The sequence below is a fragment of the Dyadobacter beijingensis DSM 21582 genome, assembly GCF_000382205.1.
Lineage (GTDB): Bacteria > Bacteroidota > Bacteroidia > Cytophagales > Spirosomataceae > Dyadobacter > Dyadobacter beijingensis.
Map to the genome: position 1 here is coordinate 461,371 of NZ_KB907788.1, position 57,671 is coordinate 519,041.

The window sequence follows — 57,671 nt, forward strand, 5'->3', positions numbered from 1 at the left end:
GTCCGACGGCCCGTTCGGCCGCACGGGGGACGCCGTGAACAAAACGATTTCCTACTACCAGAAGGGCCCGGTAGTAGGCATGCTTTTCGATCTCGCCATTCGCCATGAAACGCAAAATAAGCGCTCGCTCGACGACGTGATGCGGCAACTTTACGAGGATTTTTACAAGAAAAAACAACGCGGCTTCACCGAAGCGGAACTCCGCACGACCATTGAAACCGTCGCCGGCACGAAGCTGGACGAGCTATTCAGCTACATCTACACCACCGCCGAGCCGGACTACCAAAAATACCTCGGCTACGCCGGACTGGAAATCGATGTGACGACGGAGAAGCATTACGGGACTTTCGAAATTAAGAAAAAGGCCGCGCCGGGGGATTTGGAGCGGGAGGTGTTTAAGAGTTGGAGTCGGGGGGAGTGATGCCCTGGCTCAGATAGTATTCTTTGGGAAGACCATATTTAGAAATAGCTTCATTGGCTCTTTTCAATTGTTCCGGGAAGAGGTTTTCCCCGCTAAAACGATCCAGGCTTGCGTCGATCGTGTATGAGGGTACTTGCCTTACTTTTTTAGTCTTCATAGTGTTGTAAGTTTTGCTTGCTTGTGATCATGAAACGCATGTAGTCCGTATTTTTATTAAATGGCTGCCAGCCACCAGGATCCATGTATCCGAAGATAGCAAATTCACTCGAAATATCTGTTAGGTTTTGGGAAATTCCAATCCTGTATAACCTCGTTCTTGCTTTTGTGCTCCCCTCTGCAAGGACCCATGCTTTCGGATGATTTTCGATAAAAACCAAAAAGGTTGAAGCGATGGTAGCCAGAATCTTTTGGGTATCCCTGTTATCGCTAACTGACAGGTCGTCCAAGTCATCATTGTGTCCATTATAGTCACCGAAGGCGAGATTATAGACATTGTTGATCCCTGTCCGGGAATACAAGACAATCTTTTTAATCTCGCCTTTCGGGCCAACGCTCGTAAATCTGAAAGCATCGCGGTTCTCTTCGGTGCTGAAAGCGTATTGCGGGAATTTCACAGGCAATTTAGTATGTGTATTTGCCTGCAAACATATACAAAATTTACCCCCTCAACCCCTCCACATCCGCGACACTTTTCACCAGCTCCTTCCCGAGCACCCGGTTGCCGGACTCAGTGATTAAAAGGTTGTCCTCGATGCGGATGCCGGTGAAATCCCGGAAGGATTCAAGGCGATTGTAGTCGATGAATTGTGCGAGTTTGTTTTCGGCTTTCCACCGGTCGATGAGGGTGGGGATGAGGTAAAGGCCGGGCTCTACCGTTACCACGAAGCCGGGTTCGAGGGCACGGCCGAGGCGGAGGGATTTCCAGCCGAATGCCGTGCCTTTTTGGAGGTCTTCGGTGTAGCCGACGTATTGCTCACCCAGGTTTTCCATGTCGTGGACGTCCAGCCCCATCATATGGCCGAGGCCGCATTGGAAGAACAGCGTATGTACATCATGTGCCACCGCTTCGGCAGGATCGCCTTTCACGACGCCCATTTGTTTCATCCCATCCACAAGTTGGGTGCAGGCCAGCGTGTGGATGTCTTTGAACAAAACACCCGGCTTGCAGGCTGCAATGGCCGTTTCCTGTGCATGGAGTACTATTTCATACATTTCCCGCTGCAAAGTTGTGAAGGTTTTGCCGACGGGGATCGTGCGCGTCAGGTCGCCGCAGTAATGCATGGCCGTTTCGGCCCCGGCATCGCAAAGCGCCATCTGGCCGTCGCGGATAGCGAGGTCGCGGGCGTGGGTGTGCAGGATTTCACCATTGACGGTCAATATAATAGGGTAGGAAATATCCCCGCCCTGGCCGATGGCAATGCTTTGCAACTTTCCGGCGATTGCTTTCTCGGTCATCCCGGCGCGCGTCTCGCGCATGAATGCCAAATGCATGTCGATGGAAGTATTCACAGCCTTTTCGAGTTCTACAACTTCTTCTTCCGTTTTGTTGGAACGCATCGAAACGACCGCCTTAATGAGGCTCACAGAAGCCTTTTGCGCCGCTTCCGCAGGGCTGACATGCAGCCATTCCTGCAATTTCAGGTAATGTTCGCCGCGGTAGGGTGGCAGGAAATGAATGGCTTGCCCCCGTGACAATGCGTCTTTCAGCAATCCGGCAATGGCCGAGGCCGGTTTAACTTCGGTTACACCTACCTTACCTGCTTTCTCGGCGAGCGGTTCTTTCGGGCCGGTCCACACGATGTCGTCTATCGTGAGCTCGTCACCGAAGATGATCTCGCGGTTGTTATCCATGTCGATTACGGCCGTCAGCGAGGGGTGGTCGATGCCGAAATAGTAAAGGAACGTGCTGTCCTGCCGGAATGAATATACGTTATCGCGGTAGTTCATGCCGCTTTCCTCGTTACCCAGCAGCAGGACCAGGCCGCTGCCGAGTTTGGATTGAAGTACTTGTCTGCGTTTTAAGTATGTTGATTTGGAAAACATGGGAGTAAAATGGTTTTGGAATACAACAAAAAATTTGCCCACCGAAACAAATATACTTCGTCCGGTGAGCAAATAGGAACTACCTAACCCAAATTAATAAATGTATTAGTAACCCGGGTTCTGGTCGAGATTCGGGTTTTTGTCGATTTCGTTCTGCGGGATCGGGAACAGCGCGCGCTGGCCCGTCTGCGGACGGTGATTGAACCACTTCTTCGTTTCATACACGCCAAAACGGATCAAATCCTGGCGGCGGTGGGCCTCGGCCGCAAATTCCCAGCCCAGCTCATCGAGGAACCGGCCGAACCGGATGTCGTCACCACCCTGGCGTTCGGTAATGGACCCGTCGGTGGCCTGGTAGCCGTAGTTGTATTTACTTCCTTTGGCCAGGTCCGCCGCCGTCACGGTTGCTTTCGCCGGGTTGCCTTTGAATGCACGCTGGCGCACCTGGGTAACCAGTTCGGCCGCTTCGGCCGCCTTACCCGTCCGCAGCAATGCTTCCGCCTTGATCATCAGCACGTCGGCGTACCGCAGGAACGGGAAGTCGTTGTCGAGACTGCCGGTGGCGTTGGGTTTAATTTTGTATTTACCAATGCGATAGCCGTCCTGAACGGTCGTTTTGTCCATTCCCGGCACTGCTTTGTTGTAGGTAATCACCACCGCGCCCGTCGCGGCGCTTTTCTGAGGGCCCATGATCCAGGTGTCGGCCAGGCGGCCGTCCTCGGCGTCGTAGGTGTCGATAAATTGCGGTACGGCGCAGTTTCCGCCCCACGGACCGGCGTTCATCGGGTATACCGAGCGGCTCAGCGGGTCGAGGGTTTTCATGTGGATCTGGTTGCCTGTGCCGTAAATCTCGTCGTAAGGGATCGAGAAGATGATTTCTTTCGAATTGAAGTTAGTCCAGGTAAAAACGTCCGAATAGTTGGCGTCGAGCACGTATTTTCCGCTTTTGATCACATCATCCGCTTCCTGGATCGCCTTGGCCCATTCGGCCGTGCCGGTGTAGACCTGCGCATTGAGATAAATCTTCGCGAGCAGCGTTTTTGCACCCCATTTGTTCATCTGGCCGTAAGTAGTGGTCGCATTTTCGCTCAGGTTAGGCAGCGATTCCGTCAGTTCCTTGATTACAAAATCATAAACCTGCTTGCGGGTGCTCTGCTTGGGAAGCGTTACATCCTTGAAATCCGTCACGATCGGCACATTGCCGTGGTTATCCAGCAAAAGATAGTAGCCGAATGCCCGCACGGCGCGAAGTTCGGCGATGGTCGCATCCTTGCCATTGGTAATGGGTAAATCGCCGCTCTCGATCTGCGAAAGCACCCGGTTCACCGTGGTAATGCTGGCAAATGCCTGGCGCCAGGCGTTTTCAGGCTGCCATTGCAATGCCGTCCACGTGTGCTGGTGCATGCGGCGATAGGTGCCGCCATCGTCCCAGCCATTCGGGCGCACAGGGGTAATAATGGCGTCGGCGGCCTCTTCCTGCAAATCGAAATAGCCTTGCCAGCCCAGCATGAGCGCACGCAGGGACGCGTACACAGGCGCGACGATCGCCGGGAGGTCCTTTTCGGTGGGCTGGTAACTGCTGCCGAGCACTTCGGAATACACTTCTTCGTCGAGGTCCGTGCAGGAGTAGAGCGGCGCGCCGGTGAGCAGTGCTGCCAGGAGCGCGTATTTGATATGTTTGTTTTTCATTGTTCCAAAAAATTGAATGATCAGAATGTGACGCTCAGGCCGGCTGTAAATGTGCGGGTGGTCGGGTATTTGTCGCGGTAGTCGCTGCCGGGCGAAAAGCCGGTGAAACTCATACCTTCCGGGTCGATGCCCGTGTAGCCCGTGATCGTGGCCAGGTTGAGGCCCGACACGAATATCCGTGCATTCTTGATGCCCTTGATCGCGCTCGTCGGCAGGGTGTAGCCAAGTGTAACGTTGTCGATTTTCCAGTAATCGCCTTTCTCGATGTAGTGCGACACATATACGAGGTCGGTGTTCAGTACTTTGCCGTCCACGGGGTCGTAGGCTGTTTTGAGCACGTTATAAGCCTTGTTGCGCGGGTTGCCGTAGAACATGCCCTGGAAGTTGAGAATGTCGAAACCGAATGAGCCGCGCATGTTTACTGCCAGATCGAACTGCTTGTAGCGGATATTGTTGTTCCAGCCCAGGTTATGTTTTGGAATACCATTACCATAATATTGGCGGTCTTCCGGCGCCGCGTCGGCAATCGGTATCACCTCGCCATCCTTGTTTTCGATCAGCCACGCGCCCTTGTCGTCCACACCCACGCTTTTCCACACAAAGAAACGTCCGATCGGCTCGCCTACCTTCACGCGGTGGGTGCTTACCTGGATCGGCTCGCCCGTATAACCCGCATCGAAGAAGTCGTTCGCGGCCTGAAACTGGTCGTTCGAAAGGCTCACGAGCTTGTTGCTGTTGGTAGAATAGGTAAAACCGGTATTCCACTGGAAATCGCCCGTTTGGACCGGTACGATGTTCAGCAACACTTCCAGGCCCTTATTCTGCATCACCCCCGCATTGATGAACATGCTGCTCGTCAGATAAGGAGGGACTGGCACGGGAAAATCGTAAAGCAAGTCCTTCACCTTGCGGCTGTAAAAATCGATCGAGCCGTTAATGCGGTTTTTCATAAATCCGAAGTCCACACCGGCATTGTATTCCTCTTTTTTCTCCCAGCGCAGGTCGGGGTTGAAGTTTCGTGCCGGTACGAAGCCCGGTACCCATTTGCCACCGATGAAAGCACCCTGGCCGCGGTCGAAATTATAGCTGATCTGCGACATGTAAGGGCTGTTGGCGATGGTACCCGTTACACCGATACCGGCCCGGAGCTTGATGTCCGAAGCCGCGCCCAGGCCGCCCATGAAACGTTCCTTGCTGATCCGCCAGCCGATGGACGCCGCGGGGAAAGTACCCCAGCGGTTGTTGACCCCGAAGCGCGACGAGCCTTCGCGGCGCACGCTGGCCATGAACAGGTATTTTTCATCCAGACTATATGTTACCCGGCCGAAGAAGCCGGCCAGCTGCCATTTGTTTTTAGTACTGCTCATCCCCGCCTGGCCTTTTTGCAATGCGCCGCCCGCGCCGAGGTTGTTCCAGTCGTAAGCGTCGGTCGGGAAATCCCAGTTGTTGGCGGCAAATGCTTCGTAGGTCGCGTCCTGCCAGCTGTAACCGCCGAGTACCGAGAAGCGGTGCTTGCCGATGGATTTCGAATAGTTCCCGGTCAGTTCCAGCAGGTTTTCGTTGTTGGCGTAGGTATTCCGGAAAGCGGTCGCATTCTGATTGCCGAGGCGGGTGCTGGTGTGGTTAAATGTAGTGGAACCGCCTTCGAGGTTGCTGTTTTGTACATTGGATACCAAAAGCTTGAAGTTCAGGTCATCGATGGGCGCGTAATCGAGGCTTCCGGCCATACGCATTTCCTTGAAAGAGCTTTCGAAGTTGGACTCGTTCAGCAGGGAAACGGGATTTTCGTAGAAATAGCCGTCGCGCTCCTGCCATTTGCCGTTGTCGTCCTTCACCCGGTCGGTCGGGTTGCGGATAATGGCCTGGCGGTAAGCGTAGCCATACGCCGCGTCGTCGTTGGCCGGTGATACCGCGCCATTCGAACGGGTAATGCGGTTGATGAGTTGAAGATTGGTTTTCAGTTTGTTGTTGAACATGGAATGGTTCAGGTCCGCGCGACCGGTGAAGCGGTTCTGCCCCGATCTCAGGAAGATCCCTTCCCAGTTACGGTAGTTGATCGAGCCCGTCAGGTTGGTCGTGCTGTTGCCTCCGAAGAACGTGAGGTTATGGTTGTGGCTCACCGGTTTTTGCATGATTTCAGAAAGCCAGTCGGTATTGCCGCCATAGTCGGTATAGGCAATGCCTTCGCCGATTTTCTGCCGGTAGTCATCGCCGGTCAGCAGCTCGGGGCGACGAGCGATCGTCTGGATATTGACATAGTTCGAATACTCGATCGTCGAGCGCGAAGCGCCCCGGTTTTTCCGCGTGGTAATCAAAATCACCCCGCCGGTAGCCCGCGTACCATAAATCGCCGCGGCAGAGCCGTCTTTCAGCACATCCACCGACTCGATATCTTCCGGCGCCACGGTGTTCAGTCCGCCGGGAATACCGTCGATCAGGATCAGCGGGTTGGAAGTGCCGTTAATGGAGTTGATCCCGCGCAGGTTAATCTGCGTGTTGGAAGTAGGAGAACCGCTGGGCGTGGTAATGCGCAAGCCTGCCACTTTACCCTGCACGAGCTGGGCCGCGTCGCGCACCGTTCCCTGGATGAAGTCCTCCCGTTTGATACTCGCCACGGAACTGGTAATGTCCCCTTTTTTTTGCGTTCCGTAACCAATCACCACCACCTCCTGCAATTGTTTCTGGTCGGGTGCGAGCTCCACATTCACTTCGCTGAGGTTGCCTACGGCCACTTCCTGGCTTACGTAGCCGATGTAGCTCAGGATCAGCGTTGCGTCTTCGGGCACATCCAGTTTGAATTTTCCTTCGGTGTCAGTGGCGGTTCCAACGGTACTTTTTCCCTTCACGATGATGGTCACGCCCGGCAGCGGGTTCTTGTCCTCGGCGGACACCACTTTGCCGGAGATCTGTCGGTCGGCGGCGAGCGCCAGGGCATTTTCGGTCAGGAAACAGGCAACGGCCGCCGCGAGCAGGCAAATGCGTTGCAGTTCCCGGATCAGGCGGGATAATGGTCTTTTCATACGACTGGAGTTAGATGGTGAAACTTATTTGAGGGTGATTATTGCACTTTCATGATGCCGTTCATGATCCGCCAATGGCCGGGCACTGTACACAGGAACGGGTAGTCGCCGGGCTTGTCAGGTGCGATGAACACGAGCGTGGCGTTGCCTTCGGGGCTCACGAGTTCCGTCGCGTGCAGGACTTCGGGCATTTTGGGCACGTAGTTCATCGCGATCGCATTAGCCTCCCGTGCGAGCAGGTCGGCCGCATTGCCTACTTTTTCCAGTGATCCTGTCTTGATAATGAGCAGGTTATGCTGCATAAAATCAGGGTTGGTGAACTGGATCGTCACTTTCTGGCCGGGCTTTACCGTGAATGTCTTCTGGTCGAACTTCATTTCGTGCTCGATCACTTTCAGCTTCACGGTCGCCGGCGTGCCTTTTCCTTTCAGTATTTCAACCGGTGCTTCGGTATGGGTGCGCGAGACTTTTTTATCTGCCGTATGGTGTACCACCTGGTTGAGCTGTAAGGTGCTTTTAATATCCAGCCAGCCGCGTAATCTTGCGTTGTCCCCATATTCGCCTACCTGATTACCCTCGCGGAGATCGCGGCCCAAGCGGATATCGTCCGGTGTGAATGGCTCGTGAAAAAGCCCTGCCGCCTGGCCTGCCACGGGCGTTTCGTCCTCGATGGCCAGCGTCATTTTGCCGCCTTCCAGAAGCGTGGCGTACGCCGTAAAGCGCTCGTCCGGTAGCTTGCGCGTGGAGGTGACCTCGAACGACTGGCCGTTCTGCCGCACCAGCCAGTGCAGTTTCCCGTCCTGCATGTACAGGCTGTACCCATTCTGCCGGTTGCCCTGCGATGCCACCACGCCCGATAGTTCTTCCTGTGCTTTGGTGATAATGGCCTTGATCCTGAGTTCTTTATGCGATATTACAGGCGGGTAAATAGGCGGCGACCATAAGTTGAGCATATAAGTCTCTTCAATCAGCCCACGCTCGATACGGGCGGTCAATGTCGAGTCTTTCAGCTTTGCCGCCGCCGCTTTGAAACCGTTTTCGTGTTTGATCACCCCTGAAAAAATAGCCTGCGCCAGGTACTCGTCGGCCGCATTCTGCGAATCCTGACCGGCGAGGTAAAGCATTCTCCCGATCTCCTCCGAAGCAGGCAGGTCGGTCAACGCATGGATGGTGGCGAGCCTAACTTTCAAATCCGGATCATTCAGCGAGTTGGTCCATTTCAGTGCGGAAAGGGCCTTGTCGTTGCGCGGGAGTAGTTTCACGGCCGTTTTGCGTACGCCTGCCGCAGGGTGGCGCATGGCACGCACAAGCGTATGGTAAGCTTCCTCGTTCGGGCCGGTGAATGCGCCCAGGCCGTCGAGCGTCCATAATGCATGTACGGCCGGGCTGTTCAACCCGATTTCGTCCACCGACTGGTCGTTCACCATTTTGATGAGTTCGGGAATAACGGAAGTATTCTTCGATTCGACGATCAGCCGCTGGGCCGTCGTGCGCCAGAACATATTGTCGTTTTTCAAACCGGCCACCAGGCTACCGCCATCGTTTTTGTCCAACCTGGGGTACGGGGCATGCTTTGCATTCTTCCAAACGACCCTATATATACGTCCGTGCTGATTGTCGCGGAGCGGATTGATGTATGCATTGCCCTTCCCGTTTTCAAAACCGCGTGGGGTAGGGTTATGCTGGATGATGAAACTGTACCAATCCGCCACCCACACGGCCCCGTCCGGGCCCACTTCCGCGTGTACGGGCGAGAACCATTCGTCGGCGCTCGCGAGCAGGTTGAAGCCGTTTTTTTCTTTATAACCCGCGCCTTTCGGTTTCAGCATGGCCTGATAGAGCAACCGGCCGGTCGGTTCGCATACGAACGCCGTCGCGTTCCAGTACGATTTGGGGAAGTTGCGGGCCGTGTACAGGTTATGGCCTGCCGCCGCCGTAAATCCGCCGTGGAAATCCACCTGGCGCAACGCCGGCGTGAGGTAATTCATCTCGTAATGCGAATCCAGCTTATACACCGTGTTGCCGGATCCATCTGCTACCGAGCGCTTTACGTATTCGAGCGGCATCGCGAAATGCCCGCTGTAATTCCCGTTCGCCGTTGAAATAAACACTTCAAAATCTTCGGAAAAGCCTAGGCCCCAGGTGTTGTTCGACGTGCGCCCGATGTATTCAAGGTTCTTGCCGTTGTTATCAAAGCGGTAAATGCCCTGACTGAAATTCAGCTGCTTACCGGAATTCATGCCCCGGAAACCGGCGTAACCCAGCACGCCCCAGATCTTATTGTCCAATCCATATTTCAAATTAGAAGGCCCGGCATGCGTATCGCTTTTACCCCAACCCGAAATGATATTTTCGCGGATATCGGCCTTGTCGTCGCCGTTGGTATCTTTCAGGAAGATGAAATGCGGTGCCTGCGCCACGATAATACCGCCATTGGCAAATACAATACTGGTCGGGATATTCAGATTATCGGCAAATACCGTGAATTTATCGGCTTTACCATCGCCGTCGGTGTCTTCGCAGATTTTAATGCGGTCCTTGCCCACGCCGTCCTGGTCGCGGACTTCGTTGGGGTAATCCTGCGTTTCGGCCACAAACAGGCGTCCGCGCTCGTCCCATGCCATAGCAATGGGCTTGGTAATGTCAGGTTCGGAAGCAAAAAGTTTCAGCTCAAAATCCACCGGTACCTGCGTCAGTTTCTGTGATTCGGCCGGGGATAACGGCTGTTGGAATTTCGGTGCCGGGTCACGCTTTTCGTAGTTGGGTACGTTGGCGTCCGTGTAGGCAGGTTTGGTTACATTGAATTTCGCCAAACGCGCCTTCGCTTCGTCGCTAACTGCCCATAAAATGCCGTTTGCCACCAATTCCTGAAATGCGGGCTGCTTCCAGGTGCGCTCGTCGTGGCCGTAAGCGGTGTAAAACACGCGGCCTTTGCCCTGCGTGCGCACCCACGTCCACGGTTCGTGGTGATCGCCCTCCATGCGCTCCTGCAACACCGTAATGTCGGGGTTGAGTTTGGAATGCACGTAGGTTTCGTCCCAGGTTTCGAAGGTCTTCCAGTTTTGCATCACCGGATGATCTGCCTTCACCACCGGCGCCGTGAAAGTGCCGTATTTGTGCAATAAAAACTGTCCGCCCACTGCTTTGACATACCAATCCGAATTCTGGAAACAGAAAGACGCCGCGTGCAATGGAATGAGCGCTTTACCGCCTTCTACAAACGTTTTCAAGGCATTTTCCTGCGCCGGGGTAATGGTGTTATGGTTGGCATAAATCACCACGCCGTCGTAATGCGCCAGGTTTTCGGCATTCAATGCATCCGGATCGGACGTGTAGGTCATGTTGATGCCCTTCTGGAACAACGGCAGCGCGAGCATCGGGAAGTACTTTTCCGAGTAATGGTGCTTGCTGTCGTGGCCCAGGAAGAGGAGCTCGATGCGTCGGGCGTCGGTGCCTGTACTTTCGGTAGATGTGGCGGGCAATTGTGCCCGTTTTTGCTTCTGAGCGCAGCCGTACATTAGGATGACTGCGAAAAGAACTAGTAATGCTTTTTTCATTGGATCCGGGTTAGTGTAGCCATAGCGATGCCTGTCGAGCAAAATCTGCTCAATGCAACATTTTCAATCTTTTTAATCTATTCCCCGGGACTTAGGTCCGGGGCAAGGGATCTTATTTTCCAATCGCCTGCGGCGCGGGAAACTGAGATCCCTTGTTTCTGTTCGGAGGATTTACACCCAGTAATTTTTGTACAAAAAAGTCCCTCTTTTTGCGGCGTCCGTAGGGGCCGCCGTCGCTGTGGCCCATGCCTGGTACCACCAGCAGTTCGAATTCTTTGTTCGCCTTGATCAATGCGTCGGCCACGCGGTAGGTGCTCTCGGGCGGTACGTTGGTGTCCACCTCGCCGACGATCAGGAGCAGGTCGCCCTGCAATTTCGCGGCATTCGTTACGTTCGATTGCTCGTCGTAATGCTTGCCCACCGGATAACCCATCCACTGCTCATTCCACCATTGCTTATCGACACGGTTGTCGTGGCAGCCGCATGCCGAAACCGCCGCATCGTAGAAGCCTGGGTGGAAGAGCAATGCACCCAGCGAGTTTTGCCCGCCGGCGGAAGTCCCGTACACGCCCACTCGGGTCGAGTCTGCCTGGGGATATTTTTCGGCCAATGCCTTCATCCACGCGATGCGGTCGGGAAAACCGGCGTCGGCCAGGTTCTGCCAGCACACGTCGTGGAATGCCTTCGAGCGGTTATAGGTGCCCATGCCGTCCATTTGCACGACGATGAAGCCCAGCTCGGCCATGCTCTGCATTTCGCCGTACTGCCGGAAGGCTTTGGGGACAAACGAGTCCTGCGGGCCTGCGTAAATGTTTTCGATAATCGGGTATTTCTTCTTCGGGTCGAAGTGGCTCGGGCGGTACACGATACCCCAGATGTCGGTCTTCCCGTCGCGGCCTTTTGCCTTGAAAATTTCAGGTAATTTGAATCCCAATGCGAGGTAGGGCGAAATATCGGCCGTTTCGAGCTTCATCACGAGCGAACCGTCGGCCGTTTTGCGAAGCTCCGAAACGGGCGCCGTCGTCATCGTCGAATAGGTGTCTACGTAATACGTCCGGTCGGGCGAGAAGGTCAGCTGGTGCGTCGCTCTGGCGTGGTCGGTGAGTTTTACCAAGCCTGTTCCGTCGAACTTAATGCGGTAGTAATGAATGTGGTACGGGTCTTCGCCGGCATTCATGCCGCTCGCTTTGAACCACACCTCTCGCTTCTGCGTGTCGATGCTGTCGATGTCGCGCACCACCCATTCGCCTTTCGTGATCGGGTTTTTGATCTTGCCGGTTTGCTCGTCCACGAGGTACATATGCCGCCAGCCGTCCTTTTCCGAGACCCAGATAATTTCATGATTGTCAGGCTGGTAATGCGTGTAAATCATGTTCTGGTAAATGAATGTCTTCGTCTGCTCGTCGATGATATTCCGCGTGGCACCATTGGTGGCATCCACCTCGATGACCCTGAACCGCTGGTGCCCGCGGTCTACCTTTTCGTAGGTGAAATGTGTGGCGTCGCCCTTCCGCCAGCGGATGACCGGCGCATTGAAAAAGTCGATCGCTTCCGACTGCACTTTCACCGCCTTGCCCGTCTGCACGTCGATCACGTACATTTCATAGCTCGTAAACTCATCGCCCGGCTGCGCGTACCCGCGGGTTTTGACCTCGCCGCGCGTCGTGTTCGGCAATGAAGAGAAGATTATGCTCACCTGCCGCTCTTCCCGGCGGTCGATGCGGTAGCCCACGAGATAACGGCCATCGGGCGACCAGCTTAGTTCGCCGTAGGGTTTCAGCGGGTTGCCGTCGTACGTCAGCTGTTTACCGATTTTATCCTCTTTTTTGCCCACATAAATATTACCGTTGCGCACAAACGCCTTCGTTTGCTTGTCGGGGGAGACGCTGTCGGCCCGGAAACGGCCCCAGCGGCTGAGCTGGCGCGTCCAGCCGGTTTCTTTCGGTTTAGGTAAATCGGGCTTCTCGATTTTCTGCGCCGTCCCGCTTTCCGTGTCATAGGCAAACCATTTGCCTTTGCTTTGCAGGATTACCTGGTGTTTTTCCGCATCGAAATGAATGTCCTGCACCCAGAGCCTGGCGGCCGAGAACGTGGAATCGTATGCTTTGGACAATGCGGAAGCGATCTTGGCATGCTCAAATGCCGGCGTCCGCTTGCCTTCGCCGGGTCTTACTACCCAATATTCAGTCAAACTATCCTTTAATACATTGCGGTACCAGAACGACTGCCCGTCGGCGAGCCAGTTGGGCTGCACCTGCGCTTTGAGCACGCTGCCTTTGGTGAGGGAATCCATGAGCGTCATCCGTTTATAGGAGGCCGCGAGTTCGGTCGGGTTAGGCTGGTAGGCGGGCAGCGACTTTTGCGCGAGCACCGGCGTGCCGATGCATAACGCGGTGATTGCGTGCAGATAAAGTCTTTTGCCGGGGCCCGGTTTAGGAATTTTCATAGCTGTTATGATGAAAGTAAGGGCAATAGAATGCTTCCCGCCGTTTTCGCAGGCAGTGAGGCAATGCGCTATCGCGCGGTCATTTCGGGATATTATCTATTTGTAAAATTAGCAGGTCGGAAAACCAAAAACTTGATGTGAATTAGCGGCTTTTTTACCGATATTAACTTATTTCTCCCCGAAATTCCGCAAAACTGTGAATTTGGGTGATTTTATTTGGTCAATTGCTAAAAAGAACGAATAATGGGTGGTTTGCGGCCTTTTGCTGCCGATTTGGTCGCTTTTCGGCGCTCCGTTAATATTGCAGTATAAATGAATGCTTGCATGAACATCGAATTGCTATTGGAAATCACCGGCTGGCTGGGCGTGGCGTCTTACGTGCTGGCTTACCTGCTCCTGACCATCGGCGTGCTGAAACCCAGCGGCTATCCCTTTCATTTATTGAATATCCTGGGCGCGGCAAGCCTGATCGCCTATTCCCTCGAATACGGCGACAAGCCCAATGTGGCTGTAAACGCGATCTGGCTTATGATCGGCGTGGGGGCGGTACTGCGACGGCTGCTTCGGTCACCCCGCGACCGCTGACATTTCCTTTAAATGCAAAATAGACAATGCCTGCTGCCGGTATTTGGCCAGGCGCTGCTCGTACTCGGCTTTGTCTGTCACGAGGCTGAGGTAGAAATAGGCGCCGTCGATGAGTACGAAAATATTGTCCGCGGCAGTTTCCACGTCCTCAATGTCCAGCACGCCGTCCACGCGGCATTGTTCGATATGCCCGATGAGCATTTCGCGGAGTGAATCCAGTAGTTTTTTGTAGAGGTCGCGCACTTTCGGGTCGTGGAAAGCCATGGCGTAGCAGCCGTAGAACAGGCCGTCGTCGAAGAGCGCATTCCATTTTTTGGAAAAAATATTGCCGATGATTTCCAGCAGCGCTTTGCGGGAGTCTTTGGAATGGGCGGCGCTTACCTTATAAATAAGCTTGTATTTGTCGAGAATGTAATCCACCAGGCCGTACACAAGGTCCTCCCGGGTCTGGAAATAATGGATAATGAGGCTGGGGTTGATCTCCATCTTCGCGGCGATCTTGGCGATGGAGGTATTTTCGAGGCCATGCTTCCTGGCCAGGGCATAAAACACTTTAATGATTTCCTTTTTACGGGCTTCTTTGAGGCTCTTTCTTCCCATCTGCGGTTCGGAGTGTAACGGACAGGCAATATACGGATTTTTACGAAAACCGGAAGTTTGCGAATCCGGTAAAAATTAATTGAACATTCATTCAATTTATAATCACAATCAGGTAACTATTTTTTAATATTAGCGTAACTTTTGATTTGGACATTTGCATTCCGAAAATGGCCTGTCAACTCGCGAAACACAAATTAAATCAATGATGAAAACTGTACCCAGACCTTACAGTACCAGGCTGTTGCAACACGCGTTGCTGGCCCTGCTGCTGACCTGTGCGTGGCTCTTACCCGCGGCCGCGCAAACCTCACGTGTAACCGGTTCCGTAACCGACGGCAAAGACCTGCTCCCCGGTGTCAACGTCGTCATCCGCGGCACCCAGAAAGGCACCATTACCGACCAGAACGGCAAGTATGTCCTCGAAGGCGTTTCGGGGACCGATGTGCTCGTTTTTTCCTACATCGGCTACAAAACGCAGGAAGAGCTCGTAAAAGGCAGAAGCGAAATCTTCGTAACCATGCAGGCCGACCTGGGCAATCTCGAAGAAGTAGTCGTGATCGGCTACGGTGTCGAGAAAAAGGTGAACATTACCGGCGCCGTGGACCAGATTTCCGGCAAGCAGTTCGAGGCACGGCCCGTGGCGAACGTCATGCAGGGCCTGCAAGGCGTAAGTCCCGGGTTGAATATCACCTATCAGGGCGGTTCGCCGGGAACGGTGCCCAACTTCAACATCCGCGGGTTTACGTCTATCAATGGAGGTGAGCCGTTGTTTGTCATCGACGGGATCGCGTCTGCCAGCAGCCAGGACCTGCTCCGCCTGAACCCGTCCGACATCGCGAGCTTCTCTGTCCTGCGCGATGCGGCTTCCGCGGCCATCTACGGCGCGCGTGCCGCATTCGGCGTCGTGCTGATCACCACCAAGCAGGGCGGTAGAGGCAAGCAATCCATTACCTATAACAACTTCTTCTCCTGGGGCCAGCCGACCGTGCTGCCCAAGCCGGTAACCGACCCATACATCTTCTCCCGCGTGCTGGAAACTTCTACCGACAATACGCCCTGGGATTATGTCAATTACGACGACCAGTATTATGCCTGGGCCAAAGAGCGTTCCGATAACCCGTCGACGCCCGACACCCGCCTCGACCCGAACGATCCGACCAAATGGGCCTACATGGGCAGCAACAACTGGTACGACTATTTTTTTTCCAAGAGAAGTTTTTCCCAAAATCATAGCGTAGCGTTCACCGGTAGTGCCAAAACCGCCAATGAGCGCACCGTAGGCTACTACATTTCCGCGGATTACAACCGCGAAGGCGGTCTGAACAAGCTCACGGACGATTACTGGAACCGGTATTCGTCCCGCGCAAGACTGGATTTTGCGCCGCTGAAATGGTTGAAACTGGATAACAACCTGTCGATCTACCGCACGGAGCGCGCCATGCCGACGGCCGGTATCAATGACATTTACACCCTGCAACCCACCCAGGTGGCCACGAACCCCGACGGCACCTGGGCCAATACTCCGGCGGGCCGCCTGGCCGCACGCCTGACTGACGGCGGTAACAGGAAGCAGGATATGTTCGGGTTTCAGAATATTTTCCGGGGGATTGCCACGGCCCTTGACGGCGACCTGGTGCTAACCGGGTCGGCCAGCTTCAAGCGTGAGCAATGGGGCACCAAGCAGGACGTGCGCAACTATCGCATCGGCTTCGGCCCGAACGACGTCCGCACCGAAGGCGGCACCGGCGGGGTGTACGAAACCAATGCCACGCTGGCCAACAATGTCCTCGATTTGTTTGCCAATTATACCAAAACGCTGGGGGCGCACCGCATTAACCTGCTGGCGGGCTATAACCAGGAAAATTACAGCTTCACCACCACCCAGGCGCAGAAAATGGGCTTGATTTCCCCTTCTCTGCCTTATATCAACCTCACCAGCGGCATCGCGCAGGCTTACGGCGCCGATACCAGCTATGCCACCCGAAGCGTTTTCGGCCGGATCAATTACACCTTCAACGATCGCTACATTATCGAAGCCAACGGCCGCTACGACGGTTCGTCGCGCTTCCCGAAAGCCAATCGCTGGGGCTTCTTCCCGTCGGTTTCCGCCGCGTGGATTGCAAGCTCGGAGCCGTTCATGAAGGATGTGTCGCACGTTATTCCTACCCTGAAATTCCGTGCTTCGTATGGCGATCTGGGTAACCAGAATGTGGGTTATTACAGCTTCCGCCAGGCATTGCCGGCCGGTTTGTCGAACTATCTGATCGACGGGAACAAACAAACCGTGATCACCCGCTCGCCGTCGCTGTACGTGGACCCGTCCAACTACACCTGGGAGCGCGTATCGACGCTCAATTTCGGAACAGACCTGGGCGTGCTCAAAGACCGCCTCACGCTCGGATTCGATTACTACATCCGCGATACCAAGGGAATGCTTACGGAAGGAGAGGAACTGCCCGGGGTACTCGGCACGACGGTACCTTACCAGAATGTCGCCGACCTGCGCACCAACGGGCTTGAACTGACGCTCGGCTATAATGATTCCTACAATGTCGGCGGCAAACCGCTTTCGCTCAGCGCCAAACTGATCGTTTCGGATTCTCATTCCAAAATAACCCGATTCAAAAACGACCAGGAGCTTTTTTCCAAATACCGCAAAGGCCAGGAAATAGGGGAGATATGGGGACTAACCAATGACGGCCTGTTCCGGAATGCCGACGAAATTGCGAAGCTCGACGAAAGCGACATCGTACCCTGGGGAGCGCTCTCGGTCGTGCCGGGATGGCCGAAGTATAAGGACCTCGACGGCGACGGCCGGATCACGCAGGGGCTTTCCAAAAAGGACCCGAAAGACCTTTCGATCATCGGCAATACGACGCCGCGTTACCGCATCGGCTTCAATCTGAATGCCGAATGGGACGGTTTCGATTTCTCGGCGGTGCTGCAAGGCGTACTGAAAGGCGATTATTACCCACGGCATTATCTCTATTGGGGACCCTACCAGCAGCCTTATGCGAACGTGTACTCCTGGAACCTCGACTACTACCGCGGAGAGGCCGATTCGGATCAGCAGCGGGCGAAGCATTCGCAGTCGTACATCGCCGCAGGCCTGGCAGATGCCAATACGGATGCCAAATTCCCTGTGCTGCAATCGTGGCTGGCGGATAACAACTACGGATCGGGCCTCGACATCGCGCAGACGAAATACCTGCTGAGCGCGGCTTACCTGCGCATCAAAAACGTTACGATCGGTTATTCTTTGCCGACGTCGATGCTGCAAAAGCACAAGATCAGCCGGGTGCGCGTGTTTGCGAGCGGCGAAAACCTTTTCGAATTTTCGCAGCTTAAAAAGTACTTCGATCCCGAAGTGATAAGCAGCAGCAGCACTTTCAATACCTCCAACGGCTTCTCTTATCCGTTCCAGCGCAAGTTTGCATTCGGTGTCAATGTCGAGTTTTGATTTTAATCCATCAGCCTGAAATGAAAAAGCATATATTATTACTGGCGTTGCTAGCGGGTGTGAGTGCCTGCAACGACGACTACCTGGAAAAACTCCCGCAAACCTCCATCTCGCCCGAAGCGTTCTTCAACACCGAGGGAGACCTTGCATTGTATGTCAATGGCCTGCTGAGCATGCCCGACATGGGGATTTACCTTAACGACCAGAGCACCGACAACGCCGCTACAACCGGCGCGGTGGAAATGAAGGTGGTCATGACCGCCTCGCCGAGCTCAAAGACGATCACCGGCGGCTGGGAATGGGGTCGATTGAGGAACATCAATTACTTCCTCGACAACTACAACAAGGCCAACGCGACTGCCGATGTGAAAGCGCATTACGCCGGGATTGCCCGCTACTACCGCGCGCAGTTCTACCTCGAAAAAGTGGCGCGTTTTTCGGATGTGCCGTGGTTTTCCAAAACCATTAATCCCGGTGACGAGGCGTTGTACAAAACGCAGGATTCGCGCGCGATGGTCATGGACAGCGTGATGGCGGACCTGGCCTTCGCCGCTTCGAACGTACGCGAATCGGTGCCGGTGGGCACGCCGGGCAAATGGGCCGTTATGGCGCAGTACGCCCGCACCGCGTTGTATGAAGGTACCTATCGCAAATACCACCCCGAGCTGAATTTGCAGGCAACCTCCGGCAAGTTCCTCGAAACGGCAGCCACCGCTTCCGGAGAAATTATGGCCTCGGGCAAATTTGCCGTCTATAACACCGGCAAGCCCGATGCGGATTATGCGGCACTGTTTGCCAGCCAGGACCTGAGCTCGAATAAAGAAGTGATCCTGGCCAATGCGTTCGACCAGGTGAAGGACCGCCGGCAGAATATCAACAGCACCGTTTTCGGGGATTACGAGCAGGCGCCCTCGCGTGACCTGGTGCAGACCTACCTGATGAAAGACGGTACCAGGTTTACGGACGTGGCAGGTTATCAGCAGTTTGGGTTTGTCAAAGAATTCCAGAACCGCGACCCGCGCCTCGCGCAGACGCTCGTGTACCCCGGCTGGGTACGTGCAGGCGATCCTTCACCGTACATCCTGCGCCTGAACAAGAACTTTACCGGTTATCATCAACTGAAAGGGTATGTCAATTCAACCGACAATGCGGTTTTGAACAGCGTGGACGTGCCGGTGTACCGCTACGCCGAGGTGCTGCTGATTAACGCGGAGGCAAAGGCCGAACTCGGCACCCTGACGCAGGCTGATCTCGATAAAACGGTCAACCTGATCCGGGCAAGGGTACAGATGCCGGCTTTGCAGCTGGCGGCCGCCAACGGCAGTCCCGACCCGGTAATGGCACAGAAATACCCAAATGTGACGGGCGCAAACCGGGGTGTGATCTTCGAAATCCGTCGTGAGAGAAGGGTGGAATTCGCATTCGAAAACCAGCGCTTCAGCGACGTGATGCGCTGGCAGGCCGGGAAGCTGCTCACGGCGATCCCGGAAGGCGCCTATTTCGCCGGGCTGGGCAAGTACGACCTGACGGGCGACGGCGTGGAGGACATTATCCTCATCGATAAATCGAAAACCATCCCGGCGGAGGCCAGTAAGGAGAAAAACAGCCTGGGCGTGGTGCTGATTTACTACCGTGCGGGCATGATCGGCGAGGACGTGACCGTGTACCTTAAAAACGGCAATGCAGGGGGTACGATGGTGACCGAAACGGCCGCCCGCAAATTTGAAGATCCCAAATATTACTACCGGCCGATCCCGCAGAAGGAAATACTGCTGAACCCCAATTTGAAGCAGGTTTTCGGTTGGAATTAACTTTTAAATCAAATACAATGAACAGACGTTCCTGGCTCCGGAATACCGGGCTGCTGACGGCTGCTTCGATGACAGGCCCGGCGGTACAGTCCGGGCCTGTTGCCGATAAGCCGGTATTGAAAATCGCGCATATCACCGACGTGCATATCCGCGAGGGCGACGACGCCCCCAATCGTTTCAAAAAGTGCCTTCACGACGTTGTGAAGCACAAACCCGACTTTTTCCTCAATGGCGGAGACTCGATCCACGCCGCCGATTACAAGGATGTTACCCGCGAAACGATGCTCGGTTACTGGAAGCTGTGGGATGAATGCACGGCCCAGCTGAAAGGTTACGAAATCCACAGCTGCATCGGTAACCACGACCCCTGGTGGGCGGCGCCATCGAAAGAGGATGAAATGTATGGGAAAGATTATGTAGTGAAAAGGCTGAAAACACCGGGCCGCTATTACAGTTTTATGAAAAAGAACTGGCATTTCGTCGTCCTGGACGGCAATAATGAGCGTGTTTCGCTGGACGAGGAGCAATATCAATGGCTGGAAGCCGACCTGGCCGCACTGGCGCCGGGAACATTCGTCCTCCTGATGTCGCATTACCCGATCCTGGGCGCTACGCCGATGCTGGCAGGCGGCGGCGGGCATTCGGATTACAAAAAGCTGAAAAACCTGTTCTACAAACACCGCGACAAGGTGCGGATTTGCCTGAGCGGCCACCAGCATTTGCAGGACCATACGGACTATAACGGCGTCCAATATTGCTGCAACGGCGCCATGAGCGGTTTTTGGTGGGGCAAAGGCGACGCCGAATCCGTAGCGCCGAACTATTACCAGGAAACCCCGCCGGGCTTCGCGATGCTCGAATTGTACGCAGACGGGCGGGTAATAAACACCTATCATCCGCATCGGTATTAATGGCCGGTGCTAGCGTGCGGTCAGGACCGGCTGCTCGGACGTGTCGATTGCCAACCTGAAACTGTCGGGGGATGTGTTGGGCAAAAATGTGAAGATGGAAAATATGCCCGCCAACCAGTTGAAAATCAACGGCAGTACCAGACTTCGCGTGGAACAGGAGGGGCAATGCGCCGGGAGGGCTCGTTTTTTTATTCAATCCCGGCCCCTAATTTTACCATTATTTCCAAAACCGACGTGATGAAACTCAGACCTGTTCTACTCCTTTTGCCGCTTTTGATTTCCCCTTTATTTGCACAAAAACCGACCTCGCCGCTGGTACTCTGGTACAAGCAGCCCGCCAGGGAATGGATGACCCAGGCATTGCCCGTGGGCAACGGCCACGTGGGCATGATGTTCTTCGGCGATCCCGCGGAGGAGCGTTTGCAGTTTTCGGAAGGCAGCCTTTGGGCAGGCGGCAAAGGCGCGAATGCCGAGTATAATTTTGGTCTGAAAAAAGACGCCCATAAACATTTGCCTCAGGTGCGCGAGCTGCTGGCGGCGGGAAAAATGAAGGAAGCCCACGCACTCGCCAACAAGGAGCTGACGGGCGCTATCCACGAAAAAAAGGGAAACACGCCATCCAGCGATTTCGGAGCGCAGCAAACCGTGGGTGATTTGTACGTCAAAGTTTCCGCCCGGGGGGATGTGAAGAACTACCACCGCGAGCTCGACATTGCCAATGCGCTTGGAAAAGTGACTTACGACGCCGGAAGCAGCCATTTCGAGCGGACATTTTTCGGGGATTATCCTGCCAAAGTAATGGTATACCGCTTCACATCGTCCACGCCCGAAACGTACGCCGTTCGTTTTGAAACACCGCATGCGAAGGATTACGAGCGGTTTGAGAAAAGCCGGTATGCGTTCGGCGGGCATTTGAAAGACAATAACCAGCAGTTTGAAACAGTATACCGCATCGATACCGACGGCAAGACGGCATTCAAAGACGGCATTCTCACGGTGACCAATGCCAAATCGGTCGTACTCGTGCACACCGTAGCCACGGATTACATCATGCGCTTCCCCGATTACAAGGGCAATGACTTTAAAAAGGCCAATGCGACCACGATGACCAAAGCGGCCGGGAAAAACTACGCCGCATTGCTCGCAGAGCAGCAGAAGGATTATCACCAAATGTTCGACCGCGTGGCATTGCAGCTTGGCAATGCGACATCCTCCAACCTGCCGACCGACGAGCGCCAGCGGGCATATTTCAAAGGCCAGCCGGACAATGGGCTGGAAGAACTCTATTTCCAGTATGGACGCTACCTGATGATCTCGTCCACACGCCCCGGCACGATGCCGATGGCATTGCAGGGTAAATGGAACGACAGTACCAATCCGCCCTGGGCAAACGATTACCACACGAACATCAACGTGCAAATGCTGTACTGGCCGGCGGAGGTGACGAACCTTTCGGAATGCCATTTGCCGCTGATGGATTTTACGCAGTCGATTGTGGCGCCGGGCAGGCTGGCGGCGAATGAGTTTTTCAATGCCAAAGGCTGGATCGTGAATACGATGCTCAATGCCTACGGCTACACTTCGCCGGGCTGGGATTTCCCCTGGGGCTTCTTCCCCGGCGGCGCGGCATGGCTTTGCCAGCATTTGTGGGAGCATTACGCATTTACCAACGATAAGGTTTTTCTCAAAAATACGGCTTACCCGATCATGAAGGAGGCGTCGGAGTTCTGGATGGACTACCTCACCGACGACGGTAAAGGCCGCCTCGTCTCGTCGCCGTCGTATTCGCCGGAGCATGGCGGAATTTCCACCGGTGCCACGATGGACCACGAAATGGCCTGGGATGTGCTCAACAACACCGCCGAAGCGGCGAAAGTCCTCGGCATCGACGCCGGATTTGCACAGGAAGCACGCGCTATCCGCGACAAAATATTGCCTTTGCAGATCGGCCGATGGAAACAGTTGCAGGAATGGCGCGAGGACGTGGACGACTCCACGAACCACCACCGCCACGTGTCGCACCTGTATGCCTTGCATCCGGGTAAGCAAATCTCACTCACCCAGACACCTGCCGAAGCCGAAGCAGCCCGCGTGAGCCTTAATGCCCGCGGCGACGATGGTACCGGCTGGTCGCTGGCCTGGAAGGTCAATTTCTGGGCGCGCTTGCAGGACGGTAACCGCGCGCACAAGCTTTTCAAAAGCGTACTACGCCCCGTTGCCGACCAGGGTACCAACATGGCCGACGGCGGCGGCTCCTATGCCAACCTGCTCTGCGCACACCCGCCATTCCAGCTCGACGGCAACATGGGCTCAACCGCCGGCGTGGCCGAAATGCTTCTCCAATCGCAAACGGGCGTGATCGAACTTCTCCCCGCATTACCTGACGCCTGGCCATCCGGCTCGGTAAAAGGCCTGAAAGCACGCGGTAATGTAACGATCGACGAGGTTTGGGAAGATGGCAAGTTGAAATCCGTTACACTGGCCTCCGCGACGGCGCAGAAACGGGTTTTGAAATACGGAACAAAGAGCATCAACGTCGATATCGCCGCGGGAAAAGCGCAGATTTTGAATGCCGCAGATTTTAAATAGATTCAATATTAGGCCAGCGACCGGGCTGTATCGGTAAATCAGACGGTAAAGTAGCTTTTGCCAGCATATTCACCGAAACTGTTACGTTCATGACCGACGACCTGGACGACACTTCCCCGGACGCTGCCAGCGAGGACCGGCGCTTTTTTCTGAAACAAACGATGTTCATCGCGGGCCTTTCGATGGCGCCGGCGGATATCCTGCACGCCGCACTGGCACCCGACGACGGGCCGGTAGGCAATGCCGTAAAGGCCAGAATATCGCTGACGATCAATGGCAGGCGAAAGCGGCTCACGGTAGATCCGCGGATGACGCTGCTCGACCTGCTCCGTGAGAACCAGGGCCTGACGGGTACCAAAAAAGGCTGCGATTTCGGGCAATGCGGGGCTTGTACGGTACATATCGACGGCCGCCGCGCGCTGTCGTGCCTGACATTCGCCGTGATGCAGCATGGCCGGAAGGTCACTACCATCGAGGGCCTTTCGCACGGGGAGCAGCTGCATCCGTTGCAGGAAGCATTTATCAGGCATGACGGATTTCAATGCGGGTACTGCACGCCGGGACAGCTGATGTCGGGCGTGGCGTGTATACGCGAGGGGCATGCCGACTCGGCCGACGAGGTACGCGAATACATGAGCGGTAACCTGTGCCGCTGCGGGGCGTACCCCAACATCGTGGACGCTATTCTGGAAGTGAAAAAGGAGGGCAGGAAGGTATGAGGCCATTCCAGTACCTCCGCCCGAAAACCGTTGGCGAGGCCGTCACGATGGCCGCCGATCACCCCGATGCGCAGTACATTGCCGGCGGTACCAACCTCATCGACCTCATGAAGCGCGGCATCACGTCGCCTTCCACGCTGATCGACATTAACCATCTTCCATTAAAAAAGATAGAACACCGTTACGACCGCACCCGCATCGGCGCATTGGCGCTGAACAGCGATGTGGCGCAGCATAAGCTCGTTACCAGGCGGCAGCCGCTGCTCGCGGAGGCACTGCTCGCCGGGGCGTCGGGCCAGATCCGGAACATGGCGACTGTGGGCGGTAACCTGCTCCAAAGGACGCGTTGCAGCTACTTTTACGACGTGGCTATGCCCTGCAACAAGCGCAATCCCGGCTCGGGATGCAGCGCGGAGGGAGGCATTAACCGCACGCACGCCATTTTTTTCAATGCGAATGAAAAGCCTTCTTGCATCGCCGTACATGCGAGCGATATGTGCGTGGCGCTCACGGCGCTGGATACCGACGTGGTCATCGCCGGCCCGAATGGCGAGCGAACGTTGCCGTTCAAGGATTTTCACAGGCTATCCACGCAGCAGCCCGAGCTCGATACCTACCTGGCCCCCGGCGAGCTGGTCACGGCGATCGAAGTGCAGGACAATGCATTTACCGAGCATCACCATTACCTGAAAGTCCGCGACCGCGCTTCCTATGCATTTGCGCTGGTAGCGGTGGCGGCGGCTTTGCAGATGGATGGCGGCAAAATTTGGGAAGCGCGCGTAGCGCTGGGCGGTGTGGCGCACAAGCCGTGGCGTTACTGGGCCGTTGAGCTCATGCTGCGGGGCAACGCGCCTTCCGAAAAGCTCTTCCGCGAAGTGGCCGAGCACGAAATGCGCAGTGCAAAAGCCGGCGAATACAATGCCTACAAAATCAATCTGACGGCAAATGCAATGGTGGCCGCATTGAAAACCGCAGCGGGTATTTCCTGATCTGGCTATGAAAAAACAAACTCCCGATAACCCGGCCGATAACTCACTGAGCCGCGTCGATGGTCATGTGAAAGTGACTGGCGCCGCCACTTATTCAGCCGAATACGCTGTTCCGGGGCTGGTACATGCGGTTTTGGTGACGAGTACCATTGCCAGAGGCAGCATTAAGGCCTTCGACTTGCAGGAGGCGGAAACCGCCCCCGGCGTATTGGCGATCATTACCCACCTGAATGCGCAGCCGGTACCGGGCTGGCCGGCGCCGAAGCAACCCGCGGAACGGGCGCCGGCAGGCACGGCGTTCCGCGTTTTTTACGACCCCTTCATTTACTTCGACGGTCAGCCGGTGGCGATGATCGTGGCGGATACCCGCGAGCGCGCCCTGCACGCGGCGTCGCTCGTGCGCGTAACCTACCAGCAGGAGCCGCATCAAACGCATTTTGAGAAAAATATTGGAAAAGCCGCTATTCCGCTGAATGTGCAGCGCAGTAAAAACTCGCCTTTCCAGGACTATACCCGTGGTAATGCCGGTGCATGGGCGCAGGCCGAAATACGGATCGAAGCCGAATACACCATTCCTACCCAGCACCACCAGCCGCTGGAACCGCACGCGATCGTCGCCGTGTGGGAAGCCGGCGACAAGCTGACGGTTTATGACAAAAATCAGGGCGTGAAATCCGCTCAGGGGCAGCTGGCGCAGGCATTCAAACTGCCGAGGGAGCATGTGCAGGTGGTTTCGCCCTACATCGGCGGGGCGTTCGGCTCGGGAATCCGCGTATGGCCACATACCGTGGCGGCGGTCATGGCGGCGAAGCAGGTCAGGCGGCCCGTCAAGCTGGTACTGGGCCGTGAGCAGATGTTTACCTCCGTGGGTTACCGGCCTTATACCGTGCAGAAAATCAGTTTGGGTGCCGGCAAGAACGGGCAGCTGCAAGCGATCGTCCACGAAGGGGTGGGGCAGACTTCGATGTATGAAGAGCATTTGGAGCGGACCGTGCAGGGTACGCGCACCATTTACGCCTGCCCGAACGTGACGACGCGCTACCGCTTGCTCCCGCTGGATGTAAACACACCCACCTGGATGCGCGGGCCGGGCGATGCCACGGGTATGTTCGCCCTGGAATCGGCGATGGACGAGCTCGCATTCGCATTGCAGATGGACCCTCTGGAATTTCGCCTGAAAAACTACGCGGAAAGCGACCCGGAGAGGAACCTGCCCTGGTCGGCGAAAGCGCTGCGGGAATGCTATGCCCTCGGCGCGGAGAAATTCCGGTGGGAAAACCGGCAGATGCAGCCCCGCGCCGTGAGCCGGAACGGGATGCTTGTCGGCTACGGCATGGCGTCGAGTTTGTACGGCTTTCACCGCCACCCGTCGAAGGCGCGGGCGGTACTTCGGGCCGATGGATCGGTAACGGTGCAAAGCGCCACGATGGATATTGGTCCCGGCACAGGCACGGCGATGACGCGCATTGCCGCCGGCGTGTTAGGGATGAATGCCAAAAAGATCCGGTTTGAACTGGGGCATTCCGCGCTCCCCGATGCACCCGGCCAGAACGGCTCCTCGACGATCCCAAGCGTCGGTTCAGCGGTGTATGTGGCCTGTGAGTCGCTGAAAGGCAAGCTGCTCGCACTGGCGGGTGAAATGGATGAGCGGTTTAAAGCGGGCCGTCAGGCAGTGGTCAGGGACGGACAGGTTTTCGGGTCTGACGAAGATAAAGACGGGCTCAGTTTCGCGGATATTTTGAAACACCACCATTTAAACGAACTGGAAGCGGCGGAGGAATCGAAGTCGGGCGCCGAGCGGGACCAGTATTCGATGTATTCGTTCGGCTGCCATTTCGTGGAGGTGCAGGTACACCCGCTCACGGGAGAAGTGCGCGTGACGCGTGTGGTGACCTGCGCGGACGTGGGCGCGATCATCAACCACAAGACGGCCCGCAGCCAGTCGATCGGCGGCGTGGTGGGCGGGATCGGCATGGCGCTGATGGAGCATTCGGAAATGGACCACCGGTTCGGACGGTACGTTACCAGCGATTTTGCCGGGTACCACATCCCGGTGCACGCCGATATTCCCGCCATTGAAGTATATTACATCGACAAACCCGATGTGCACGTGAACCCGATCGGCTCCAAAGGCCTGGGCGAAATTGCCATCGTAGGTGTGGCCGGGGCCGTTGCCAACGCGGTTTTCAATGCAACCGGCAGGCGGATCAGGACGCTGCCCATTACGCCCGATAAATTGATTTGATTTATTTTAATTATATGAAAAAGAATATATTAGTGACTGCTCTCGCCGCGATTTGCATGGCTTTCTCCGCCCTGTTTTATGGTTTCAAGTCCGATGGTCCCGGCGGCGGCATGAAATGGAAGCCGGGTGTGGCACTCTATTCTTTTAACCACTTCCCGTTCGAACAGGCACTGGACAAGGCAGATAGTATCAATGCGGTGTATGTCGAAGGTTTTTTCTTTCACAAACTCGGCGAAGGTTTCAACGGCCATTCCATCCCTAACCTGACGGACGAGGAGATCAAAAAAATGAAGGGCATCCTCGATAAGCGCGGCCTGAAAATGAAATCGCTTTACGCCGACGGGAAGAGCGAGGAAGAGTGGAAGGCGAATTTTGAATTTGCCCGGAAAATGGGCCTTGAATTCCTGAACGGCGAGCCGCAAAAGCAGCATTGGGACGCCATCGAAAAGCTGGCAGAACAATACAAGATGAAAGTCGCCATTCACGAACATGCGAAAGGATCGAGCTATTTCTGGCATCCCGATTCGGTCGTAATGGCCATGCAGGGCCGCCCGCATTTCCGCGCCTGCGCCGACATCGGGCACTGGGTCCGCAGCGGCCTCGACCCGGTCAAATGCCTGCAAACGTTGCAGGGGAAGATCATTTGCCTGCATATCAAAGACCTCGACGCGGCCGGTAACCTCAAAGCCAACGACGTGATGGTCGGCACGGGTGTGATCGACTACCCCGCCATTATCGCCGAGCTGAAACGCCAGCGCTTCGATGGCTACGTGTACATCGAGCGGGAGGGTAATTGGGACAAGAACATCACCGACGTGGACCACGCATTGAAATTCCTCGACCGGCTGAACCGCTGACAACCCATAAATGCCTGTTCAGCGACCGTTATGCCAGACATGCAGGGTATCATGCATTTCTGCATTACATCGTAATTTTAGGGGTGTAAAATAAAAAATGAAAGTTTTTTCAGGAACAACTAGGGTAGGCTTTCCAAATTTTGTCCTGCGGTTGTAGACCTAAAAACAACCCCGGACCCGTGAGCCCCGAATATTCCGATCATTTACCCGACGACGAGCAAAATCTCGGCAAACCGGCCGGTCCGCGCGGGAGCGGGGAGGGGCATATGCAGCCCGACAAGGAGTTTTTTATCCGGAAAACATTTGAAACCGATGCGGAAAAGGGGTATGAACTGCTTTTCAGGACCTACTACATTCCGCTTTGCAGCCACGCCGCGCGCTTCGTGTACAACAAGGAAGTGGCGGAAGATCTTGTCACGGAGATTTTTCTGAATTTCTGGAAAAAGGGGCTGCATACCGGTATCACCACTACTTTTCGTGCCTACCTGTTCACCGCCGTGCGAAACCGGTGCTTTACCTACCTGCGCTGGGAGTTTCAAAAGATCAGGCAGGAGGAGCTCGACGACGACTTCCGTTCGGACATGCTCGCGCCGGACCATATGATGGAGATGGACGAGCTCTACATGCAGGTGGAGCAGGTCATCCACGCTCTGCCGCCCCAGTGCCGGAAAGTTTTCATCCTGAGCCGTTTCGAGGGTAAATCCTACCAGGAAATTGCCGCGAAGCTGGAAGTTTCTGTGAAAGCCGTGGAAGGACATATTTCAAAGGCGCTTACCGTTTTGCGCCGATCCCTTAAAAAAAGCTGACCGTTACCCATGAAAACGCCACTATCCAAAGAAATGCTCTTCACCTACTTTTCGGGCCAGGCTACCGTGCTCCAAAAGCAGGTCGTTGCCGAATGGCTCGCCGGGCCAGGCAATGCGGAGCAGTATTTCGAATGGTTGCAGGAATGGGAAAGCGGGCATCCGCAATTTCTGCCGGATGTAAGCAAGGCATTTGAAAATGTGCAGGCACTCCTGGAACAGCCGGGCGAAGCGAATGCACCGGAACCGGAAAGACCCCCCCGGCGATCGTTCGCATGGCGGACGGCCTGGCGCGTGGCGGCTTCCGTGGCCCTGATCGTTACCGCGGGAGGTTACTTTTATCGCGATCAGCTCGTATACCGGCATTACCGCACGGGTTACGCGGAGCAGCGTGTGGTAACGCTTTCCGATGGCAGCAGGGTCTCACTGCTGCCGAATTCCGATCTGAAACTGCTCCGCTGGGGCTTCGGCGAGCTCGGCCGGGACGTGTACCTGGCGGGCGAGGCCGGATTTGTGGTGACGCATCAGATCGACCACCGGCCTTTTACCGTACACACGCCGGACAAAGGCAAAGTGACCGTGCTCGGTACGGAGTTTTTTGTGTACACCCGCCGGAAAGGGACACAGGTGGTTTTGAGTAAGGGAAAAGTCAGGATATCGTCGCCCGAGATGACGGTCCCGCTTGACATGAAACCAGGCGAGAAGGCATCCATCGCGGCGACGGGCAAAATAGCGATTCAGCCGCTCACCACCACCGAACTGAAAGACCCCGCACTCTGGCAGGAGCATCATTTTCATTTCGACCACACCACACTCACCGACGCCGCCCGCGAGCTCAATGCGGTATTCGGGCTGGATATTGAAGTAACCGACCCTGAGCTGGCCGGGAGGCAGGTCACCGGCACATTCAAAGCACGGCAGGCCGACGAGCTGTTATCGGTATTCTCCGAGATGCTCGACTTGCGGGTAGAGGTTCGCGACGACCGCGTCCGCCTCATTCCCGATTCACTGGACACCAATTAAACCCGTTCACTAAACAAACGCTACCCATGAACCCACATGTACCTCTGGCAAAGGCGCTTGGCCTTTATGCTATGCTCAGCTTGTGTCCCTCGCCGGGATTCGGGCAGGTGCTGGCATCGGCACGGCAGACCGAAACGCGGCAGAACCAGCCCGTTCGATTGCGCGACGCGCTGCTAAAACTGAAAGAACGCTACGGCGCGGACATTCTCTTTGAAGAAAGGCTGCTGGACGATTTTAAAGTATCGTCGACGGCCGTCAATCCCGCCAGAACGCTGGAACAGAACCTCGACGCATTGCTGGCGTCCACCGGTTTGAAATACAAAAAAATCAAAGAGAATACCTACGTGCTGCTGGCAGCGAAGGACCGCCGCAAGAAGGAGAGTACGACCCCGCGCGAAACTTCGGCGATACCGCAGGATAATCCACTAGCCTCGCTCGTGCCCGTTGCGCCGGCGGAGGCGAAAGAAATGATCGTCCGCGGCACCGTCGTGGATAGCAAGGGCGAGGCGCTGATAGGCGTAAGCGTACTTGTGAAAGGGACCACCCGCGGGACAGCGACGGACGTGTCGGGCAAGTACGAAATCACCGTGGACGATGCTTCGGCCGTACTGGTGTTCTCATTTGTCGGGTATGTGCGGAAAGAGGTGGTGGCGGGCGCGCAATCCGAAGTGAATGTGACGCTCGCCGAGGATACGCAGAACCTGTCGGAAGTAGTGGTGACCGCCCTGGGCATCAAGCGCGACAAGCGGGCGCTGGGGTATTCGGTGCAGGAAATAGGCGGGGAGGCCATCAGCACCGCTAAAGAAGCCAATCTCGCCACGACGCTCGCCGGCAAGATGGCCGGCGTGCAGGTCACCCGTTCGGCCAATGGCGCGGGTGGCTCGTCGCGGGTCGTGATCCGCGGTTCCAACTCGCTGGTAGGCAACAGCCAGCCGTTATACGTGATCGACGGCATCCCGATGGACAATAGCAATCCCAACTCGCCTTCGTCGACGGGTGGTATCGACTATGGTGATGGTATTTCCAATATCAACCCGGAGGACGTAGAATCCATTTCCGTGCTGAAAGGGCCTAATGCGGCTGCGTTGTACGGGCAGCGGGGCAGCAACGGGGTGGTGCTGATCACCACCAAGTCGGGCAAATCCAGAAAAGGGATCGGCATCAAATACGGGGTGGACTACTCGGTGGGAGATGCGTTGGTACTGCCTGATTTTCAGGATGAATACGGGCAGGGCCTGGACGGTACATTCACACATTTCCGGGGTAACGACGGCAAGATTTACACCTGGGCGGCCGCCCAGGCCGGCAATATCCCGGGTATGCCCAAAACCAGCGGTGGCCGCGATCGGTTTACCCGGGCGAGCTGGGGCGCGCGCATGGATGGCCGGCAATATGAAGATCAATGGGGTAATGTCCTGAATTTCAGTCCGCAGCCTAATACTTTTCAGACCTTTTTCCGGAAAGAAAAACAGCTGGTGAATAACCTGAGCCTCGAAGGCGGCAACGACAATATCAACTACCGCCTGTCGTATGGCCACACCAACATCGATGGCTATACGCCGGGCAATACTTTGAAACGTAATAATGTGAACCTGCGCACGGTAGCGAAGATCACGCCGAAGCTCGAACTGGACGTGAAGGCCAATTACATCGGACAGAAAGGCGCTAACCGCCCCACCGTGTCCGATGCGAGCGACAACCCGGCTTACCTGTTTATCAGCCAGCCGCGCAGTATTCCGATGAGCGTACTCTCCAATTCGGCCTGGACGGCGGAAGATGTGGCGAAACAGCTCGGGTATGGGACCGTGCCGTTCGTGGGCATGGAAAAAACCTACGCTACCAACTCATCGACGGCGAACCCGTACTGGACGGTGGACCATACCCGTAACTCGGACGATCGCCAGCGCCTGCTCGGGCTGATCCGGCTGAGCTACCAGTTCAACGACTGGATTCGCCTGACCGCGAAAACCGGTACCGATTTTTACACCGACCAGCGCCTGCGCTACCGCGAGAAAGGGACCTACCAGAGCGCCAACCGGAACGGTGATATTTCGGAGCAGGTAACCCGCGTGCGGGAGGATAACAGCGACATTTTGCTGTCACTCACGCCGCAAATCACCAAAGACATTTCCCTGGGCCTGAACCTTGGTGCCAACCATCAGAAATTCTATTCGAGAACCACGGGTAACACGGGAAGCGAGTTCATCGTACCCGGTCTGTATGCGATCAACAACACGCTGATCAACTCCTACGTGTTCGGTTTGACGGAATCTTCGATCAATTCGGTGTATCTGTCGGGACAGGTCGGGTTCAAGGAATACCTTTTCCTCGATTTCTCGGCCCGTAACGACTGGTCTTCCACGCTTTCGCCGCAAAACAACTCCTTCTTTTACCCGGCTGTGAGCGCAAGCTTCGTCCTGACCGACGCATTCAATATTCAGAGCAATACGCTGAGCTTTCTGAAACTGCGCGCTTCCGTGGCGCAGGCGGGCAGCTCCGGCTCGCCTTACCAGCTCACGGGCACCTATTCGCTCGATCAGGTGGCGCATGGCGGCATACCGCTGGCGTCGTTTTCCTCGACCATTCCCGACCCTAACCTCAAAAACGAGCTGACTACTTCGATCGAATTCGGGGTAGAGGCGAGGTTTTTCAAAAACCGCGCCGGGCTTGCATTTGCCTTTTACAATGCATCTACCAAAAACCAGATCCTGGACGTGCCCCTGCCGCCGTCGAGCACATTCGCTTCACGGCGCATCAATGCCGGCGAAATCCGGAACCGCGGCGTAGAGCTGACGTTGAACGGCACGCCCGTGAAAACGGCCGACGGGTTCAGCTGGGATGCAACTTTCAATTTTTCCAGAAACCGCAACCAGGTGATATCGCTGGCCGAAGGCGTGGATACTTACGTGCTCGGTACCGACCGCGGTGTGAACGTCGTGGCCGAACCCGGCAAGCCGTTCGGAACGCTGATCGGAAACGGTTTCCAATGGCTGCGCGACGACAACGGCAACCGCCTCATCGATCCCACGACCGGCCTGCCGCTCAAATCCAATTCCAAAATCCTGTATGAGCTCGGCAATGCGCTACCGAACTGGATCGGCGGTTTCAACAACACGTTCCGGTACAAGGGCATCAGCCTGTCGGGCCTGTTCGACATCAGCCAGGGCGGCAAGATCTATTCCCAAAGCCTGCGCGAAGAGCTGGTTTACGGAACTATCAAAAAGACGCTGCCTGGCCGCGACGGTACCTATGTGGCCGAGGGGGTCGTGGCGTCGAAATCCGAGAATGGCACATGGGTAGGCACTGGCCAGGCCAATGCCAGGCAGGTGAAGGCGCAGGATTACTGGAACGTGGTGGCACCGGACAAGGATAATGTGATACCGGAAGAAATGCTCAACGACGCGAGCTATATCATGTTCCGCGAGCTGACGCTGAATTATCAGCTGCCCAACGCTGTCGTCAGCCGTACGCCGTTCAAAGGCATCCGTGCCGGCATTTATGGCCGTAACCTGTTCTATCTCCAGCGCAAGACGGAAGGCTTCGCACCCGAGGCGTCGTCGTTCAACGTCAACAACTCGTCGCTCGGATTGGAATCGACCGCACTGCCGTTGCTGCGGTATTTCGGGGTAAGCCTGAATGTGGAGTTGTAATTGTTCAAAACCGGAAATTTTTGAGAAATGAAGAATATATTCCAAACCATCGTGCTCGCCGGAACGATTTGCCTCACGCAGGCATGCACCGGCGACTTTGAGGAAATCAATACGCCGCCGACCTCCGTGACGACCGTCGATCCCGGTCTGCTGCTTTCAAAAGTGCAGCGAGATGCGGCATTTGCCGAAGGTTACGAAGTGCCCAACAGCCAGTATGGTTCCTGGATCCAGCACTGGGCAGGCGGCGTGCTGGTATCGAGCTCGCGCTACATCGAGCAAAGCGATAACAATACCTGGGATGCCCATTATACGCTGATCCGCAACATCAGCCAGATCCGCAACGAAGTGCTGAAAGGGAAGGAAAACGATCCGTCGGGCCGCAGCAAGATTGCCATTGCCCGCATTGTCGAAATCTCCGTATGGCAGCGCCTTACGGACCTTTTCGGGGACGTGCCGTATTCCAATACGGCGCTGGGCCCCGCCGATGTGAACACCAAACCTGTTTTCGATACACAGGAGTCGATTTACAAGTCGCTGATCGCCGACCTGGACGCCGCCATGACGCAGCTTACGGCGGGCGATGCCAGTTACGGCAGTGCGGATTTTTATTACAAAGGGGATATCAATAAATGGAAGAAGTATGCCAATTCCCTGAAACTCCGGCTCGGCATGCGCATCCGCTACGCCGACCCCGCTTTGGCACAAAAAACCGTAACGGAAGCGATGGGCCAGCCATTGCTCGCCAGCGCTGCCGACGACGCCACCGTGCCAACCTACAACAATGCGACCAACGCCAATGTACACCCGGTGCTGAACCAGTTCCTGGCCGGAAGCCCCGACCTGAAATACCTGGCGGACGGTCTCGTGACGCAATTGGTCGCCAGCAGCGACCCGCGCCTGCCGCGCATCGCGCAGCCGAGCGTCAACTCCGTGAAAGCGGGCACCCCGGCGTATAAGGGCATCGGCGTGGCGTTGACGGACGATTTGCTGAAAACCATTATCAAGGACGATTATAGTACCGCCTCCACGCTCACGTTTTTCAACCGGGAGTATAGCCCGGCGATCCCATGCATGGTGATGTCCTTCGCGGACGTGTCGTTTTACAAAGCCGAAGCGGCACTGGAAGGCTGGGGCGGAACCGCTGCCGACGCCGAAAAGTATTACCAGGACGGCGTGAAGGCTGCATTGGCGCAGGCACCCTACAATGTGGTCACCGTTCCGGCTTCGTTTGAAAAAGAGCTCTCGCTGACAGGTCTTTCGAAGGAACAGAAACTGGAAAAAATCGGCACTCAGAAATGGATACAGCTGTTTGGCCGCTCCTATGAGGCATTCATCGAATGGCGGCGGATGGGTTACCCTGCGTTGAAACCCGGTCCGTTCCAGGGCTCAACAGGAGGTACAATTCCGAGAAGGACCATTTACTCGTCGCGCGAGGCGCTGCTGAACAAAGCCAACTACGAGCAGGCGGTAAGCCGCTTATCGAACGGTGATTCCTATGTTTCAAAAGTATGGTGGGACAAGCGGTGACAGCAGCCGACAGTTTTCTGAACGCCCGGGATGGATAAATCTCCCGGGCGTTTTGCTTTTGGTAGGAATTGTTGTCAAAAATGTGCTTCGATGAAATTGATCAATCTGAAAACGTTGCTGGGCCTGCTTTTGGGCGCAGCGCCTGCATTCGCGCAAGATGCGCCGGAGCAAATGGACCTCTACCTGCTGATAGGCCAGTCGAATATGGCGGGCCGCGGCGCTACCGATGCCGCGTCGCAGCCCAATTCTGCCCAGATATGGGCTATTAACCGCCAAAACGAATGGAAAATGGCTGCCGACCCTCTGCACGAAGACAAGCCGGCTGTCGTAGGCGTAGGTCCCGGGCTGACGTTCGCGCAGGAAATCCTGAAAAGCAATCCCGACCGGGCCATTGGCCTCATTCCGTGCGCCGTGGGCGGGAGCGGTATCGACGACTGGCAGCCGGGCGCAAAACATGGGCAGACCGGCATTTACGCGTATGACGAAATGCTCGCACGGGTGCAGGAAGCGCAGAAGCGCGGGACGATTAAAGGCATTATCTGGCATCAGGGCGAATCCGATAGTTCCCCGGAGAAAAAAGATGCCTATGCGGCGAAACTGGCCGATTTTTTCAGGCGCCTTCGCCGCGATACGCATACGGAACGGGTACCGCTGGTAGTGGGCACCATAGGTGATTTTTACGTTACCGAACATCCCGACGCAGCGTCGATCAACCAGGTTATCACCAATTATGCCCGAAAAACGAAGCTGGTGTACCTTGCCTCCGCTGCGGGGCTGGTGCACAAGGGCGACGACACGCATTTCGATACGGCCTCTGCGCGGGAGCTGGGCAGGCGGTATGCCGAGGCGTTTTTGAGGAAGCAGGAATAAATGCAGGCCGGCGCAGGGTAGGAGCTGGCCTTCGTCGTCAATTACACAGCTTTTGACGATTCAAAAACACGGCTTTTTACATTAAACCAAACCTCAGAAACCAGACCATTTACCAATGAAAATCAAACATTTGACGCTCCTCGCCGCCATGGCCTGCGGATTTCCGGCAATGGCCCAAAAAGGTAAACCGCTGTTCCCCGACGAGCCGGGCATGGTGTCCTACACGTTCCGGGCAAGCCTGGCGAAAGACGTTGCGGCTACCCTCGACACGATCAAAGCATTGAAAGTGACGGACATGGAGTTTTCCAGCCTTTTTGGCAAAACCGCCGCGGATATCCGCAAGGCACTGGACGAACGCGGCATGAAATGCTCGTCGTTCGGGGTGCAATACGACGACGCGCTCAACAAAACGCAGGAAGTGGGTAACAATGCCAAAGCCTTGGGCGCAAGTTATGTACGCGTGGCCTGGGTGCCGCACAAAGGCCCATTCACCCTCGAAATGGCGCAGAAAACGGTGGCGGATTTCAACAAAATAGGCAAGCAGCTGAAAGACGAGTTCGGCCTGACATTCTGTTACCATAATCACGGCTACGAGTTTGAAAAGCACGGCGAAGGCACGCTAATGGACTATATTATTCAAAATACCGACCCTAAATACGTGAGCTTCGAGCTGGATATGCTCTGGACGTTCTTCCCCGGCCAAGACCCCGCCGCATTAATCGCCAAATACCCAGGACGCTTCAAGCTGATGCACATGAAGGATTTGAAAAAAGGCGTGGTAGGTAACTTGTCGGGCGGTACGCCGGTCGAAAACGACGTGGCGCTGGGTACCGGCCAAATCGACATCCCCGCTGTGCTTAAAGCCGCCCGCAAAGCCGGTGTAAAGCATTACTACATCGAAGACGAAAGCCCGAGCTATGCCAAACAGGTGCCGCAATCGATCGCGTATCTGAAAAGTTTGAAATACTAGAAGCGGATAATGCCCCGGCGGGGCCTACTGTTTGTAGCAAATAGGTTGCAACTGAATGTTTTGGCTCCATCGGAGCCTCCTGGCAAGTTCATAGGAGGCTCCGACGGAGCCAAAACCATTTATGGTGCGTCAGTGCTATAAACGGGAGGCGGCGCTGGCGCCGGGCAATCGCAACCCAATTTTTCCCATGCATTCCTGGATGACCGGCCGGCGCGACGCAATGCGGTCGATGGCGTTTAGGAGACAAATGTGCAGATTGTCCAGCTAAACCGGCAAATTGTATAAGCGTAACTGTCCCCGGGTGGCTACTTTTGTGCCGTTATTTAGAATGAGTCTACTTATTGATAAAATCAGACAACAACTTGTTCGAATAATCCTGTGCGGTTTGTCCGCCTTTACGCTACTATCAGTTTGAAATGTTGCAAGAACCCTCAAAAAACAAAATGCTATGATCTGAACACTATCTGACATCCCCGACGACATCAATTCAAAGTAAAAAACCGGATGGCTGGTACCCACCCGGTTTGCTGCGCGAGGCGCATTACTTATAAACGCTGAAACATTTAAAGCAATGCAAATTAGTAAAATTCTGCATACAGGGCTCCTTTGTGCCTTCTCCTTCGTCGCCGTTGCCCAGCAGGCGGATGTAACCGTCTCCGGGCAGGTGAGGACGGAGGACGGCGAAACGCTCCCCGGCGCGTCCGTAAGCCTCAAAGGCACTGCCCACGGCACTTTCACCAATGCCGACGGCCGCTACACGATCGAGCACGTGAAACCCGGCGCGTACAAGCTGCTGGTCGCTTTTATGGGTTACCAGGCGCAGGCCAAGGACGTTAACCTCAAAGCGGGCGAGCATTTCAAACACAATCCCAAACTGGTTTCTGAAACCCGCGAGCTCGAATCCGTGTCGGTGATCGGGCGGACGGAGACGAAGGAAATCAACCGGCAGGCCTATAATGTAACGGCCATCGACGCCAAAAAACTGCAAAACTCGACGCTAGACCTTTCCCACGCTCTCGACCGCGTGTCGGGCGTGCGTGTACGGGAGAGCGGCGGCGTGGGCTCGAACATGAATTTCTCCCTGAATGGCTTTACGGGCCGGCAGGTGAAATTTTTCCTCGATGGCGTGCCGATGGATAATTTCGGTTCCTCCTTTCAATTGAACAATATCCCCATTAACCTCGCCGAACGGGTGGAGGTGTACAAGGGCGTCGTCCCGATCTGGCTGGGCTCCGATGCGCTGGGTGGGGCGGTGAATATCGTCACCAACACCCGTCAGAACAGCTACCTCGACGCTTCCTATTCCTACGGCTCATTCAATACCCACCGCACGACGATCAATGCGGGTTACACAGGTAAAAATGGCTTTACCGCACAGCTGAATGCATTTCAGAATTATTCCGACAACAACTACTGGATCACTGTAGACGTGGCCGACGTGAATACCGGCGAATATTTCCGTAACCAGCGCCTGCGCCGTTTCCATGATACTTACCATAATGAAACCGTTATCGCCAACGTGGGTGTGGTGGGCAAGAAGTTCGCCGACAAGCTGTTGGTGGGTATTACATTGGGTAAAAACAAGGCTGAAATCCAGACCGGCGCTCGCATGGTGAGCGTCTTCGGACAGTGGCACCGGAAAGGCAACATTGTGATGCCGAGTTTGAAATATTCCAAAAAGGATTTGTTTGTTAAAGGGCTGAACGTCAATATTTCAGCTAACTATAACCTCGGCCAGGAACAGAATGTAGATACGGTATACCGCCGCTACAACTGGTTTCAGCAGTTCAAACAATATGAAGGAAAAGGCAGCGAGCGCGAAAGGTCGCTGTACAAATTCCGCAACAACAACGGTCTGGCTACGGCGAATGTGACTTACCAGATCGACCCGAAGCATTCCATTACCATCAACAATGTCTTCAACACGTTCAACCGCAAAGGCGAGGACGAACTTTTCCCGGAATCGGCCAAGTACGAGCAGCCGCGCGTGAACCGCAAGAATGTACTTGGTTTGGGTTACAAATTCGATTATAACGAGCGCTGGAATACCTCCTTGTTCCTCAAACATTTCTCCCAGAACAACAAATTCTCGGTGTCGTACAACCCGACCGGCAACTGGGGCGACGAAGCGTTCATGGTGCAGAAAAACAGTTTCGAAAAGCTCGGCTACGGCATCGCATCGACGTATTTTGTTTTCAAGAATTTTCAGTTAAAAGGTTCATTTGAAAAGAGTTATCGATTGCCCGAAACCGACGAGCTGTTCGGCGACCTGTTGAACCTGGAAGGCAATATCGAACTTGACCCCGAGACGAGCTACAACTATAACCTCGGTTTCAGCTACAACGGCGCCATCCACCGCGCGCACCGTTTCAGCATCGATGCCAATGTGCTTTACCGTAACGCCCAGGGCTTTATCCGCCCCCGCCTGAATGCAAACCAGACGAAACAGGTGATGGATAACCTCGCTGACGTGACCAACTTCGGTATCGACGGTGAAGTGCGCTACTCCTATCGCCAGCTCTTCACGGCCGGCGCGAACCTTACTTATCAAAACCTCCGCAACAACACGCGCTTCGAGGAAGGCTATACCACCGAAAGCCCGCTTTACCGCGACCGCATTCCCAATATGCCGTTCCTGTTCGGCAATGCCGATGCAGCGGTATTTTTCAAAGACCTCGGCAAGAAGGGCAATACGCTCACTTTGGGTTATAACCTGCTGTATGTACACGCCTACTACCTCTACTGGCCAAGCCTCGGCAGCGACAAACTCGATATTCCCGAGCAGCTGAGCCACGATGTGAATGTGGTATACGCGATGGCCGGCGGGAAATACAACGTCTCGCTGGAATGCAAAAACCTGCTCGATGCGAAACTGTTCGATAATTTCAGTTTGCAAAAGCCTAGTCGCGGTTTCTACGTCAAATTGCGCTATTTCATCAGTAAATAACAGTTAATAATTTATAATTCAATAAAAGTAAGAAAATGAAAAAGTCATATTTGAAATGGTTCTTCGTAGTAGGTATGGGCGTGGCCCTCGGCGCTTGCAGCGATGACGATAACAATACTACGCCAACACCGGACCCAGGTACCGGAACGCAGTCGCGCTACGTGGTAGCCTCGGCCCCGATCGGTTCGCAGGGTGTGGCGGACTACCTGCTCACCACCGGCGATCTTTCACAGGGAACGATCAGCACCGTAGGGCAGGGTATCGAGCAGGACGGTTCGTACCGCTACTACCTGACGCATAAGGGCAAGTTTTTCAGCCTGTTGTACGGCCAGGGTAACCCCGGCGCCGTCACAACCTATGCACTGGACGAAAAAGGCGCGTTGGTAAAAACCTCCGATTTCCAGAGCGAAACGGTACAGGTATTTGCACCGGCCGGCGACGATATCCTCACTATCAAGGTGCCGAGAAGCGGTAACGAAAGCGCCTCCTGGTTCCGGATTAATGCAGATCAGTCTAAAATCGTAGGCGAAGGACAAGTGAACATCGTGAAACTCGCGGGCAACGGCGAGCGCGCACACTTCACGTGGGCCACGCAGGTGGGTGACAAGATTTTCGCTCCCTATATGAGCATCAAAGGTGCTGCGCCGGACGTATTCGGTACCGTAAACCCCGACAGCAGCTGGGTGGCGGTATTCTCCTATCCAGGTATGACGTTGGAAAAAGTCATCAAAGACAACCGTACCAGCTACATCGGCTCGTATTTCAACAACGGCTTGTCGGTAGACGAGAATGGCGATGTGTACGGCTTCTCGCCGGCAGCGGCTACCAACAGCGGGGTGGCAACTACCACGAAACCATCGGCTTTTGTCCGAATCAAAAAGGGAACGACGGAATTCGACAAGACCTATTTCTTCAATGTTCAGGAAAAATCGGGCGGCTACAAGATCGCGAACCAGACCTACCTGGGCAGCGGCAAGTTCCTGCTTTATATGTACGGCGACATGGGCAAGGCTTCCGGCGCGAAGAAACTGGCGATCGCGGACGCTTACAACCAGACGTTCGTATGGGTAACCGGTACGCCTGACGCCATCGCTTCGTCATCGGCTTCATACAACAACAATACCGTGAGCGACGACAAGAAAAGCGTATTCGTGGGTATCAATACGGAGGCGGGCAGCTGGGTTTACACGTTGGATATCGCCACTGCAACGGCCAAGCAGGGTCTCAAAGTGGAAGGCGGCGCCATTACCGCCATTGTTAAGGTCAAATAGTTTGGGTTTTAGAAGTACAACAAACCCCGCCGGCTATTGCGTACGGCGGGGATTTGTGTTTTGCAGGAACTACGCCGGATGCCGATATTTGCACGGCAAAGCGCATTTTGAAGGGAAAGGGATATGGATTACACCGGTAGCATGGCGATAGAGCAGCATCACGAACAACAGCGGACGGAATTTCCGCTGCACGACCTGGGTGATGCGTTTTTCGCGATGACCACGATCGAAGGCGGCGACGAGCATTTTTTCAATGGCGTTCACCGCCACGATTTCTACGAGCTGCTCTGGTTCACCGACACGAAGGCCGGTGAGTCCCATTACATCGATTTCAATAAATACGCCATCGCGCCGAACCAGGTATTCCTCCTGCTGCCCGACCAGGTCCACAGCATGGACCAGCGCGACAAACGCGGCCTTTTGATGGCCATTTCCAAAGATTTCTTCGAAAGGCTGATCGGCAACGATATCTTCAAACTCTTCCGGTACTCGACCAATTTCTCGGTAACCATCCCGGAATGCAAGCTTTCGGTTTTAAGCACCTTGGCGGACCTCATCCGCCTTGAATACGACGGCGAAAAGCGCGCAGCCATCCTTGAATCCTACCTGCGGAGTTGGTTTTTGCATTGCATTGAGCTCCAAAAAGAATCCGGCGACCCCACACCGCGAGACCCGCGCCTGCAAATGCTGCTCGAATCCATCGAAAGTAACTACCGCCGGCAGCGCAAGGCGGATTTTTATGCCAACGAGCTATCCCTCAGCGCCAAGCGTCTCAACGAGCTCACCCGCGAGTCGTTCGGCAAAACGATCAGCCAGATGATCAACGAGCGCCTCGTCCTCGAAGCCAAACGCGAAATCGGCTACTTGCGTAAGCCTATCAAAGAGATCAGCTACGAGCTGGGTTTTTCGGAGCCGGCCTATTTCACCAGGTTTTTCGGAAAACAAACAGGCTACGCGCCGGAAGATTTTCGGAGGAAGATTGCGGCTTTGTATGAGGAGTGATGCCAACTGGAAAGCAAAGGCAAAGTCATGATACCACTCCACCTTCAACCCAAAATCAAACCGATCCCTGGCTTCGATGGAATATTAGTAGAATATATATGACTAATTAATTCCTGAAAACGCCACATTTGGACAAAACCCCCATCATGATCCCTTACCAGACTGACTGGCAGGTGGCCGAACAGGCCGAGGGAAGGCTGCGGCGCGGCGATGATTTCTATCAGATTGTCGAGCAGCAGTTGATGAACGATACCCAGATCGAGATCAGGTGGAACGGCAGCGGCAAAGTGCAAAAATTGCAAAATGTCGCCGCCAATCAGTTTATCAGGATCCGCGAAGGCGTGCCGGCACCTGAGAAAGTCCTGAGCAAAAAACTGACATTCAAACACAGCCACGCGCACGAAATGCCCGTTTGTGTGCCGGTAGCGAAGGCTTCCATGTGATCAAATTTGCCGGATTTACTTTATTAAAAACAAACCTCGCAGTATTCCGACCGGGATTCCTGCGAGGTTTTGCTTTTTGGGTAGGACTAAATTCTCCGGCACGGGTATGATCTTGGAAATACCGTTCACTCGGTTGCGCAGCTGAAAGTCATTAGAGTCTGCGCTACGCAACCTTTTAACGGAGTCCGGTCTCCGGACATGATTTCATTGTAGTTTGAGTAAAGAGAGGGGCGGCGTGTTCCTCTTTTTCTTTCCCTCAATACTTCCGCTGTTTCCGGTATTGCACTACCTGCTTCGCCATCTTCCCAAACTGCCGCTCAACGCGTTTCTTTTCCAGGGAGTCGGTCTGGTAATGCGCCTGCTCCCGGTTGATTTTCAGGTAGCTTTCGTAAACCTCGCACGGAAGCCTGCCCTCGCGTACAGCCGCGACGACCGCGCACCCGGGCTCATGCTGGTGCGTGCAATCGTGGAACCGGCATTCGGCCGAAAGCGCCGTCAGTAACGGGTGATAGTTCAAACCTTGTTCGTCGGCTTCCAGCGTAACGCCAAACTCGCGCATACCTGGCGAGTCGATCAGCATAGCGCCCGACGGCAGCATGATCAGGTTCCTGGAAACGGTCGTATGCCTGCCCTTGTGGTTGAAATCGCTCACCGCGCCTTCTTCCTGCAACCGGTAGCCCAGCAATGCATTCACCAGCGTGCTTTTCCCGACGCCCGACGAACCGATGAGCACATACGTGTTGCCCGGCAGCAACTGTTCCGCCGCCCATTGTTGCAAGCCTTCATGGCCGGTGGCGCTCAGCAGCAACACGGGGCAATCGTAACCCAATGCGATCACTTCCTGCCGGTAACGCTCCGGATCGGGCACGAGATCCTGCTTGTTCAGCAGCACTACCGGGCTGATATTGCATTGCATAATCTGCACCAAGTAACGTTGCAAACGCATAGGGTTAAAGTCGCGGTCGAGGCCCTGCACGATGAATGCGGTATCGATATTGGTCGCGATCACCTGTTTCTCGGTCGTCCGGCCGGGCAGTTTGCGGCTGAGTTCATTAATCCTTGGTAACACGGATATGATAATGCCCTCATTATCATAGGATTTGAATGCAACCCAGTCGCCGACTTTGGGCAGGTCGGCGTTATCGGTCCCGTTCATCAATGCACCCGAAAGCATGGCATCGGTATTGCCGTCGGCGGTAACAAGCTTGTGGCGGAAACCTTCGATGGAGGTAACGCGTCCCGCTTCGAGTCCTTGCGCTTGGTAAGTATGAAAATGTTGTTCAAAATGGGTATTCCACCCGTATGATGTCAAAGATGTCATTGTAGTAAAGTCTGAGCTATGGGCAGCACATCGCCTGTCCGCGCGCATAGCGGGGAGAAAAATGGATCAAAGCAGGGGATAGTCGCGGGTCCCGAAGAGCGATTAATTCAGAAGACCGGCGTCAGGCTGCAATGTCAGCAGATGGGCGATATGTAGTTTCAGACCTTGACATATTGAGTGCAAAGATAAAAGATTTCTATAAACAGGATTGCCCGTCGGGGCCTAAGTGACGAAGAATTGTAGATACGATGAAGATAATCAGGCTGGTGAATATGACCTGCCAATCATCGTCACGAACCGGTTGCTCATCGGTTTGTTTGTAGTCTTTTTTCATCTGAAATATTGATAGAAAGCACTGTTGTATTTGATTAAATACAAATATATATTCAAGAAAATTAAATATAAAAATAACTATGAAAGCGCTTTTGTCAATTTCGATCATGTGGTTGATGCTCGCCGGATGCAGCGGGCCAAAAAAGGATGACGGTGAGGCAGCCTACATGGTGGAGGCCCCACCGCCACCTCCGGAGCAAAACGAAACGAACGAATCGGTTGTCAACGAAGAAGAATCAGCAGCAGAACCGGCGCCCCCGAAAGGCGGCACGGCAACGGATCGCAAATTCATTAAAACGGGGCGCATTGAGTTCGAAACCGAAGATGCCGTCGCGACACGGAAAACGATTATGGCATCTGTAAAGGCAAGCAACGCCTATGTAAGCCGGGATGATGAAGACCGCAGCAGTAATTCCGTGAGTTATACGATCGTGGTGCATGTACCGGCAGCCCGTTTCGAAACGTTTTTGGCTTCCGCGACGAAAGGGGTTACCGACTTCCGGGAGAAATCCATTTCCAATGAGGACGTGACGGCCCAATACGTGGATACGGAATCCAGGCTCAAAACGAAGAAGGACATAGAAAACCGCTACCGCGCATTGCTGACCAAGGCGAATAACGTGAAGGAAATTCTGGAAATCGAGAGGGAACTAGGCGAAATCCGGACGGACATCGAAGCGACCGAAGCGCAGTTCAGGCAGTTGAACGGCGATATCAAGTATTCGACGCTGCATATCGTTTTCTTTAAATCCATCGAAACATCAAGTCCGTTTCTCACCGAAATTGCCGACGCATTCAAAGAGGGCGTAGGCAACCTCCGCGCATTCACCGTAGTGTTTGTGGCCGTGTGGCCGTTCGCATTGCTCGCTGTCGGGGTGGTGGCAGTGCTGGATTGGTGGAGAAAGAAAAGAAGAAAAGCGCTGAAACAGGAAGCGTCTAAATTAAGCTAAAAATTCCCCGCAAACTGTTTCCCGGTTTTCAAATCCCTTAACCGTACCGACCGCACGGTTCCGATCCCGGCGAACATGATATCGAGCCCGTAAATGTGCCTTAGCGCTTTGTGATAGGTGTTTTTGTAGGCCTCTTTGCCATTGATCAGCAATGTCGCCCGGCGGTTTACCACTTTCATTTCTATGGTGCCGCCGGCGGTAAGGTCGGCGCCCAGGAAGTTGGGCCCCTCGGAGCGGCCGTCCTTTTTTAATTCCGAAAATTGTAATTTACTCCAATGCACGCAGCCCGGTTTCATAATATCGACCATGTGATTGGACGAATCCCCGTACACGGTCAGGCGTACCTGTGAGCAGCGCACACCCGGGCGTGGGGGCGAGGCTTTTACATCCACGAGCAACTCAAAGTTGTCGCCGTCGATGCCGCTGGTATGTGTGTTGATAAAATCGACAAAAAACGTCCGGTTGGTGTCGACGCCCGCCCGCGCTATTTCTTTGGCGCTAACGCTGTTGTAGGCATGTGAAAACAGGCCGGGCGTCTCGATCGGGTATACGCGCGTCGTATCGTACATCATTTTGGCGGTGGCGGTCCAGCCGCTGGTGCGCAGGAAAACGGGCACGGTGTCCAACGGAGTACCAGCCTTTTTTAATATGGCAAAATAGCGCCCCGGCACTTCGTAATAGTGCGAGTAAACACTGTCTTTCGCATTCAACCGTATTTCATCGTTGTCGCCAAAATCGATGGCGTACTCGTTGCTCAGCTCGGATACATGGCCAAAATCACGCAAAACGAAAACGGCAGAATGGGGGTTTTCACCCTCTGGATTTTTACAAAATAAAGTAACCGCCGTTTTTTTGCTCTGCCAAAATACAAACCCGCGCCAGGCGGCAATACCGGCGACGATCAACGCAAAACTGGTGAGCAAGATCATCCGCGAGGGCAATTTCCGGGCGCGTGACCCAGACGACGGGACTTCAACTTGCGGTGTCATAACCGATTGAATATCAGGGCTTTGGGTAAATATGATTGAATTTTGCCTGGACTGTGCATCGATGAACCTGTCCCAATCCGCAAATCCGACATATTGCACCAATGCATCGCGCGTGGCTTTCTGCGGATAATACCGCGCGTCGGTTTTAATTTTCCCGAAAATCCGTTTCAACGTATTCGGGCTGATCCGCACGTGCGTCTTTTTGTAAAGAATGCTGCTGAGCCTGATGAAATCGCTGTTTGTCCATTCCGGACTGTCGGGCTTGCCGTAAGTGTCGGCCACGAGTTGACAACAGTGGTCGAGGAGGTCTAAAGAGCTCGCCTTGTCTTGTCCATTCTCCATAGTAATCATACAATAAACTTCTGTATGTCAGCTTTTTAGGTTGTCCATAATTTTGGATAGCGAACTGGCTAAGCGCATTTGAAAATCTTCGTATTGTCCAATTTTATATTTGCTCACTCAAATTTTTGATGTGCGCCTTCCGGGGAGCCGGACGGCATGAAACCCTAAATATTGGAAAAAAATATGCGACAAAAAATTCTACTTGGCTGCGCCTTGTTGTTTGCCTCTATGGGACCGTTGCTCGCACAGGTGCGGCAACTTACCGGCAAAGTAACCGACGAAGGCGCGAAAGACCTCCCCGGCGTGAGCATTGTCATCAAAGGCACCCAGCGCGGAACGGTGACGGACGTAAATGGCGATTACGCGCTCGTACTACCCGATGGCGAGGCCGTTACCCTCACATTCTCATTTGTAGGCTACCAAAGCCAGGACATTACCCCCGGCGGACAGACGAAGTTGGACGTCACGCTCAGGCAGAGCGATAATGCATTGTCGGAGGTAGTGGTGGTAGGCTACGGAACCCAGAAAAAGAAGGACCTCACCGGCGCTATTTCCTCGATCGGCGCGCGGGATGTGGGTGGGAGGCAGACGTTACAGGTGTCGGATGCCTTGCAGGGCAGCGTAGCCGGCGTTTCGGTTACCCGCAGCAGCGGCGCGCCGGGTTCCGGTTCAAGCATTCTCATCCGGGGTATCACCACCATCGGCACCAACAGTCCGCTGGTGATCGTCGATGGCGTGCCCGTGGCGAGTATCGATAATGTGAACCCCGGCGACGTGGAGAACATTACCGTGCTGAAAGACGCAGCCTCGGCGGCGATCTATGGCTCGCGGGGTGCGGCGGGCGTCATCCTGGTCACGACCAAACGGGCCAAAAGCGGGCAGGGGAGCCTCGAATACACCTACGAGTACGGCGTGCAGCGCGCCACGGCCACGCCTGCCTATGTGGGCGTGCAGGACTATATGCGGTATTTCAATGAGCAGGCCGTCAACGATGGGGCCACGGCGGGGCCGTTTGCGGACGCATACGTTGCTTCTTACCTGGACAGCAACCGCGTGAGCCCCGATCGTTTCCCGAATACCGATTGGCAAAAGGCGATCCTCACACGCAAGAGCGCACCGCGCCAGCGTCACGACCTTGTATTTACAATGGGAACCGGGAAAATCAAGACAAAAGCATCGCTTGGGTACGCGAGTTCCGGTGCGTTCTATGATAACCGTTCGTACGACCGATACCTCTTCCGGGTAAATAATGATATGCAGGTGAACGACAAGATCAGCGTGAACCTCGATGTTTTTTACAAAAGGACTACCAACAAGGGCAATGCCAACGAACTGCCGAACAGTACTTTTAACCCTATTTACGAAGCCCGGGTCATGCCGCCGATCTACGACGATGTGTATGAAAACGGCAGGCTGGCCGTGGGTAAGGACGGCCGGAACCCGCTGGCACAGGTCCGTGAGGGTGGCTTTACCAGGCAGATATACAACCAGCTGGGGGGACGCATGCAGTTTAATTACAAACCGGTAAACGGCCTCACATTCACTGCATTGGTAGCCCCGGTATTTGATTTTGATAAAACCAAATATTTCTCGAAGCAAATCCGCTTCACGAATCCCGACGGTACCGTGGGTACGGTGATGAACCAGGCGCGGACGGTGCTGAACGAAGGCCGGTCGGAAGGGGTAACGATCAACGGACAGGTGCTGGCGAATTATGCAAGGGAGTTCAATAATGCGCATTCCATCGATATTCTGGCGGGTTTTGAGGAAAACTACCGCTCACAGGAATCGCTGGGCGCGTCGCGGAGCGGGTTTGCATTGACGGGCTTCCCTTACCTCAATTCCGGCTCCACGGAGCTGCGCGACAACAACGGCGGCGCCAATGAGTCGGGCTTGCATTCCTTCTTCGGCCGGTTGCAGTACAATTTCAAAAGCAAATATTTTGTCCAGGGAAACCTCCGGTCCGACCTATCGTCGCGGTTCGCATCGCAGTACCGCAAGGCCGTTTACCCGTCCGTTTCGGCTGGCTGGACGATTTCGGAAGAGCAGTTTCTCAAAAGCACGCGGTGGCTGTCGTTCCTGAAACTCCGCGGCTCGTGGGGCGAGGCGGGTAATGAGCGTCTGCTCGACAAGGACGGAAACCCGGCCTATTATCCCTACATGGCTACCATCGATTTCTCCACGGCTTTGTTTTACCAGAATGGCGGCGTGGTACCGCTCACCGGCGGTGCCCAGCAGGTTTACGCGGTGGAGAATATCAGCTGGGAAACCAGCCGGACGGCAGACATCGGTCTCGACGCCTCGTTCCTGAACGACCGCCTCACGCTGGCGGCCGATTATTACAAAAAGACCACCACCAATATCCTTCTGCCGCTCGATATCCCGCTTTACCTGGGTTATGACAAACCCAACCAGAATGCCGGGACGCTGAACGTAAAGGGCTGGGAGCTCGAACTCGGCTGGCGCGACCGCATTAACAAGCTCAATTATTCCGTTTCGGCGAACCTGTCCGATGCGAAGTCGACGGTAGGGGATTTGAAAGGGACCGAGTTTCGCGGCGATCAGATCGTGCGCAATGGCAGCCAGTACAACGAGTGGTTCGGGTATATTTCAAACGGGTTATTTCAAACGGTGGACGAAATCAAGGGAGCGCCGGTGCTGAATGTGACTACGAAGCCGGGGGATGTCCGTTACGTGGATGTGAACCAGGACGGCAAGATCACGACCGACGATAAGGTGTTGCTCGGGGGCGCATTACCGCGGTACCTGTACGGGGGAAACCTGCGGGCGGATTATGAGGGTTTTGATGTGGGGCTGACATTCCAGGGAGTAGCCAAAAAACTGGCGCGTCTGAGTTCCGAGGTAACGCAGCCATTTGCGGAGGCATTCGGTAATATGCCTGCCGAAATGGTGGGCAAGTTTTGGAGCAACAATAATACCCCCGATCAGAACCTGAAAGCGACCTATCCCCGGCTTTCGCGCACATCCAATGCCGCCAACTACGCGCTTTCGGATTACTGGCTGATGAGCGGCGCCTATTTCCGGTTGAAAAATATCACAATGGGCTATACCCTGAAACCGGATATGCTGAAAAAGACGGGCGTACAGTCGCTGCGGCTCTACCTCTCGGCCAACGACGTTTTCTCGCTCAGCAAGTTCCCCAAATACCTCGATCCGGAATCGGGCAGCTATTCGTACCCGATCGTAGCCACCTTCATGGCCGGCGCCACGATCCGGTTTTAGAAACCCTTTTTGACCTATAACATATGAAAAAGACGCTATTCCTGCTGCTTCTCGCCGGCACGACGGGCTGCCACACCCTGGACCTGAACCCGCTATCGGAAGCCTCCACGGGCACATTTTATTCCAACCAGACAGAGCTCGAACTCGCCGTAAATGATTTGTACCGGCTGGCATTCTGGGGCAACGACAACGAACTGTTCAGCGACAACGAATGGCACCGCGGGCAACTGACCAATGCCGTGATCGGTGGTACGATGAATGCCGACGACGCCAATGTGCAAACGTTCTGGCTCAATTCCTACAAAGCCATCGCCCGGGTCAATTCGTTCATTGCCAACAAAGACCGCGCCGCCACAAACACTCCGGCAGCGGTAATGCTCCGCCTCGAAGCGGAAATGCGGCTGATACGCGCCTACCAGTATTCACGGCTGATCACGCATTTCGGCGATGTCCCGCTGCTCACCGATCCGGTAGCCTTGGAGGATTCCTACGACATTTCCAGGAAAAACCAGGCAGAAATCCTGCAATTCGTTTTCGACGAGCTGGATTTTGCCATTGCCAACCTGCCCGTTTCTTACGGTGCTTCCGAAACCAAACGGCTGACGAAAGGTGCTGCGCTGGCGATCAAGGCGCGTACTGCGTTGTATGCCGGTAAATGGGAGATCGCCCGCGATGCTTCCAAAGCGGTGATCGACCTGGGCGTATATGCATTGCACGGCAGCTATTCGCAGTTGTTTTTAAAAGCGGGAGAAACGAGCAAGGAGATCATTATCAGCGTGCCGCGCGATGAAAAGCAGCAGGTTTTCAATGGGGCCGGTTATGTGCAGGACAATATCTCGCGTAATGCCGGCGGGTTCGGTGCGCAGCTGCCCACCCGCGACATCATGGACGCCTACGAGTGTACGGACGGGAAGCCGATCGACGAATCGCCGTTGTACAATCCCCAGGCGCCTTTTAAAAACCGTGACCCGCGGCTGACGGCGACCATCGTGGAGTTCAACACGCAGTGGCTGGGTTATAATTACATGCCGCATCCGGATTCCCTAACGGTGTTCAGTTCGAAGGAAAACCGCCGGGTCCCCAACAAAGATACCCGTGCCGTGGCCGCATTTGCGAGTTTCACAGGCCTGCTTTGGAAAAAAGGCATCGACCAGACCTGGCCCGACCGGTTGGTAGAGGACAACGACGCGATCGTCATTCGTTACGCCGAAATGCTCCTGACGTACGCAGAGGCCAAAATGGAGCTTGGAGAGATCGATGAAAGCGTTTTGAACGCTGTTAACCAGATCCGGGCGCGGGCTTATGGGGTGAGTGTGGACCAAACCAATGCTTACCCCACCATCACCGGCGCCAATGCGGCCGCATTGCGCAAAGTGCTGCGCCGCGAGCGCCGCGTAGAGTTCCCCCGCGAAGGGCTGCGGTACATGGACCTGATCCGGTGGAAACTGGCAGAAAAGGCATTGTCGACGCCGGTAATAGGCCTGCCCGACCCGGCGGCGCAGAACCGCGCCAAATGGCCCTTCCCCGGCGTAACGCCCCTCGACGACGACGGCCTGGGTGATTATTCCGCCTTTGGTACCGATGTAAAAGTGCTTTCCCAGCGCAGTTTCGACAAGTCCCGGCAATACCTCTGGCCGATTCCTGCCGTAGAGCGGCGTGTGAACCCGAATATCACACAGAATGCCGGATATTAATCTTAAATTTTCCCATTGATTTTCAAACCTATGAGTCTTTCGATGAAAAGAAATCGAGTGTGGGCGCTTGTGGCCGGCTCCGTGATGTGTATTGCCCAGCCGACGTTTGCGCAAAAGTCCAAACAACCTTCGTACAGCGGCATTTACCCCCATTTGGCTATGTATAACAATGAAGGTGAATGCGGTACCGGTGCCGTGGTGCGCTGGGCCGGGAAGCTTTGGGCAATTACTTACGGCCCGCACCTGCCGTTCGGCTCTTCGGACAAGCTGTACGAGATCGGCACGGACCTGAAACAAACGGTCCGCCCCGAGAGCATCGGCGGTACACCCGCCAACCGGATGATCCACCGCGAAAGCAACCAGCTTTTTATCGGGCCGTATGCCATCGATAGCAAAGGCGAGGTGCGCACAATCCCGTACAAAGGAGGCGAAGGCAGAGCCATGCCAGGCCGCCATACGGGCAATGCGCGGCACCTCACCGATCCTGCCGGGAAAATCCTCTACGGCACGATGGAGGAGGGTTTTTATGAAGTGGATGTAAAAACGCTTGCCCCCAAAATGCTGTACGAAGACGGCAACGTCGACCGTGACAAGGAAACGAACAAAGCGACCTACCAAACCAAGGGCCTGCTTCCGGGCACGCACGGGAAGGGCTTCTATTCGGGGCAAGGCGTAGCGGTGTATTCCAACAATGGCGAGCCGGGCCGGAAGGCAGAAATACAGTTCGATATCGAATCGGGATCGCTGTCGGAATGGGACGGGAAGAACTGGAAGGTAGTCCGCCGCAACCAGTTTGTGGAAGTAACCGGGCCGGGGGGCATCGAGGGCAACCGCAACCCTGCCACGGACCCGATCTGGGCGACGGGCTGGGACCATAAATCGGTATTGCTGGGTGTGCGCGATCACGGTAAATGGACTTTCTATCGCCTGCCGAAAGCCAGCCACGCCTACGACGGCGCCCACGGCTGGAATACCGAATGGCCGCGCATCCGCGACGTGGGTACCGTACAGCAACCCGATTACCTGATGACGATGCACGGCATGTTCTGGAAATTTCCGGGGCAGTTCAACTCGCAGAACAGCGCCGGTATCCGTCCGCGCTCGGCTTATCTGAAAGTAATAGGAGATTTTACCCGCTGGAACGGGCAGCTCGTTTTCGGCTGCGACGATTCCGCCCAGCGCGAGTTTTTGAACAAACGCAAGGCCAAGGGCGGGATAGAAGGTCCCGGACAATCCAATTCCAATCTTTGGTTTACCCCCCTTGACCTGCCCGACCAGCTGGGCCCCAATGCGGCGGAAGGCTCGGTATGGCTCAATGAGGCCGTTAAAGCCGGACAAACCTCCGAGCCGTTTCTCTTTGCGGGATGGGCGCACCGCGGCGTGTGGATACGCAACGAGGGCGATAGCGAAACGGATTTTGTATTGGAGGTCGATAAAAAGGGTAATGGAGAATGGACAGTGCTGAAAACCTTGAAAGTCGGTGCCGGAATGGCTTCGAATGAAGCATTCAGCAACGCCGATGCCGGCGAATGGGTCCGGGTCAGGTCCGTTAAAGCCACGACGGCGACGGTTCATTTTAATTACACTTCGGATGACCGTCGTGCGGGTACGCCGGATGCGATTTTCAAAGGGCTGAGCAATACGGGAGCGACTGCCAGCCACGGCGGGTTACTGTACGGGCTGGGCGAAAACAGGCGGGTACTGGGTGTGGCGGCGACGGATTTTAAAGGGACGAAGCCCGTTGACGCCGGTTACTACGAGCTCGACCGTAATATGCAGCTTACCCGACAGGAGGATGCCAAAATACATGCATTTATCCAAACCAAATTCGCTATTCCTAAACAAGTCGTAACTGTGGAGGCATCGTCGGTGCTGGTGGTCGACGATAAGGGCCGCCGGTGGCGGTTACCGCTGGGCAATGACGCGTTCACCGGCCTTACCAACGAGGCTTCGCTGCGCATTTGCCGCGAGGTGGCTACGGAGCGCGACCTTTTCAATTGCCACGGCACATTTTACGAGTTACCGGCTGAGAATGCCGATGGTTATGCCAAAATCCGCCCTGTTTCCTCGCACAACCTGCGCATTCACGATTATGCATCCTACCGCGGCCTGCTGGTGATGACCGGCATCGACCCGAAAGCGATGCAGAACAGCGAGCACATCATTGTTTCGGACGACAAAAAAGCGGCGGTATGGGCTGGTGCGATTGACGATCTCTGGAAACTCGGTAAACCGACCGGCCATGGCGGCCCGTGGAAAGATACGCAGGTGAATGCAGCGCAAAGCTCGGACCCTTACCTGATCGGTTTTTACGATCAAAAAAGCCTTAAACTTTCGCACGATGCGAAGGAGGCCGTGACTTTTACCCTCGAAGCCGACCCAATCGGTAACGGGCCTTGGATGGCTTACAAATCGTTCACGGTGAAGCCGGGACAGACCGTTTCATTTGCATTTCCGAAAAATTTCTCCGCCCGGTGGGTACGGTTCACGGCTGACAAGTCCTGCAAAGCAACAGCCTGGCTCGAATACCGGTAACCTATAATTTCAGGCAAACATTTATATTTCAGGACTGAAACACATCCGAAATGGACGCCCGTCAAATCCTGAAAGAACATTTAACCAAATCCGTCGAACTGACCGATGCGCAGTTCGACGGATTTTATGCTTGCTTCAAACACGAATCGTTCCGGAAAGGGCAAACGCTCATACGCGAAGGCGACGCGGTAACGCGCGAGTATTTCGTGCTGAGCGGCTGTCTGAAAACCTATTTCCTGAACGACGAACTCAAAATGACCATCCTGCAATTCGCCATGCCTACGTGGTGGGCGTCGGATTACATGGCTTTGTATAACCATTGCAAGGCGGCCGTCATGGTGGATTGCGTTTCCAATGCGGAGGTACTGTCGATTTCCGCGGACGACAGGGAAAGAATGTGCCACGAAGTCGAGGCAATAGGGCATTTCTTTCGCTGGCGTACCAACAGGGGCTTCGCGGCTTTGCAGAAAAGGTTGCTATCGTTTATGACCAACGACACCAAACAACGTTATGAAGATCTGCTGGCCCAGTATCCGATGCTTTTCCAACTCGTTCCGAAGCACCTCATCGCTTCGTACCTGGGCGTGTCGCGCGAGACCGTGAGCAGGCTTTACCATGCTTCGCGTTAATGCAAAATGTGACATAGGTCACACAACACCGATTGTTTTCTCTGCTTAATTTGCGCAGCGGGTTTCACTTACCGCCCGCGAACCTGGATTATGTGGAACCAAAACCGTGTTTCCCGCACGCTGGGAATCGAATATCCGATATTGCAAGGCCCGTTCGGGGGAAATCTGTCGTCTGTCAAACTCGTTTCGACGGTTTCTAACCTCGGCGGAATGGGCGGCTACGGCGCTTACATGCTCACGCCCGACGAGATCGTTGCATTGGATAAAGAGCTGAAACAAGCTACCGACAAACCCTATAACATTAACCTCTGGATCTCCGACACCGATTTTCCCGCCGGGGAGGTTTCCGACGAACAATTCGCGAAAGCCGCCGCGCTCGTAAAACCCTTTTTCGACGAGCTGGGCGCGCCGCTGCCGGCCAAACCGAAAGCTTACCCATCCCGTTTTGAAAACCAGGTAGATGCATTGCTGGCCGCCAAACCGCCGGTTTTCAGCTTTATTTTTGGTGTGCCGTCGCAAACTATCCTGGAAGATTTTCGTAAAAAAGGCATTAAACTCATAGGCAATGCGACCACGCTCGACGAGGCTATTGCATTGGACAATGCGGGCGTGGATGTCATTATCGCTTCCGGCTTCGAAGCGGGTGGTCACCGGCCGTCGTTCCTGGAATCGCCCGAGGCGTCGCTCGCGGGCACATTCGTACTCGTGCAACAGATCCGCGACAAGGTAAAAACGCCCGTGGTAGCCGCCGGGGGTATAGCCGATGCCCGCGGTGTAGCGGCCGCACTGACGCTCGGCGCCGAAGGCGTGCAGATCGGTACCGCGTTCCTGGCGACCGAAGAATCCGGCGCGAGCACCTACCACCGCAATCTCCTGCACTCGGACGCAGCGCGCTACACGACATTGACCAAAGTATCGACGGGCCGCCTGGGCAGGGGCCTTCGCAGCCGTTATACCGAAACTATTGCCGGCCACAACGACGAACTATTGCCGTTCCCATTGCAAAACCAGTTTATCGTACCGCTCCGCAAAGCCGCCACGGAAAAGCAGCAATACGACCTGATCATGTTCTGGGGCGGCCAGATCGCGCCGGTATTGAAGCATACCAGCGCGAAAAAGCTCTTTGAAACGATCGTCGAAGAAGTGCCCAACTACCTATTCGCTCCACGGTGAATGTAAAATGCAGTCGCAGAAGTTTTTGCGCTCGAAATTCGGGATCATGTAAGCGCATACGTCGGCTTTGATATTGCCGAATGTCGTGTCCGTTTTGTGCGCAAAACCGGAGAAGAATGTAGGTATGATCCTGTTCTTGAAATCGTTGCGCGGAAAAGCGGCAATGATGGCCTCGCGATCGGCGGTGCTGAGGTGCTCGTAGCCTTCGCCCATCACATCGAGCCCTACGCCGGAATACAGTAGTGCTACCTCCGGTTCCTTGTACTCGGCCACGCCGATGGTCGTGTGCAATGCGATGGCGTCCCATACGAGCTGCATCGATTCTTTGGGTAACCCGTTGCTTTTCAGGAAATCGCGGGCGGCATCGGCGCCGTCTACCTCGAACCGTTTGTCGGGGCTGCTGTAATGTGGCGTGAGGCCCAGGTCGTGGAAAACGGCGCTGATGTAGAGCAGTTCGGGGTCGTACACCTGTTTTTCCCGGTTGCCGTTCAATGAAGCGAACAGGAATACCCGCAATGAATGGTTGTAAATAAACTCGGTACCGTGTTCGAGGAGCAGGTCGGTGGCGTCGTTGGCCAGCTTGCTATCGGGTATGCGGATGCCCGCGATGGTTTGCAATGCGTTGACAGACATAGTTTTGTGTTTTTTGTTTTTACAAAATTAGGTCTGTGCGCCGCGCCGGGGAATGTCAGATTTGGCGGATCACCTGCCAAAATTGACGAAGCGCGTGCGGTAATCCTGGGGCGACATCTGTGCATTCTTCTTGAAAAAATGGCTGAACTGCTCAGGCGTGCTGAAATGCAGGTAATAGGCGATTTCCTTCACCGGCTGCGACGAAAACTGCAACGACCGCTTGGCCTCCGCGACGATCTGCCCGTTGATAATTTCCTTCGCCCCTTTGCCAGCACAGCGCCTGCAAATATCCGAAAGCCTCCTCGCCGGAATATTGAGCGCCTGCGCATATTCCGCTACTTCATGTATTTCGCGGTATTTCCGGCTGACAAGCTCGATAAAGCTTCGGTAGAGTTGTTTTTCGTAATTATCAAATCCCGCGCCCGCCTCCGCATTGATATTCGCGATCTTGATCATCATAATTTTCAAATAGGCCGCCAGCGCGTCGATTTTGTTCACATAATCTTTCTTTTCAAACTCATGATGCATTGTTTGAAATAAAAAACTCAATTCCGCGAATGCAACTTCATTCACAATTAGCTGCTGATTTTCAGCCGCATTGTTGAACAGCACGGCCTTGCAGTTGCTGGCGCTGTCCGGCGCTTTTTCCCAGAAACAATCGCCGAAACTTAGTTCATAGCCGGTCAATACGGTCCTTTCGGGGAATCTTAATAATTGCCCTTTTGAAAGTAGGAAAAGCGATTTTTTCCTCAGTTCGAACCGTGCATCGTCGATCTCGATCACACCGGACCCTTCGGCTACAAAAAGGATCCGATGATACGCCAGGCGTTCAGGTATGGGTGTAATTCTTTCGTTTTGCGTGAAATGACTGACGCGAAAAGAGTCCTTAATATCCTGTTCAAATGCGAGTTCCATGCGAATGCGGGCGGTAATAAATGGAAAAGAAGAATCCACTTTCCAAAGTTCCGCCCGGCATTACTTTAATACCGCGACATTATTCTGATCGCTCAGATCGAGCATATAAGACAGCGGATCGAGCATGACCGTCACCGGCCCTCGCGGCACCACAATGCGGAGCACCGACCGGTTTTTCGAAAAATGATGCCGTTGCAGATAAATGGATTTTGGGAGTCCGGTATCCGGCGTGATGGCCTGGTTAAAAACCGCTATATCAATGCTGTCATCCGGTATCAGCGGCACAGGTTTGCCGGATGTTTCGTCTGTTTTACGTACATCGATTTCAAGGGTCAGTAACTGCTGCTTGTTGGGTAATGATTTGTTTGACAGTATTTTAATCGCATTATCAAATACAATCACCTTCCTGAAAAGCTGGTCGATCAGCCTTACCTGTGCCGGATTCGCTCCGCGTTTTAATGCGTCG

Annotated in this window: 39 protein-coding genes (2 of these 39 only partly in view); 26 read left to right on the forward strand and 13 right to left on the reverse strand. The window is 54.8% G+C overall.

The features are described 5' to 3' along the window. Positions 1–421, forward strand: the final stretch of a protein-coding gene (locus H144_RS0115485; protein WP_157504746.1) for a M61 family metallopeptidase. Its footprint begins 1,130 nt before the window's first position; only the last 421 of its 1,551 coding nucleotides appear in the window; its start codon lies off the left edge, out of view; it ends in the stop codon at positions 419–421. Here the strand turns inward: H144_RS0115485 and H144_RS34325 are convergent. The 7 genes from H144_RS34325 to H144_RS0115515 all read right to left on the reverse strand — a co-directional run bounded on the left by H144_RS34325 (position 396) and on the right by H144_RS0115515 (position 13,176). After that, positions 396–578: a hypothetical protein gene (locus tag H144_RS34325; protein WP_157504748.1), complete on the reverse strand. Its 183-nt coding sequence runs from the start codon at positions 576–578 to the stop codon at positions 396–398. The genes H144_RS0115485 and H144_RS34325 overlap by 26 nt on opposite strands. After that, the gene (locus tag H144_RS0115490; RefSeq protein ID WP_157504750.1) at positions 568–1,065 is read right to left on the reverse strand and encodes a DUF6934 family protein; all 498 of its coding nucleotides are present in this window, start codon (positions 1,063–1,065) and stop codon (positions 568–570) included. Before H144_RS0115490 ends, H144_RS34325 begins: the two co-directional genes overlap by 11 nt. Before the next feature lie 13 nt (positions 1,066–1,078). Continuing rightward, positions 1,079–2,464, reverse strand: a complete 1,386-nt coding sequence (locus tag H144_RS0115495) for an aminopeptidase P family protein (protein WP_026350721.1) — start codon at positions 2,462–2,464, stop codon at positions 1,079–1,081. Between the two features lie 105 nt (positions 2,465–2,569). After that, positions 2,570–4,153: a RagB/SusD family nutrient uptake outer membrane protein gene (locus tag H144_RS0115500; RefSeq protein WP_019942998.1), complete on the reverse strand. Its 1,584-nt coding sequence runs from the start codon at positions 4,151–4,153 to the stop codon at positions 2,570–2,572. A 20-nt stretch (positions 4,154–4,173) separates the two neighbouring features. Beyond that, a complete protein-coding gene (locus H144_RS0115505) occupies positions 4,174–7,173 on the reverse strand; it encodes a SusC/RagA family TonB-linked outer membrane protein (protein WP_019942999.1) in 3,000 nt (999 codons plus the stop codon). 38 nt (positions 7,174–7,211) lie between these two features. Beyond that, a complete protein-coding gene (locus tag H144_RS0115510) occupies positions 7,212–10,730 on the reverse strand; it encodes a PVC-type heme-binding CxxCH protein (protein ID WP_026350722.1) in 3,519 nt (1,172 codons plus the stop codon). A gap of 112 nt (positions 10,731–10,842) precedes the next feature. Then, complete coding sequence (locus H144_RS0115515) at positions 10,843–13,176, reverse strand: S9 family peptidase (protein ID WP_019943001.1); 2,334 nt, start codon at positions 13,174–13,176, stop codon at positions 10,843–10,845. A 324-nt stretch (positions 13,177–13,500) separates the two neighbouring features. On the opposite strand from H144_RS0115515, the gene H144_RS0115520 reads away from it, so the two are divergent. Then, positions 13,501–13,761, forward strand: a complete 261-nt coding sequence (locus tag H144_RS0115520; protein WP_033402873.1) for a CBU_0592 family membrane protein — start codon at positions 13,501–13,503, stop codon at positions 13,759–13,761. Here H144_RS0115520 and H144_RS0115525 read toward each other — a convergent pair. Then, positions 13,744–14,361, reverse strand: a complete 618-nt coding sequence (locus H144_RS0115525) for a TetR family transcriptional regulator C-terminal domain-containing protein (protein ID WP_019943003.1) — start codon at positions 14,359–14,361, stop codon at positions 13,744–13,746. The genes H144_RS0115520 and H144_RS0115525 overlap by 18 nt on opposite strands. A gap of 202 nt (positions 14,362–14,563) precedes the next feature. Between H144_RS0115525 and H144_RS0115530 the strand changes: the two genes are divergently transcribed. From H144_RS0115530 to H144_RS0115620, 18 genes are all read left to right on the forward strand, one after another. Continuing rightward, on the forward strand, positions 14,564–17,821 hold the full coding sequence (locus tag H144_RS0115530) for a SusC/RagA family TonB-linked outer membrane protein (protein ID WP_019943004.1): 3,258 nt from the start codon (positions 14,564–14,566) through the stop codon (positions 17,819–17,821). Positions 17,822–17,841: 20 nt separating this feature from the next. Next, positions 17,842–19,632 (forward strand): RagB/SusD family nutrient uptake outer membrane protein, encoded by a 1,791-nt coding sequence (locus tag H144_RS0115535; protein ID WP_019943005.1) that lies wholly within the window; start codon positions 17,842–17,844, stop codon positions 19,630–19,632. Between the two features lie 17 nt (positions 19,633–19,649). Further along, on the forward strand, positions 19,650–20,543 hold the full coding sequence (locus H144_RS0115540) for a metallophosphoesterase family protein (RefSeq protein WP_019943006.1): 894 nt from the start codon (positions 19,650–19,652) through the stop codon (positions 20,541–20,543). 237 nt (positions 20,544–20,780) lie between these two features. Beyond that, positions 20,781–23,132: a glycoside hydrolase family 95 protein gene (locus H144_RS0115550; protein ID WP_033402875.1), complete on the forward strand. Its 2,352-nt coding sequence runs from the start codon at positions 20,781–20,783 to the stop codon at positions 23,130–23,132. 89 nt (positions 23,133–23,221) lie between these two features. Further along, positions 23,222–23,851 (forward strand): (2Fe-2S)-binding protein, encoded by a 630-nt coding sequence (locus tag H144_RS0115555; RefSeq protein WP_019943009.1) that lies wholly within the window; start codon positions 23,222–23,224, stop codon positions 23,849–23,851. Continuing rightward, positions 23,848–24,840, forward strand: coding sequence for an FAD binding domain-containing protein (locus H144_RS0115560; RefSeq protein ID WP_019943010.1), 993 nt, complete (start codon positions 23,848–23,850; stop codon positions 24,838–24,840). The genes H144_RS0115555 and H144_RS0115560 overlap by 4 nt, the downstream gene beginning before the upstream one ends. 7 nt (positions 24,841–24,847) lie before the next feature. After that, the gene (locus H144_RS0115565; protein ID WP_019943011.1) at positions 24,848–27,085 is read left to right on the forward strand and encodes a xanthine dehydrogenase family protein molybdopterin-binding subunit; all 2,238 of its coding nucleotides are present in this window, start codon (positions 24,848–24,850) and stop codon (positions 27,083–27,085) included. A 14-nt stretch (positions 27,086–27,099) separates the two neighbouring features. Then, positions 27,100–27,942, forward strand: coding sequence for a sugar phosphate isomerase/epimerase family protein (locus tag H144_RS31980; RefSeq protein ID WP_157504752.1), 843 nt, complete (start codon positions 27,100–27,102; stop codon positions 27,940–27,942). A 179-nt stretch (positions 27,943–28,121) separates the two neighbouring features. Then, positions 28,122–28,748, forward strand: a complete 627-nt coding sequence (locus H144_RS0115575; RefSeq protein WP_019943013.1) for an RNA polymerase sigma-70 factor — start codon at positions 28,122–28,124, stop codon at positions 28,746–28,748. A gap of 9 nt (positions 28,749–28,757) precedes the next feature. Then, positions 28,758–29,768, forward strand: coding sequence for a FecR family protein (locus H144_RS31985; RefSeq protein WP_019943014.1), 1,011 nt, complete (start codon positions 28,758–28,760; stop codon positions 29,766–29,768). A gap of 26 nt (positions 29,769–29,794) precedes the next feature. Continuing rightward, complete coding sequence (locus tag H144_RS0115585; RefSeq protein WP_229207915.1) at positions 29,795–33,418, forward strand: SusC/RagA family TonB-linked outer membrane protein; 3,624 nt, start codon at positions 29,795–29,797, stop codon at positions 33,416–33,418. Between the two features lie 27 nt (positions 33,419–33,445). Beyond that, positions 33,446–34,945 (forward strand): SusD/RagB family nutrient-binding outer membrane lipoprotein, encoded by a 1,500-nt coding sequence (locus tag H144_RS0115590; RefSeq protein ID WP_019943016.1) that lies wholly within the window; start codon positions 33,446–33,448, stop codon positions 34,943–34,945. 90 nt (positions 34,946–35,035) lie between these two features. After that, positions 35,036–35,815, forward strand: a complete 780-nt coding sequence (locus H144_RS0115595; RefSeq protein ID WP_019943017.1) for a sialate O-acetylesterase — start codon at positions 35,036–35,038, stop codon at positions 35,813–35,815. A gap of 115 nt (positions 35,816–35,930) precedes the next feature. After that, positions 35,931–36,785, forward strand: coding sequence for a sugar phosphate isomerase/epimerase family protein (locus tag H144_RS0115600; RefSeq protein WP_019943018.1), 855 nt, complete (start codon positions 35,931–35,933; stop codon positions 36,783–36,785). Between the two features lie 571 nt (positions 36,786–37,356). Continuing rightward, a complete protein-coding gene (locus tag H144_RS0115605; protein ID WP_019943019.1) occupies positions 37,357–39,732 on the forward strand; it encodes a TonB-dependent receptor in 2,376 nt (791 codons plus the stop codon). Between the two features lie 35 nt (positions 39,733–39,767). After that, entirely contained in the window at positions 39,768–41,003 is a 1,236-nt protein-coding gene (locus H144_RS0115610; protein ID WP_019943020.1) for a DUF4374 domain-containing protein, read from the forward strand. Between the two features lie 123 nt (positions 41,004–41,126). Then, positions 41,127–42,005 (forward strand): helix-turn-helix domain-containing protein, encoded by an 879-nt coding sequence (locus H144_RS0115615; protein WP_019943021.1) that lies wholly within the window; start codon positions 41,127–41,129, stop codon positions 42,003–42,005. Positions 42,006–42,133: 128 nt separating this feature from the next. After that, the gene (locus H144_RS0115620; RefSeq protein ID WP_157504754.1) at positions 42,134–42,448 is read left to right on the forward strand and encodes an ASPIC/UnbV domain-containing protein; all 315 of its coding nucleotides are present in this window, start codon (positions 42,134–42,136) and stop codon (positions 42,446–42,448) included. A gap of 256 nt (positions 42,449–42,704) precedes the next feature. On the opposite strand, the gene rsgA is transcribed toward H144_RS0115620, so the two are convergent. After that, a complete protein-coding gene (rsgA, locus tag H144_RS0115625) occupies positions 42,705–43,769 on the reverse strand; it encodes a ribosome small subunit-dependent GTPase A (RefSeq protein ID WP_019943023.1) in 1,065 nt (354 codons plus the stop codon). A 413-nt stretch (positions 43,770–44,182) separates the two neighbouring features. Here rsgA and H144_RS0115640 point away from each other — a divergent pair, with 413 nt between their 5' ends. Continuing rightward, a complete protein-coding gene (locus H144_RS0115640) occupies positions 44,183–45,052 on the forward strand; it encodes a DUF4349 domain-containing protein (protein ID WP_084599970.1) in 870 nt (289 codons plus the stop codon). Here H144_RS0115640 and H144_RS0115645 read toward each other — a convergent pair. Beyond that, positions 45,049–46,383 (reverse strand): hypothetical protein, encoded by a 1,335-nt coding sequence (locus H144_RS0115645; protein ID WP_026350725.1) that lies wholly within the window; start codon positions 46,381–46,383, stop codon positions 45,049–45,051. The two genes, H144_RS0115640 and H144_RS0115645, sit on opposite strands and share 4 nt — an antisense overlap. Before the next feature lie 183 nt (positions 46,384–46,566). On the opposite strand from H144_RS0115645, the gene H144_RS0115650 reads away from it, so the two are divergent. The 5 genes from H144_RS0115650 (at position 46,567) to H144_RS0115670 (ending at position 55,657) form a co-directional block, all read left to right on the forward strand. After that, positions 46,567–49,626 carry a SusC/RagA family TonB-linked outer membrane protein gene (locus H144_RS0115650; RefSeq protein WP_026350726.1) on the forward strand — a complete coding sequence of 1,020 codons (3,060 nt, stop codon included), beginning with the start codon at positions 46,567–46,569 and terminating at the stop codon, positions 49,624–49,626. Between the two features lie 23 nt (positions 49,627–49,649). Beyond that, a complete protein-coding gene (locus tag H144_RS0115655; protein WP_019943029.1) occupies positions 49,650–51,320 on the forward strand; it encodes a RagB/SusD family nutrient uptake outer membrane protein in 1,671 nt (556 codons plus the stop codon). A 42-nt stretch (positions 51,321–51,362) separates the two neighbouring features. Then, positions 51,363–53,855 carry a hypothetical protein gene (locus tag H144_RS0115660; RefSeq protein ID WP_026350727.1) on the forward strand — a complete coding sequence of 831 codons (2,493 nt, stop codon included), beginning with the start codon at positions 51,363–51,365 and terminating at the stop codon, positions 53,853–53,855. 50 nt (positions 53,856–53,905) lie between these two features. Beyond that, positions 53,906–54,484, forward strand: a complete 579-nt coding sequence (locus H144_RS0115665; RefSeq protein WP_019943031.1) for a Crp/Fnr family transcriptional regulator — start codon at positions 53,906–53,908, stop codon at positions 54,482–54,484. A 90-nt stretch (positions 54,485–54,574) separates the two neighbouring features. After that, the gene (locus tag H144_RS0115670) at positions 54,575–55,657 is read left to right on the forward strand and encodes an NAD(P)H-dependent flavin oxidoreductase (RefSeq protein ID WP_019943032.1); all 1,083 of its coding nucleotides are present in this window, start codon (positions 54,575–54,577) and stop codon (positions 55,655–55,657) included. Here H144_RS0115670 and H144_RS0115675 read toward each other — a convergent pair. The 3 genes from H144_RS0115675 to H144_RS0115685 all read right to left on the reverse strand — a co-directional run. Further along, entirely contained in the window at positions 55,640–56,290 is a 651-nt protein-coding gene (locus tag H144_RS0115675) for an HD domain-containing protein (RefSeq protein ID WP_019943033.1), read from the reverse strand. The two genes, H144_RS0115670 and H144_RS0115675, sit on opposite strands and share 18 nt — an antisense overlap. Before the next feature lie 69 nt (positions 56,291–56,359). Then, positions 56,360–57,205, reverse strand: coding sequence for a helix-turn-helix domain-containing protein (locus H144_RS0115680; protein WP_019943034.1), 846 nt, complete (start codon positions 57,203–57,205; stop codon positions 56,360–56,362). Between the two features lie 60 nt (positions 57,206–57,265). Continuing rightward, positions 57,266–57,671: the end of an ABC transporter permease/M1 family aminopeptidase gene (locus H144_RS0115685; RefSeq protein ID WP_019943035.1), read on the reverse strand. The gene runs 3,128 nt beyond the window's last position; 406 of the gene's 3,534 nt are visible here — the last part of the coding sequence; its start codon lies beyond the right edge, outside the window; its stop codon occupies positions 57,266–57,268.

Excerpts from the sequence above, each read along its gene's own strand:
- H144_RS34325 (WP_157504748.1), bottom strand. The coding sequence starts at position 578 with ATGAAGACTAAAAAAGTAAGGCAAGTACCCTCATACACGATCGACGCA.
- H144_RS0115495 (WP_026350721.1), bottom strand. The coding sequence starts at position 2,464 with ATGTTTTCCAAATCAACATACTTAAAACGCAGACAAGTACTTCAATCC.
- H144_RS0115500 (WP_019942998.1), bottom strand. The coding sequence starts at position 4,153 with ATGAAAAACAAACATATCAAATACGCGCTCCTGGCAGCACTGCTCACC.
- H144_RS0115505 (WP_019942999.1), bottom strand. The coding sequence starts at position 7,173 with ATGAAAAGACCATTATCCCGCCTGATCCGGGAACTGCAACGCATTTGC.
- H144_RS0115510 (WP_026350722.1), bottom strand. The coding sequence starts at position 10,730 with ATGAAAAAAGCATTACTAGTTCTTTTCGCAGTCATCCTAATGTACGGC.
- H144_RS0115515 (WP_019943001.1), bottom strand. The coding sequence starts at position 13,176 with ATGAAAATTCCTAAACCGGGCCCCGGCAAAAGACTTTATCTGCACGCA.
- H144_RS0115520 (WP_033402873.1), top strand. The coding sequence starts at position 13,501 with ATGAACATCGAATTGCTATTGGAAATCACCGGCTGGCTGGGCGTGGCG.
- H144_RS0115525 (WP_019943003.1), bottom strand. The coding sequence starts at position 14,361 with ATGGGAAGAAAGAGCCTCAAAGAAGCCCGTAAAAAGGAAATCATTAAA.
- H144_RS0115530 (WP_019943004.1), top strand. The coding sequence starts at position 14,564 with ATGATGAAAACTGTACCCAGACCTTACAGTACCAGGCTGTTGCAACAC.
- H144_RS0115535 (WP_019943005.1), top strand. The coding sequence starts at position 17,842 with ATGAAAAAGCATATATTATTACTGGCGTTGCTAGCGGGTGTGAGTGCC.
- H144_RS0115540 (WP_019943006.1), top strand. The coding sequence starts at position 19,650 with ATGAACAGACGTTCCTGGCTCCGGAATACCGGGCTGCTGACGGCTGCT.
- H144_RS0115550 (WP_033402875.1), top strand. The coding sequence starts at position 20,781 with ATGAAACTCAGACCTGTTCTACTCCTTTTGCCGCTTTTGATTTCCCCT.
- H144_RS0115555 (WP_019943009.1), top strand. The coding sequence starts at position 23,222 with ATGACCGACGACCTGGACGACACTTCCCCGGACGCTGCCAGCGAGGAC.
- H144_RS0115560 (WP_019943010.1), top strand. The coding sequence starts at position 23,848 with ATGAGGCCATTCCAGTACCTCCGCCCGAAAACCGTTGGCGAGGCCGTC.
- H144_RS0115565 (WP_019943011.1), top strand. The coding sequence starts at position 24,848 with ATGAAAAAACAAACTCCCGATAACCCGGCCGATAACTCACTGAGCCGC.
- H144_RS31980 (WP_157504752.1), top strand. The coding sequence starts at position 27,100 with ATGAAAAAGAATATATTAGTGACTGCTCTCGCCGCGATTTGCATGGCT.
- H144_RS31985 (WP_019943014.1), top strand. The coding sequence starts at position 28,758 with ATGAAAACGCCACTATCCAAAGAAATGCTCTTCACCTACTTTTCGGGC.
- H144_RS0115585 (WP_229207915.1), top strand. The coding sequence starts at position 29,795 with ATGAACCCACATGTACCTCTGGCAAAGGCGCTTGGCCTTTATGCTATG.
- H144_RS0115590 (WP_019943016.1), top strand. The coding sequence starts at position 33,446 with ATGAAGAATATATTCCAAACCATCGTGCTCGCCGGAACGATTTGCCTC.
- H144_RS0115595 (WP_019943017.1), top strand. The coding sequence starts at position 35,036 with ATGAAATTGATCAATCTGAAAACGTTGCTGGGCCTGCTTTTGGGCGCA.
- H144_RS0115600 (WP_019943018.1), top strand. The coding sequence starts at position 35,931 with ATGAAAATCAAACATTTGACGCTCCTCGCCGCCATGGCCTGCGGATTT.
- H144_RS0115605 (WP_019943019.1), top strand. The coding sequence starts at position 37,357 with ATGCAAATTAGTAAAATTCTGCATACAGGGCTCCTTTGTGCCTTCTCC.
- H144_RS0115610 (WP_019943020.1), top strand. The coding sequence starts at position 39,768 with ATGAAAAAGTCATATTTGAAATGGTTCTTCGTAGTAGGTATGGGCGTG.
- H144_RS0115615 (WP_019943021.1), top strand. The coding sequence starts at position 41,127 with ATGGATTACACCGGTAGCATGGCGATAGAGCAGCATCACGAACAACAG.
- rsgA (WP_019943023.1), bottom strand. The coding sequence starts at position 43,769 with ATGACATCTTTGACATCATACGGGTGGAATACCCATTTTGAACAACAT.
- H144_RS0115640 (WP_084599970.1), top strand. The coding sequence starts at position 44,183 with ATGAAAGCGCTTTTGTCAATTTCGATCATGTGGTTGATGCTCGCCGGA.
- H144_RS0115645 (WP_026350725.1), bottom strand. The coding sequence starts at position 46,383 with ATGGAGAATGGACAAGACAAGGCGAGCTCTTTAGACCTCCTCGACCAC.
- H144_RS0115650 (WP_026350726.1), top strand. The coding sequence starts at position 46,567 with ATGCGACAAAAAATTCTACTTGGCTGCGCCTTGTTGTTTGCCTCTATG.
- H144_RS0115655 (WP_019943029.1), top strand. The coding sequence starts at position 49,650 with ATGAAAAAGACGCTATTCCTGCTGCTTCTCGCCGGCACGACGGGCTGC.
- H144_RS0115660 (WP_026350727.1), top strand. The coding sequence starts at position 51,363 with ATGAAAAGAAATCGAGTGTGGGCGCTTGTGGCCGGCTCCGTGATGTGT.
- H144_RS0115665 (WP_019943031.1), top strand. The coding sequence starts at position 53,906 with ATGGACGCCCGTCAAATCCTGAAAGAACATTTAACCAAATCCGTCGAA.
- H144_RS0115670 (WP_019943032.1), top strand. The coding sequence starts at position 54,575 with ATGTGGAACCAAAACCGTGTTTCCCGCACGCTGGGAATCGAATATCCG.
- H144_RS0115675 (WP_019943033.1), bottom strand. The coding sequence starts at position 56,290 with ATGTCTGTCAACGCATTGCAAACCATCGCGGGCATCCGCATACCCGAT.
- H144_RS0115680 (WP_019943034.1), bottom strand. The coding sequence starts at position 57,205 with ATGGAACTCGCATTTGAACAGGATATTAAGGACTCTTTTCGCGTCAGT.